Source organism: Vibrio sp. 10N.261.54.E10 (assembly GCF_002877735.2).
Lineage (GTDB): Bacteria > Pseudomonadota > Gammaproteobacteria > Enterobacterales > Vibrionaceae > Vibrio > Vibrio crassostreae_C.
Map to the genome: position 1 here is coordinate 1 of NZ_MCXE02000002.1, position 57,217 is coordinate 57,217.

Consider the following 57,217-nt stretch of genomic DNA (forward strand, 5'->3'; position numbering starts at 1 on the left):
CCTATCTGGCAGGGTAGTTGTCACTGTTAAAATTTAACCAGTTTGGGCGATAAAGAGTAATTGTGTCTCGTATCTCAGTAGAAAGAAAAGAAGCTATATTGAAGAAGCTATTACCTCCCTATTCAATGTCAGTTAAAGAAGTGTCGGAAGAGGAAGGAATTAGCACTGCGACCCTGTATAATTGGCGCCAGCAACTCAGACGTTCAGGAGCCGCCGTGCCAAATAGCAACACTTCATCAGAGCAGTGGTCAGCTCAAACTAAACTTGCCATTGTCGCTGAAACCTACTCAATGACAGAAAGTGAACTCAGCCAATATTGTCGTGAAAAAGGTCTTTTTCCAGAGCAAATCCAAAGCTGGCGCAGCGAATGTATGCAAGGGTTTAAGTCGAGTAAAGAGCAGGAAGCTGAAGCAAAGAAGCAGGCTAAAGCTGACAAACTTGAAATCAAAGAGTTGAAGAAAGATTTACGACTCAAAGAAAAAGCACTCGCTGAAACGGCCGCTCTCTTGGTACTAAGAAAAAAGCTGAGAGCCTTTTACGGGGAAGAGCCAGAGGACGACTAACCTCAACCGATGAAAGGCAGACCATAGTGACTCTAATCCTTGAAGCGAAGCAATGCGGATGCCGTTTACAGCTAGCTTGCCATGAAGTTCAAATTGACTTGAGAACCTATCGTCGCTGGTATCAGCAAGGAGAAGTTCAAGCTGACAAAAGGCCAATATGCACCAGACCTGAGCCTGCTAACAAGCTGTCTCAGGAAGAGCGTGATGCGATTGTCGAGGTGTGTAACCGCTCTGAGTTCGCAAGCTTGCCTCCAACTCAAATCGTCCCGACACTGCTTGATAGAGGTGAGTATATCGCCTCTGAGTCGAGCTACTATCGAGTACTGAGTACGCAGGGGCAACTTCACAAGCGAGGTCGTCAGCGGAGCAGACAGAAGCAAGCGAAGCCAACCAGTTACACAGCGACGGACTCAAACCAAGTCTATACGTGGGATATCACTTACTTACCTTCAAAGGTTCGAGGCCAACACTATTACCTGTATGTCATTGAGGACATCTACAGTCGAAAAATTGTTGGTTATGAAGTGTATGAGCATGAATGCGGTGAGCTAGCGTCACAACTTCTGCAACGAACGTTGATGCGAGAGCAGTGCTTCAATCAAGCACTGGTTCTTCACTCAGATAATGGTGCGCCGATGAAGTCGTTGACGTTCAAAGCAAAAATGGAAGAGTTAGGTATTACTTCATCGTATAGTCGCCCAAGAGTCAGTGATGATAACCCGTATGTTGAGTCATTGTTCCGCACGGTAAAGTACATGCCAAGCTGGCCAACGAAAGGCTTTGAAACAATCGATAGTAGCCAAAGTTGGGTTGAAGCCTTCGTACGCTGGTACAACACCGAGCACAAGCACAGTCAGCTAAATTACGTCACGCCTTCAGAGCGTCACAATGGAAAAGATAAAGAGATCTTGAAGCGTCGTGTAGAGGTATTGCTCGCTGCAAAACAGCGAAAGCCTGAGCGGTGGTCTGGTGATATCAGGAACTGTGCGCCTGTTGGTGACGTTCACCTAAATCCAGAAAGAGAAGCTGCTTAATAAGTAAGCAAATGATGACAACTACCTTGAAAAACACCGAATAAGTTCAATTACAGAGGCAATTCCGCGGTAAAGTTCTGGTGTTGATTGACTATTGATATTGAGTACTTCTTTCCAAATTTGCCTCGCTTTTGTATCTTTATACTTTGGATCTTTGATTTGTTTAATAATTACTAATAATGCATCTGCTGAATTTCCCATTGACACCTACTCTCGGTTTAATAATAAAGACAATATATAGATTAACTGTATAAACATAACTTCTTGTTATTTTGTTCTATTTGAAAATTTATACTTTCTGGTTCTCCGTAATTCTTGTTCCAGTTGAATCAGTGTAAGTCGTTTAATTTTAAGATCTGTCAACATAAGCTCATCACTTACTTTTTGAACTTTTACATACCAATATTTAAAACCGAAGTAAAAGAAAAAAACAGCTATTGTTATTAATATGAGAATAACCCACATTACACCTGTAGCTTCAGCTATATCGAATGCATTTCTATAATCAGTTCTTATAGCTTCTTCATACTCTTTAATTGCTTTTTCGTGATTGGACTTGATCTGAAGGAGCCCTTGAACTTCCTGTTCACTGCCATCAGAGATAAGGGTCCACTCAATGATATTCTCGCCTAAATTCCCTTGTTCAATTGACTCTAACCTATCAAGAACTCTTTGGTAATTCCCCGTAGTTCTAATGTGATGAGTTTGAGCTATAAGTTGCTTTTCAGCATCGTACATTACATAACCCAACAGCATAAAAAGTGCAATTACGCCAGCAACCAACCAAGCTCCAAATATGGCACAAAATTTATATAGATTGTCTGTAGGTGGGGTAGGAAAAAAATTCACTATAAATATGATCCTTTCGAATTGAAGAATTTGCCAACACAACATAGCAATTTTTAGACAAAAAATTATACGTTCGCATAAAGAGTTTGTATGTCTAGTCTGATTTAAAAAAAGAATTATACCTATTAAACCCATTTACAACAGTGATTTAAATCATTAGCTGTAAAACTGGATGCTTAAAACGCAGATGCTTGTCGTAGAAATGCAGAAAGGGCGAATTTTTAGGAAAGTCGCCCTTTCATTAGTGTGAATTATCGACGTTTCTTGTATCGTTTTCTTGTGGTGTTCGCCCTCACCAAGCGCCCGTTCTTGAGCGTGTAACCTTTCTTAAGTTGGCCGTTTTGCTTTCGGCCTTTGCATTTGTAACCTTTCTTAGCCATTGGGGTCCTCCAGTTTTCGTATCCGTTGCTCTTGGTCTTGCTGCACTCGTTTTATCCAGTTGATGTCTGTTTTTAAAGCCGCAATCGTGCCAAGGCTTGAGACTCAACCAGTAATTAGTGCGATGATTAATGCATCAAAAAATTCCATCACTTAGTTTTCCATCGAAATGCATAGTATTTAAGTAGGTATCACACCATGGCGCGCATGCCTAGCGTATCGACCACAACAAACCAATACGGATCGGGATAACCTGCAGCGCGTTAAAGCTTATTCGACATATGGCGCGTAATTGGGAATGAAAGACAAGATGAGTGGTGCAAACGCTCTCATAAACAACAAAGTGTTTCGATAAAACGAGCCCAAGAGGTGACACTGTAACATAACTGCCCGCACTTTATTGATGAACAGTAACAGTGGCCTCGTGACTCGTTATCACAGCAAGCCTTATAACTCGCACACACCACTCTGATTACAACAAACCGAGCCATTTTAAATTAAACTGTATAAATATACAGTTAAATTACTACCCCCGTAAAACCGCACTTATTGAGCAAATAACATTCAGAATCAAGGCTCTGCGTTCAGATTTTAAACTTCCATTTGGTTAAATGAATCTCTTTCCTGTATAACCTCAGCTCTGCGTTAGTTTTAGGTATACCGACTCCACCTAAGGCAATACTCAAATAGAATCTTCGATTGCGCCAACTCTAAGGCATTGCGCATTACATTCGAATCACGTGTACGGGTTAGTATCATGAGCGACAAAGCATTCCGAAAACTCAACATATTCCTTTCGATTTTTTGCCTAGCAATCACGCTAGTGTCGTTGATCTCTTTTAATACGCTCATGAATAAGAGCTACGTTATTACACCCGACAAATACCCTACACGCGTTAACACAGACAGAGACCACGATGGTGGCACCGTAGGCTCATTACATAAGCTAGAAGATGGAATTGAGTTACAGTGTGACTTTGAACGAACCTATAGCTTACCCTTCTGTGAAATTGAATTCGTTATATCGACACAAGGTAAAGGGCTCGATCTCTCGACGTACGATTCGGTCACCATTAATATGGATTACCAAGGCCAAGAAGACCCAAGGTTTCGCTTCTACATTCGTAATTACGACAAGAATTACAGCGTGAAAGGCGATGCTATGTCGAATAAGTTCAATCGCTTAGACTTCTCGTTACCAGATAAAAACCACATCGACTTAAACTACTTCAACGTTCCTTTTTGGTGGATTGATCATTACAACCAACCGATTACGAGTAGCGCGGTAGACATTACAAACGCGGTGTCTGTTGAGCTCGGGCTTGGAGCCAGCACGCTCGATGGACACCATTCACTTAAGATCTCGAGCATTGTTTTCCACGGTAAAATCATCAGCAAAGCTTTGTTAGGCGAACTCCTAATTGGATTATGGGTGACGTACGCCATCTATTATGTGGGTTGTGCGTTACATATCGCGCAAAGAAGCAAAACGCGCGCAGCAGAGCAACAACGCTATTTAACCCAAGAAATTGAAGAGCTAAAGGTAAAGGCCACAACCGATCCGTTAACCGGATGTAGAAACCGAACCGAAGCGTTAGATACCTTCTATGATTTCGAATGGCTGGCGCAACAAGGAAAAACCATTCACATCGCGTTGTTTGATTTAGACCATTTTAAGCAGATCAATGATCAACATGGCCATGAAGTGGGTGACAAAGTACTTATTCAGTTTGTCGCAACGGCGAACGAGAGCCTTGGTGATCAGTACTTACTTTATCGCTGGGGTGGTGAGGAGTTCCTTTTAGTTTGCCTGGAACAAACTGCGCTACAGTGTAACGAATCTATCGATGATTTTTACCTAGCAATGGACCAAAGCCCTTGGCCTAAAGCGCTTAAAGTAACGGCTTCGACCGGAGTAACGCAGCTTAAACAGCATGAATCGATACGTGCTGCCATCAAACGTGCAGACAAAGCACTCTACCAAGCGAAAGACAACGGACGAAACCAAGTCGCTACGTTTTACTAAGGCTTGCTAGACTGGACTGCAGTTACACATTCAAACTCTCTGCTAAGACTCAATCAACACACCATTAATACCCTGTCGATATCGACTCTCCACTTAAAGCAGCCGTTAGATTTTTAACCGCTGACTAAATAAGCTCATAAGCTTTGTTGTCTCATTAGGATTCTAGTCGATTCGCACACTTCACAATAGCATTCTCTGGTTTATTACGTATCGTTCCTCAATCGCTCTATAAACAGCTCTTCCTCACGCCTCGAAGCTTCTCCTAAGCATTTGTTCTTAAAGTCACATATTTGGGAGTGAAGCTTGCTCTAACCAGTGGTAAGTCACTCGCAGTATCGGTTTTGAACATTACCGTCATCACTTATCTCGCACTGTTCTTAGATGAAATCCTCATTTGTCTGCTTCTGAACATTCATGCACTCGTATCCGCTAAAAGCAGAAGTCACAACGTCACTAGCTTAAAAAACGCCTTATATTGAGCCAATTAGGCATGGTGACATAAATACTGACACCTAAAATGGCATTTGGTTTACTTTCAGATCTTGCTGTAATTTAATTACAAATAGAAACCGAGAAAAGCATATAAAGTGGATCACTCCGCTGTAACGTACTGAATAATATCAATTTAAGGGTTTTGGTTAGATCGGAATTTAGGGTAACTAAAGAGTGGGTATGTACGAGATAATATACTAGAGGGTAATGTATTTAGTTATAGTGCATTAAGGTGTTAAAAAAGAAGGGCTGATGCCCTACTCTTCTTTATTACTCATTTCTTCACGAATTTGCTCAGCAACGATTTTGATAGCTTGTGCTGTGCTGATTCCCTGAGTCATCATTTCTTGAATTCGTTCAACAGCTTTCTGTTGTTCTTCGTGAGAAAGGGTTGGTAAGTCGTTTAGCATGCTCTGCTCCTTTATTTAGGAGCAGAACTATATAAGGACTGTTAGTAACTAGCAAGGAAATTGATTGAAGCGCCCATTGCATTTTCATTTGTGTAGTTCGCACTTAGATCTAGCTGGAACAAGTTGAGTGGCGAGATACCAATACCGGCTGTGACTGTTCCTTCCGAATCAGAGTAAGCTAGGTTCTTGTAGTACCCTCCCCTTAACTTAAGCTGACGCAGAAGATCGACTTCGGTACCAACACGAATCATCTGTTCGTTATCAGCAAACGAAGTAAACTTCTCAGTCTCGTTTAGGTCGTAATCAACACTGAAAGAAAAGTAATCCGATACGATGCCGGCACCCACTGTGTATACCGGTTCAAGTTGATAAGTGTATTTACCACCAACTTGGTGTGTCGCAGTACTTGTGCTGCTGTTTAGCGTTCTCGTCGTATCTTTGGTTTCGATGTCTCGAGAGATTAAGTTAGTTGCTGCAACACCCACTCGGAATGGGCCGAAGAACCAAAGCGCACCTGCATCCATGTTAAATGCCGTTTCGCCGTCACTGTTTTCTCTTACATCAGATAAGTCGTAATCATCAACCGATGCAACATAGTTGTACGTGTAAATACGTTGGATTTTAGGTGTGATACCAAATGAGATGTGTTGACCCATAAAGGTTTGGTATTTTGCTAAAGAAAGGCCGACTTCTGCGACACCGATTGAAACCGCTTCAACGGTAGACAGTTCCACTTTATCTGCATCCGAACCTGTTGTGTAAACGTTAGGTGTTGCAAATGATTCTGTGTAGGCTTTCGCGAAAAGGTTTGCAGCAACAAACTGGTTAGGAAGTGCGAACGCAACAACACCACCCAATTCAACGTTGGCTTGATTGCCATCCAGTTTATTCAGTGCAGCGTCTAAGTCTGCAGTGTTTGATGCATCAACGACACTATCAATGTTCGACTTCATGTCGTTAGGGTCGTTATAGCTACCACCAAAACTTGGCGTGATCATTCCCATATCATCGTTACGACGATAAATGGCAACAAGTGCTGGGTTATAGAATGGAGCGGTTAGGAAGTTTGCTGAAACAACACCAACACCACCCATCGCATCACCACGCGCTTCAATGGCGTAGTTTGCTGCTGAAAGAGGAAGACTGGCGAATGCAATTGATGCTGCGAGTAGTTTAGTCGTATTTTTCATGCCGTTTATCTTTGTTAGATCCCTTACATAGTTAACGGCTCAATTCTAAATTACTTTAACTCTTCTTCGCTAGAAATATCATAAGTTTTACTGATAGTTTGTGCTTGTTCTATCGCTATGTCACCTTGCCAGCGTGAATGCACCATTGAAACCGCCAAAACGTAGCGATCATTGGGAAGTTCTTCGCCAGTGAGGTTCATTGGATAATCAGATTCATAGCTCTTGCCCCACACCTGCTCATAGTGTTCATCGACGTAATCGTACAAACCAATTTCGAGCTTAGGAAGCGGACAATAAGGATTCAGCAGTTCTTTTTTATCGATGCGCCACGTGTCTTTTGATGCCCAACGAACTTGCTGGCGAAAAGAAACGTCACCAAGAATAATCCAAGTACTCCATGAATTACCGCCATCACCTTTCACACTTAAACGATACAGGCCTGATTCAAGTTGAGATGCTAAATTGTAACGCTTGCGGTATAGGCTCACCGATGCGTTGTTTACCACTTCACTGTCTTTGGTTAGCTCACTGTCCGATGAAACAATCTTATCGACCCATTTCTCGAAGGTAATATCTTGAATGTTGTTTGCGGATTCAACATCAATCGATACGCGAAAAGTATCTCGGCCAGGGCTTTGAATGATGTGTCTTTTAACGACGACTGAACTGATCCAATCTGGGAGTGTTTTTCTGGTGAGGGATTTACCACAATCTTTGTTCAATGCTTGATCGAACAGCTCATTGAGGTGGTCTTCTCGAGATTGAGAAGAGTTGATTTGCCAAACTTCCACTAGTGAATCAAACATCTGAGGTAAGTCATTATCCAACAGATGTTTATGAACTTGAGTTAGAGTATCGCTACTCTTAAACCAATCTGCAGCTTGCGCGGTATTCACCACGCAAGACAACATTAATAGTGGAAGTAAGGCTTTTTTCATTACGCTTTCATCTTGTAACCAACGCCACGCAGCGTTTCGATTTCTAGACCCGGCAGTTTCTGTCTTAGTTGCAGAACGTGCGTGTCTACGGTACGTGTTGTTGGGAAATGGTTGTAACCCCATACATGGTCAAGCAGCTCATCACGAGTGAATACACGGCCAAGGTTGCTTGCCAAAAATAGCAGTAGGTCGAACTCAGTACGCGTTAACGTGACTTCCAGTTCATTGAAAAACACTTCACGTGTCGCTTTATCGATAACCAGATTTTGAGCCATCACTTTTGATGCATCTTGTTCTTCAGAATCTGGCAGGCGAAGTTGAGCACGAATTCGAGCAAATAGCTCAGCCTCTGCGAATGGCTTTGTTAAGTAGTCGTTTGCACCTGAATCTAGGCCCGCTACTTTGTCTTTTACTGTCACGAGAGCCGTCAGCAAAATAACTGGGATATCTTTCTTTTTCTTCCAACCTGGAAGTGAATCTACTGAGTCGCCATCAGGAAGTTGACGGTCTAGAATCACTAGATCCGCTTGTTCCCAGTAGCCTTCAACTTCAGAGATCAGTTCTGCATGCAAACATTCATATCCAGCTTGCTCAAGGCTAACTAATAAACCGTCAGCTAAATTTTTATCATCTTCAACGAGAAGCAATGTCTGTTTCACAAGGTATCTCCAAAATAAATGTTGTTGGGGGGCCGATAAGCGTCATGTGACCGCCCATTTTTCCAACCATAGATTCCACTATCGTCAGACCTAAACCGAGTCCACTCTTACTTACGAATGGCTTTCTTAGTTGCCCCCAATCTTTGCGAGACAAGTCTCCATTATCTATAACTTTGAATGTCAGCTTCTTGTCAGAAGTATTCAGTTCTAGAATTACTGGAGCCACACCGTATTTCACGGCATTTCTGATTAGGTTATCGATGCACGTTCCCAACCAATATACGTTCACTTTTGCAGCTATATCTTTGTTTACACGGAGTTCAATCCCCGGCGCAAAGTCTTCTTCAACTTTGTATTGGAGCCACTCTTCAACACTTGGCACCCACTCTGTTGCGAGCGGTTGATTATCTGATTGCAGGTAATCTTTACTTGCTTCCGCCAACTGTCTTAAACGGCGTGTATCTTCACACAGCCTACGGAACTCATCATATACCGATTCTGGTAAGTGTTCGAACTCACGCCTGAACCCTTCCACCGTCAATGACAAACTCGCAATCGGCGTTCTTAATTCGTGCGTTAGGATTTGAAGAACCAGCATGCGACTCTTCATCTCTTGTTTCTTGCTGTTCCAGCGGTAAATCGCCCAACCTAAGACAAGCATGATGTTGGCAATAACCAAGATAAACATGGCGACTTGCAGAAGCTCTGAATGATCTTCTATTTCCCAACACACATTACCACGCTGGACAAAACAGCTTTTACCTTCTGAAGACAAGCTAAACGATAACCCAGCAAGCGTGGCATTTTCGTTCCAGACTGATTTTTTATACAGGTAATATCTGTAGCCGCGTTTTACCCACATCTCATCAAGCTCAACAAACATACTCGCACCCGCTAACAGCGCGGTGATTGCTTCGCTATCCATTTGTTGCAAGCGAGACAGTAGTTCATCGTGTTCGGTGTTTGGTCGCTCTTGAATATGCATAAAGCGCTTCAGAGAGTCGAATTTTTCTGGGTACTTCTCAACGTATCGTGCCGCATAAGAACCGCCGCCAGGGTGAATCAAACCACTACGGCTAAACCAACGGTCAGAAAGCTTGGTGCCTTTACACATTGCACGAGTAAAAACTAAAGGCTCAGTAATCAAAGGGCTTAACGGCAGTTTACCACTACAGGTTTTTGATAACTGGTACAAGCGCTGAATGTCTTTTAACGGGTACTCTGCTGTTTGTGGCAGCATAGAAGACGGCATGATCAAACGTGTTGGATAATCAGCCTGTAGCACTCGAATATCGTAAGATTCGATTGCCGTTTCATGATCAAAGAGTTTGGTGAAATTATCGATACGCTCAGGTAAAGAGTCAGCAAATGCGTTTGCAGACACAGACAACGTAGCGATAAGAAGAGTAAATGTTCTTTTGATGATCACAAACCAACGCAAATTCATATAGATCAACCAAATATATACCATTCGCTATCAAAGATAAATTTTTAACCGCATGAAAAACATTGAGAATGGCGAGCTACAGAGATAAAGGCCAATATATTACGGCCACATTGTACATATGTACTAGTAGGCTGATTGGCAAGCCAAACCTCAATTGCGACAAGTTTTGCATCAGGCTTCGTCAACTTCGTATCAACTGAGATCACACATAGAGTCGCTTTCGTAAGATAAAAAAAGGAGCTCAAATGAGCTCCTTATCGAGTTGTTACAGATTGTTTAGAGGTGATCTCTATAGATGTTCTAAGATACTTAGACAACTCTTTTTAGCATCGCCAAACAGCATCTGCGTGTTCTCTTTGAAGAACAGTGGGTTTTGCACACCGGCGTAACCTGTGTTCATCGAACGCTTGAATACGATAACATTCTGAGCGTTCCAAACTTCAAGTACTGGCATACCAGCAATTGGGCTGTTTGGATCTTCAAGTGCTGCAGGGTTTACGGTGTCATTCGCACCAATTACCAATACAGTATCTGTCTCATCGAAGTCATCGTTGATTTCGTCCATTTCTAGAACGATATCGTAAGGCACTTTCGCTTCAGCAAGCAGTACGTTCATGTGACCCGGTAACCTACCAGCAACTGGGTGGATACCAAATCGAACATTAATGCCCTGCGCTCGTAGCTTCTCAGTGATTTCATGCACTGGGTATTGTGCTTGAGCTACTGCCATGCCGTATCCAGGAGTGATGATTACTGACTTAGAGTTTTTCAGCATATCAGCCACATCTTCAGCTGATGTTTCGCGGTGTTCACCTTGCTCTTCATCGCCATCAGACACAACCACTTCTTGGCCGAATCCACCAGCAATAACACTGATGAAAGAGCGGTTCATCGCCTTACACATAATGTAAGACAGAATCGCACCCGACGAACCAACCAATGCACCAGTTACGATAAGCAGATCGTTTGCAAGCATGAAACCTGCCGCTGCTGCTGCCCAACCAGAGTACGAGTTAAGCATAGAGACAACTACTGGCATATCTGCACCGCCAATCGATGCCACTAGGTGGTAACCGAATGCGAATGCGATAAGTGTCATCACCATTAGTGCGAACATGCTGCCGTCTGCTTTAACGAACATGATCATCAGCAGTGTAGAAACTACGATAGCCGCTAGATTCCACTTGTGCTTATGAGGGATGTTCAATGCAGACGAAGAGATAACGCCACGAAGCTTACCAAACGCAACAATAGAACCCGTGAACGTCACCGCACCGATAAACACGCCAAGGAACACTTCCACTAGATGGATAACGTGCTCTGCATGAATATCTGCAGGGTTGATAGAAACAGCAGCAGGTGGATCGATGTAGCTGTTGTAACCTACAAGTACTGCAGCCATACCTACGAAGCTGTGCAGAATTGCAACCAGCTCTGGCATTTCAGTCATTTCTACTTTTCTTGCGTAGTGGATACCAATACCACCACCGATCACCATAGCAATGATGATCCATACAATACCTGCAGAGTGAGGACCAAAGATCGTCGCGATCAACGCAATTGCCATACCCGTGATACCGTAATAGTTACCTGCACGCGCAGATTCCTGTTTCGATAACCCAGCCAAGCTCATAATAAAAAATACAGCAGCAACAATATAAGCTGCTTGTACTAATCCTTCAGACATCTGTTACTCCTTAGTCTTTACGGAACATTTCAAGCATACGTTTGGTCACGGTAAAGCCACCAAAGATATTGATACTTGCAATTAATACGGCAATAAATGATAAGAACGTGACGACGCCACTTCCTTGTCCGATCTGTAACAGTGCACCTACTACAATGATGCCTGAAATCGCGTTAGTCACGGACATCAAAGGCGTATGCAGAGAATGGCTTACATTCCAAACTACGTAATAACCCACCACACAAGCGAGAACAAAAACGGTAAAGTGAGATAAGAACGCAGCTGGAGCAACCGAAGCTACCCAAGCGAATGCACCAACAGCTACCGCCATACCCGCCACTTTCTTAATTGGAGAAACAGGTTCTTCAACTTTAGGCTCTGGTTTGGCCGCTTTTGGCTTAACTTGTTGTGGTTGAGCTGAAACTTGAATTGGTGGAGCTGGCCAAGTGACCTCGCCCTCTTTAACCACAGTAACACCACGCAGAACAACATCTTCAAAGTCGATTTTGATGTTGCCATCTTTCTCTTTGCAAAGCAGTTTCAGAAGGTTAACTAGGTTCGTTGCATACAGTTGAGATGATTGAGTCGGCAGTCGACCAACCATATCAGTGTAACCAACCACCTTCACACCATTAGCCGTTGTAATGACTTGATCCGCAACCGTGTATTCACAGTTACCGCCATTGGCCGCCGCAAGGTCTACAATCACACTACCTGCACTCATGCTGTCTACCATCTCTTTGGTAATCAGCTTCGGAGCCGGGCGACCTGGAATCAGCGCCGTTGTAATGATGATATCAACGTCTTTTGCTTGAGCTGCATAAAGCTCTTCCGCTTTCTTATTGAATGCTTCAGACATCTCTTTTGCGTAGCCGTCACCAGCACTGGTATCTTCCTTGAAATCCACTTCCAAGAATTCAGCACCCATCGACTCAACTTGTTCTTTAACTTCAGGACGAACATCGAATGAACGAACGATTGCACCTAAGCTACCCGCAGCGCCGATTGCCGCTAGGCCAGCAACACCAGCACCTGCAACCAGTACTTTTGCTGGCGGAACTTTACCCGCAGCCGTAATCTGGCCCGTGAAGAATCGACCAAACTCATGCGCCGCTTCAACAACAGCACGATAACCCGCGATGTTTGCCATAGAACTCAATGCATCTAACGCCTGAGCTCTTGAAATTCGTGGTACAGAATCCATCGCCATCACGTTGATGTTACGACTGGACAATTGTTCCATTAATTCTGGATTTTGGGCAGGCCAAATAAAGCTGACCAATGTTGCGCCATCTTTAAGAAGATCGATTTCATTTTTAGGCTCGTCAACGATCGGAGCGTTAACTTTAAAGATAATATCGGATTTCCAAGCTTCATCTGCGGTGACAACTTTTGCTCCAGCTTGTTCATAAGCTGCATCTTCAAAACTTGCTAACGCACCTGCTTGTGATTCAACACAAACTTCAAATCCTAATTTTAGAAGCTGTTCTACCGATTTCGGCGAAGCAGCGACTCGCGTTTCACCTGCGAGCGTTTCTCTTGGTACACCAATTTGCATAGCTATTCCTTGACTATTGGCACGAATGACTTATTCGTTTGTATCTAACGACAACTAATACTTCAAGCGTTTTGTTCAAAGAACAGGAAAAGTTATTACTTATAACGATTTGGACGGAATTTGAGCGCTTCATTCGGATAAATGACGACCGTCTCGAACCAAGAGGTCAAACCACTTGCAAATAATCCTTTTAATAACAACTCACTAGCTGTTCTTTATCCATAAAACTAAAAAGAGCTTTCAGCATATACACTGAAAGCTCTCTAAATTATGACCAACATCAATTCTAACCCTAATTGGTTAGCTAAATATATTGTCGCCCATTTGGTCGATGAACATCTGCGATTTTTTGAGCATCAATTCATCGGCATCTTGTTTGTTTGAAACAACATCTGAACGAATAAAACGGTGAGTTTTGATTTCACCATCGAATTCTTTCTCGATTCGCCCAGCAACACGGTATTGACCAGATTCTGCAATGGCATCTTGATAGATATTGAAACCCTTATATTCGACTGGCTCAATCTCTACTTTTTGTTCGGTTTTTTCTTTGCCACCAAATAATCTAGAAAAGAATCCCACGTTTTTTTACCCCTTAAATGACCGTATTCACCCTAAACTATCATGACTGTTTACGGTTCAACAACGGCTTTTCATACCATTGCAATTCTACGTCATCGTCAAAATTGTGTTGACTAAATATAACAGGCACATTGTCATCACGTTCACGTCTTCGATCGTCAATAATCATACTTTCTGCATTTTTGACCGCGATCTCACTATTGCGTTTATAGAGCACCAATTTGTCTTCTGGCAATGCTGACAGAAAATCGATATCAAAACGAATATAGATAGGTTTTAGCTGACCCAAAGCCAAGCACGCGAGATCGGCCAACTGTTCGTTGGTATAACTAGACACATATTCCTCGGTAGCCAATACATGACCTACCAGAGTTTCCATATAGTTATGTACATCAACACTAATTTGCATACCACACCTCCATTTGTAGCGGTTTTTCTAGTCGCAGTCGTTTCTAAAGTCACTTGAAACCATGCAATTCCTAATAGCTTTCTATAACTCAGTTATAGGTTTTACTGTCCATAGTTGAAACTTAGGCATTATTTAATCTTACTCTGACTTCATTACAGATCTTCGTCGCTTAATGAAAAGGTCACTCAATGATAACTGATCATCAAGCCCTTTAAGTGACAGCGCCAACGTAAGAGCAGCAGAGCAGATTTTGTTAAGTATCTATAACGACTAATTAATTTCTCATATATACTGTGTAGTTCGTTCTAAGGTTAATAGCAACTCAAAATACATATAAAAATGATTGCACCAATAGCGACCTATGACTATGTTTTTGCTCTAATTTAGGCAAAAAGCTTGGCAATCGCTTGTTTAACCGTATCCTACGCATAGTATTAAATAATAAGATCATCAATATAGTTAGGCTCACCACATAAATGGCATCATCTTTTGTAACGTCGAGCATGTTTCGATTTTGCTTCCCTTTAGTCCTGTTAACAATTTTGCTCGTTGGTATGGACAACGTCATTCTCGTGACGGACTCAAATTTAGGGTTTGCTAGCAACCTCCCTTACATTTTATTGAGCGTTGCGGTTCTGCTATGCCATACGTTCAGACAAGGTCGAATGGCGATGGTATCGGTGACCATGCTTGTCGCTTATCTGATCATCCAAGTTCGCTTACAAATGCCTCTCAATACTGGCACAACGCTATTAGAGCTCTCGTTACTTGCGGCATTAGTACCTGTCACTTGCTTACTTGTTTATGCCTTCCCTGATAACGGCGTAAACTCAAAGTCGATGCTGCTCTACGCCATCGTTCTTGTTCTGTTTATGGTGTGGGCACAATTGATCGTCTCTCACTTCCATGCCGGCGGTTTTGAATCATGGAGTGATGGTCTTCTATTTATTGTCAGAGACTTCTCCAAACTGCCTTTTGTTTTGGTGTTGTATAGCCTTTGCTTACTTGGCCTTACTGCCATTCTCGTGTTGGTGTATAACCGCTCTATCGATGTTGTGGTTTATAGCGCTATCCTGCTTTCTTCTTGTACGTTCATCTTCTTCGATATTCAGTACATCTCGAGCACCATGTTCTCGCTGTCAGGCACACTGATCATCGTCTATGTGATGTCTGCTAGTCATGATATGGCCTTTAACGACCAACTGACTAACATTCCCGGTCGACACGCCTTAGAAGTCGATATGAAGCACTTAGGGCGTAAGTATTCGATGGCGATGGTCGATATTGATCACTTTAAACAATTCAACGATACCTACGGACATGACATTGGCGACGATGTGTTAAAACTGGTGGCACGCATTCTGAGGGAAACCACAGGCGGCGCTAAAGCTTATCGCTATGGTGGAGAAGAGTTCACGATTATCTTCAAAGGAAAACATTCGGAACAAGTTAAAGAGCACCTTCAAGCTCTGATTTCCGAGGTTCAAAACTACGACATGACGATTCGTAATAGTCATGAACGCCCCGACGATCATGAAGTGGGTATGAAAAAGCGTGGCAAGAAAGGCAAACCATCGGAAGTGGTGAATGTGACGGTGAGTATTGGATTGTCTGATAGTACAACCACCAGACATCCTGAAGAGGTGTTGAAGCTTGCTGACCAAGCGCTGTATAAAGCGAAAGAAACCGGTCGAAACAAACTGTGTATTGACCGTTAACAATAGTTGATAGCGAAAGATATTGAGTGCTAGAGATCTAAATAGCTTAAGCCATTAATAGCGATCTGCTTCAATAACTATCACTTCCAAGTTCAACGAGCCTCATTGATTTGAGGCCGTATGGGCTTAACTGGAAAAAAGAGCTTAATCTTGGTTGAAGAATATAACCAAGCTACCACCTTTTAAGCTACTTCCGTAGTTAATCGTAAAACCTATTCCCACGTTATCGACCCACTCATTAAACAGGTTTGGGTTAAGCAACCAACCAACACTGCCCTCGTAGTAAGATGTGGTGCCCATAGATGCCACGGTGTCACCACCAATATCAATTCGTCTTATACTCGAGTACATCGAAGTGATGTTCTTATCCCAACGCACGAGATCATAGAAAACCTTGGCTTCATTGGCGATATACCACCCTTCAGGATGACCGACATTGCCATTATTCGCCTCGCCCCAGCCGATGCCATTAAAGTAATGCCAACTGGTGCTCAATTTATACTTTCCCCAGTCATTCTTATCTTCGTACATCAGCTTGATTTTAGGCTCGATGATGTAAGCCCAAGCATCAGTATTGAGATATACGCCATCCAGTTGGTCTTGAATAGGCTTTAGCAACGAAGCGCGATATTCATAATCATTGCGGTAGTAAGAGATGTGGTTACCGATTGCAGAGCTGAAGCTCCAATATTCGTCTAGCTGGGACACATTCGCGAATTCGACGTAGCCAGACACTACCGACTCTTTTTGAAAATCGTTTCTGTTTGCTGCCGCGTACTCGACATCGTTCTCGATTCGCAATGCAGACAAGCGTAGCGTCACCTCTTGATGGTTGTCTTCGATGTAACTTGGTAATTCAAATGTGTAAGGCAAACTCAGGGAGGTGATGTTTTGGCGACGACTTACCGAATCATTCGAACCGATGTCTTCATTGTCCAAACTAAACACTTTATTGGGGTCAAAGTTATTGATACCAAAAGTGAAAACATCGGTGTCGTTGAGCAATACACTGGTGGCAAAGCTCTGCTCTAGATCCTTTCGAAAAAGATCAGATAGCGTATTGGCATTAACAGTGGTCGCCAAAGCGGTAAAAAATAGAGGAACCGCAAGCGTCCAAGATGTGTTAGTCATAGAAAATGACTTCGAATGTGGCATTTCTTTTATCACTTAAAGCACTTCCTAGCTCAAACGCTATTAGAAGTATAAATTCAAATATCTAAAAGAGCTCGCCAACTAACGCGCAAGCTCCAAAATGTTACGTTGTACAAAGGTATTTCTACCACTTTGCTTCGCTTGATAAAGCGCTTGATCGACCTTTTCGTAAATAGACGCAATAGATTCGCCACCTTCTGGCACAAATGACAACACACCTTGTGACGCTGTCACTCTATCCGATACCGTTGAGTGTTCATGAGCGTAGTTCATCTCATGCAATGCCTCTTTAACTCGAGTCGCGTGTACCTTAGCGCCTTCACTGTCTGTATCGCTAAGAATCAGAACAAACTCTTCACCGCCATAACGACCTACAAATTCTCCCGCACGAACAAACAGCTGTTTCAAGGTATTAGCAAGCCCTTGTAAGCACTTATCCCCTTGAATATGACCATAATTATCGTTGTAAGGCTTAAAGAAGTCTACATCTAGAAGTATGACTGTCATGGATATATTACGTCTTCCGTGCCACGCTATGCTCTCTTCAAGCTTAGTATCCATATATCGACGGTTATACAATTTGGTCAGGCCATCTTCGTTGGCTTGTTGCTGCAGAAGGATGTTCAGTTCTTCGAGTTTGGCTGTGCTTTGTTTTAGCTCTCGTCTCATGTGCGCGATACGTTGCATCGCAATCAGCTTAGAATTCAAAACAACCTTGTTTACTGGCTTGATCAGGTAATCATCGCCACCAGCGTCAATCGCTTTTGCGATCATCTCAGGTTCTTCGTGACCACTAAGAAAGATGATGGGAACCCATTCTGGGAATCGGCTTCGAACCTCATTCGCCACTTCAAAACCATCCATATCAGGCATGCTGATATCAAGTAACACGAGTTCAGGATCAAAATCAGAATAAACACTCAGGGCTTCTTTTCCGCTACCGACAGCTTCTACAATATGACCCAGTTGCTTGAGTCGGATAGCAAGTTGCATCCTGTCTAGTTGAACGTCATCAACCAGCAATATGCGCATTGAAGATCCCTTTTCTATCATCACATCACCTTTATCTAGTGTTGAATATTCAAAGTAGCTCAAATTTGGGCTTAAATCATGCCCTAATCTCTATATTATATTGACTTTTTTACAGATCTTTTTAGCATTGTTTCTTTTTAAAGAGAAATACTATGTCAGACGCTACAAACAACGAACAACAAGAAATCGATTTAACCACCATCTCACCAGAACTTCGTCAAGTTATCGAATTTGATGGCGTACCAAAAGAGATGCACTTTATGGTTACTTCTATTCACGAAGTGTCTGAAGAAGCAGTACGCGAAGCTTGGGATAGTCTTCCAGCAAGCGCACAAAATGTTTTAGACAACTTCGAGCAGTTCCACGCTCTAATCTCAGTTAGCCAAGCTTTCGCTGGTGTTAACGTGATGGAAGAGTTCCCTACTCTTAAACTTCCAGAAGACATGTCTGACGAAGAAAAAGAAGAGTACCGTGCTCAACTGCTAGACCAAGTTCTACACAACTGTGTAAAAGACATGGTTAAACAAATCAAGAAAGCTCGTCGTGATGCAATCTTGAAGCGTGATTTCAAAGAAGTTTTTACTAAGTAAGTCGCTAGTCGCCTAAACTAGGCTAAGCGCTAACAGTACTACTTAGAATTAAGCCGCATGTTTCTTTAAACACGCGGCTTTTTTATATCCGCTATTTTCTGTTCGTCGATCGTTACGTCTGTATGTTCTTGTTGCTAATGTTCATATGATTCGACAAATCATATGCTTTAACACTCATATAGTGTGGCGCAAAACTGGCAGTTATACCGTATAAAAATGACGCATGTATCCAATCATGGAATCAAGACCGAATTTTCAGAACCTATAACAGGCAGTATCGCGACAATATCGAAAAGCAAACCTTCTCAGGTTTAATGCGTTACCGCGATATCTCTTTGAGCGACACTCACACCTTTAATTTGAGCGTAAACACGCTGCCCGATTTCTAGATTCAACTCATCCAGCGCCCACAAAGTAATGGTTGCCCATAGATAGCACCCAGACTCTAACTTTAGCTCGACAGCGACACTCTGCTTATTTGTGCCTTGCTGGTGCGTCTCTACACTTTTAATGGTCACTGGAAGGATGTTACGTATAGAAGTCCCTTTCGGCCGTTCTAGCGTGATAGAGACATCATTTGCTCTAACTTGCAGCCTCACTGTCGTACCAAGCTCACTCGATACTTTCTGAACCCATAACGACGTCGACTTTCCTAGCATCAGGCGAGACAGCGCATAATCGTCATTGTGTTCCGCTAATGTCGCTTCAAACAACGAGCTTTGCTCTGAGAAAGATTGCCAAGGTTGCATGGCTCTCGATGCCCAAACCTCTTCCGTCACACCCGACGAAATCACTTTGCCTTGGTCAATAATCACAAGGTGATTTGCCAAGCGTAAAATTTCATTGAGGCTATGAGTGACATAGATGATCGGTATTTGGACGGTTTCGGATAAGTTTTCCAGAAATGGCATCACTTCGCGCTTACGAGGCAAGTCGAGAGACGCTAAAGGCTCATCCATCAACAAAATGCTCGGCTTTGATAACAAAGCGCGGCCAATCGCCACACGTTGCTTCTCACCGCCAGACAAACGAGCTGGGTATCGGTCAAGCAATGAACCCAAAGACAACAGCGAGACTATTTGCTCAAAGTGCGCTTGATCGACGCTTTTCATACCGTATTTAAGGTTCGCTGCCACCTTCATATGTGGAAACAATCGCGACTCTTGGAACACATAACCGACGTTGCGTTTGTGAGTCGGCAAATTAATGCCATTTTCACTATCGAACAGTGTGGTTCCAGATACGCTGATCAGACCTTTATCGGGCTGTTTAAGGCCACTGATTGCATTGATAAGTGAGGTTTTACCCGCGCCAGAACGACCAAAAATTGCCGTAATGCCGCTACTTGGTAATTCCAAGTCGATATCAAAGAACGTTTCACCAAGTTGTTGTTGATATTGGAGGATCAAAGCACTCATGCATTGCCTCCCAAGCGTTGTGCTGACTTTTTGTTGAGCCACTCAGATAGCATCAATGAACCCAGCGCTATCACAATAGAAATGACACACAAACGCGCGGCTTCCATTTCAGCGCCAGGGGTTTCAATAAAAGTATACATAGCCAAAGGAATGGTTTGAGTTTCACCGGGAATATTTGAAACGAAGCTGATGGTCGCGCCAAACTCCCCTAGGCTTCTTGCGAATGAAAGCATGGTGCCGGTAATGACCCCTGGGATCATCAAGGGTAAAGTGATCGTGAAAAACACACGAAGAGGTGAAGCGCCTAATGTAGCAGCCGCCTCTTCAAGCTTACTGTCTACGGTTTCTAGGCTCAATCTAATAGAGCGAACCATCAGCGGCAACGCCACAACCACACAAGCGAGTGCCGCGCCCTTCCAGCTAAAGCTGAATACAATACCAAACACGTCATTGAGCCACGAACCTATGATACCTTGCCTGCCCATCATCACTAGCAGTAAATAGCCAATAACCACAGGTGGAAGTACCAAAGGTAAATGGACAATACTCTCAACAATGCTCTTACCTACAAATTGTTTCTTAGCAAGTAGCCATGCTAAGCCAATACCGATAGGGATAAGCCATAAGATTGCAAACCCAGCGACTTTTAAGCTCAGCATTAAGGCTTGGTATTCGTATTCCGATAAATACATCATTTAACGCACTTCAAATCCAAAACTGTTCAAGGTGTCTTTCGCTTTTTCGCTCTTTAGGAAAGTATAGAACTCTTCTGCCACAACTTTATCACTCAACTTCGCTACAGGGTAACGTATTGGTGTGTGCAGATCTGATGGGAAGGTCGACACTAGGTTTACTTCTTTAGAAAGCAACGCATCCGTTTTGTAGACAATGCCAAGCTTAGCTTCACTGCGCTCGACTAAGGCTAAGGCCATACGAACATTGTTACTTGGTGCCAATCGAGTTTTCACATCGTCCCATACACCTAACGTTTCTAACGCTTCTTTTGCATAGATACCAGCAGGAACCGACATGGTGTTACCCACTGCAAGCCTTTCATTAGTAAGAAGTTTAGCCCATTGTTCACCTTTTGATAGGTCTAACGTTACCGATGTCTCTTTAGGAGCAATCAGCACCAGTTCGTTTTCACATAGGTTTGTGACATTGTCACTATAAACCAATTTACGATCGACTAAATGCGTCATCCATTTCTCATTTGCCGAGATAAAAATGTCTGCTGGTGCTCCTCTTTCGATTTGTCGCACCAAAGACGATGTACTCGCGTACACAGGAATCACATCGACAGAATGGTCTTTCTCAAACTCTTCAACCAACAGATTAACCGCATTGGTCATCGACGATGCAGCGTAAACTCGTAGCTTTTCCGCAGCAAAAAGATGACTAGAACTCAATGCCGAAGTTAAAGCCATGGTTAAAAGGAAGACTCGCTTTTTCATTGTTATCACTTATCTATTGTTCGTTTAAGTTCTTTAGCTAACTTCTAAATGGCGGCTTAAGCTGTTAACTCTGGCCAAAGCAGATCAAGATTTAAGTACTCTTCGATGGCATCAGCGATTCGATTAATACCCAGCTCTTTAAGCTGTTCGTGGTCAATCGCGGTCACATCGTTGGCTCCTGCCCATTCGCAAATAAGCGACAACGCATCACTGTTGTCGAATACGCCATGCAAGTAAGTACCAAAAATCGAGTTATCTTGATTCACAGCGCCATCTAGGCTGCCAGATTCTAACTGAACCGGTAAGGCTGTTTCTTTGACATCAGTCCTACCTACGTGGATTTCATAACCTTTTACTTGTGCTGTTTTGCCATCCAGCGTCATGGTGCCGCGTACGTTGGTTAAGGTTTTCTGCTGTGTAAGGGTCGTTTCAGTATCCAGATACCCTAACCCTTCGCTGCTGCCGGGTTCCCCTTCAACGCCATCAGGATCGTGGATGATGTTACCTAACATTTGGTAGCCACCGCAGATACCCATCACTTTGCCGCCTAAGCGCAGGTGGCGTTGAATATCTTTATCCCAGCCTTGTTCTTTTAGGTAATCCAAATCTGCTCTTACCGACTTTGTACCCGGCAAGATAATTAAATCAGCATTGTTTACACGTTCGCCTTTACCGACATAACGTAAATCAATCGAAGGATTCAATCTTAACGCGTCAAAGTCTGTATGGTTGCTGATTCGGGTTAGCACTGGCACCGCCACCTTAAGCTTAGCTTCTCCGTAAGACTCTTGAGCAGAGGTAATGGCATCTTCCGCTTCTAAGTTAAAACCATGCAGATATGGCAAAACACCAATGACTGGCTTGCCGGTTTTTTCCTCTAGCCAATCTAGGCCAGATTGAAGCAGTGCGATATCGCCTCTAAAACGATTTATCACAAAGCCTTTTACACGAGCTTGTTCAGATTCAGACAATAGAGCTAATGTCCCGTAGAGATGCGCAAAAACGCCACCACGGTCAATATCAGCAACGATGATCACAGGGATGTCCGCTTTCTCAGCAAATCCCATGTTAGCGATATCATTTTCACGAAGATTGATTTCGGCTGGGCTCCCCGCACCTTCAATCATCACGCTTTCATATTCTTCAGAAAGTCGGTCAAACGAATCGATAACTGTATCCATCGCCACTTTCTTGTAATCATGATAACCCGTCGCTTCCATGTTGCTCAGCGCTCGGCCTTGCAAAATCACTTGCGCGCCGGTATCTGAGTTGGGCTTTAGCAATACAGGGTTCATGTGAACGGTTGGCTCTATATTACAAGCTTGCGCCTGAACCGCTTGAGCACGGCCAATTTCGCCACCATCTTTTGTCACAGCACTGTTCAACGCCATGTTTTGTGGCTTAAAAGGTGCCACTTTGATTCCTTTCCTTGCCAAAACACGGCATAAACCTGCCACCAAAACACTTTTTCCGGCATCTGACGTTGTCCCTTGAACCATAAGGGCACTTAATGGTGCTCGCATTTGTACTTAAATCCTTAATTTCTTAATTTTCAATTTATAGCTGTGGGCAATATTTCTCTGCGACCATCTTAACGTCATTGCCGAGTAGATGCTCAATAAAATGAATGGAAAATGAATGTGTTACTCACTCTGGATTCAACCCCAGTGTTGTTTAATAGCTCCATCGAAACGAAGCTTGTGAACGATAACAGGCGCTTCAACAAAAAACGTACTAACGAAAAGAAACGTTTCAAATTCAGAAAAACGTTTCTACTAAAAACAACATTAAGGGATTCACCATGAAAAAAACTGTATTAGCTATCGCATCTACTATTATCCTTGCTCCTACTTTCGCAATGGCTAGTGACCACAACAGCAACAATAATGTCAACAGCAAGCACGAAAGCGCTATTGCTTATACTGGCCCAATTGAAACCGTTTCTGTTGCGACACTACTTGCCGACACAAGCATGTTCGCAGAGCAAGAAGCAATTGTGGATGGCAAGATCGTTCGTCAACTTAAGAATGACACGTTTGTCTTCTCTGATGGCCAGAGTGAAATTCAAATCGAACTTGATGATGATATCCGCCTAGCACAACCACTGACCGCTGATACAAAAGTTCGTATCTTCGGTGAATATGAAGGTGGTAAGACACCTGAAATCGAAGTGGACCACATCCAGGTTCTATAAGCGATTAATATAAAAATACCGACTTCAAATAATTGGCCTGCATATTGCAGGCTTTTTTGTATTATACTGCCGCAAAATACAATTTATATGGAGTCACCATGCTAGGTTGCACGAATAAGACTGTCCTTTTAGGACTCGCTGCACTGTGTTCATTCTCTGCGTCTGCAAACAACTTTAACTACAACACATTCGAGCTGCGCATGGGTACTAGCCCAAGTACTTTCGGTGGTGAAGTCACAACAATGTTCACTCAGAACTCTCATTTTGTTGCTCGTATCGATTCAGAATTTGAAAGTGATTGGGATGCAGCGGTAGGTATGGGATTCAACGGCCCAATCAGTCAATTTGCTGACGTTACTGGCCAAATGTTACTGCACAACATTGAACGGAATGACGATAACCACATCAAAACAGAAATTAACCTTGGCTTGAGAGCTTGGTTAATGGCAAACGTTGAAGTTAACGCACGCCTTGGTCAACTGATCGACAACGATGACACTCGTTCAATTTTGGGTATCGGTGCTCGTTTCCATTCAACTGATCAACTGTCTGTTGGTCTTGATATGCGCAATAACGGCACATATGGCCACCAAATCTTAATGTCGGCTCGATTCGGATTCTAATCTAGATTTCAATTACTGAGTAATAAATAGCTAAACGTATTACATAGAAAAGCCCCGAACATATTAATGTTCGGGGCTTTTTTGTTTGTTAGTTTCGCTGGCTTTTAGTCGTTCACGACCTGAGCCAGCGACTTGCTTTATAAGCTAACCATCAGCATCTTTTTCTGGTGATCTAAGTACTCTTCATAAGTACCTTGGAAGCTCACTAGCTGTTGATCTTTTACATCGATGATGTGTGTTGCTAATGAAGAAACGAACTCTCGGTCATGGCTTACGAAGATAAGCGTGCCAGTGTAAACCTTCAACGCGTCGTTCAGGGCTTGGATTGCTTCCATGTCCATGTGGTTGGTTGGTTCGTCCATTACAAGCACGTTGATGTCTTGCATCATTAGCTTGCCGAATAACAGACGGTTCTTCTCACCACCAGAACAGTTACGCGCTTTTTTGTTCGCATCGTCAGCAGTAAACAATAGGCGACCTAGAATGCCACGTACCATAAGGTCATCGTGCTTCACTGTGCGCCATTGTGAGATCCAATCGAAGATGCTCAGGTCGTTATCAAAGTCAGACGTACTATCTTGTGGGCAGTAGCCTACAGATGCGTTTTCAGACCATTTTACGATACCTTCGTTTTGCTCTAGCTCTTGAACTAGGCAACGTAGCAGCGTGGTTTTACCTACACCGTTCTCACCGATAACCGCAAGACGAGTACCCGCTTCAAGCAGCAAGTTACCACCGGCAAACAATGTTTCGCCATCGAAGCCGTGACCAAGGTCTTGAAGTTCAAGCGCTTGACGGTGTAGTTTCTTACCTTCGCCAAAATCAATAGATGGGCTCATACGGCTCGATGATTTCACTTCATCAAGCGTGATCTTATCCATTTTCTTGGCACGAGAGCTTGCTTGTTTTGCTTTAGATGCGTTAGCACCAAAACGGTTTACGAAATCTTGAAGCTCGCTGATTTCAGCCGCTTTCTTAGCGTTGCTTGCTAAAAGCTGTTCACGAATCAAGCCAGATGCTTCTAGGAAGTACTCGTAGTTACCAGGGTAGACACGTAGCTCACCGTAGTCGATGTCTGCCATGTGTGTACACACAGAGTTCAGGAAGTGTCTATCGTGCGAAATGATGATCATTGTACATTTACGCTGGTTTAGCTCTTCAGCAAGCCAGTTGATCGTGTGAATGTCCAAGTTGTTGGTTGGTTCATCAAGAAGCAGGATATCTGGGTTTGCAAACAGAGCTTGTGCCAATAGCACACGCAGTTTCCAACCTGGAGCTACTTGCTGCATCAAGCCGAAATGGAACTCTTCTTCAATACCCGCTTGAATTAGGATGTCGCCAGCACGGCTTTCTGCTGTGTAGCCATCCATTTCCGCGAATTCACTTTCAAGTTCTGCGACTTTCATGCCGTCGTCTTCGCTCATTTCTGGCAAAGAGTAAATGCGGTCACGTTCTTGTTTTACTTCCCAAAGTTTTCTGTCGCCCATGATCACAACGTCGATAACGCTGTACTGTTCGAAAGCGAACTGATCTTGGCTTAGCACACCCAGTTTTTCTCCTGGAGTGATAGAAACGTTGCCCGAGCTTGGCGTTAATGCGCCACTTAGGATTTTCATGAACGTTGATTTGCCGCAACCATTAGCGCCGATCAAACCATAACGGTTGCCGTTACCAAATTTAGCAGAGATGTTTTCAAACAGCGGCTCTGCGCCAAATTGCATTGTGATGTTCGCGGTAGATATCAAAGAACTAATTCCTAAGCGTGTACTGACAGATAATTATTAGGCTATTTCAAGAACCTAAATAAGAAGTACGAAAGTATGGATTAAACAAAAATCGAAGCGCGGATTATATAGAGATCTCGATCACGTTGTCGAGGCTAAACAGTAAACGAATAGTAAACATAGACCATTTAGATGCTTTTCATACGTTATGGGGTGTAAATAAAAAAATCCCCACCAGCAGAACTGGTAGGGATTTCATTTATCAACACTAAAAGTCTTTTAAGCCCGTCACCTTTGAAACTATAGCTCTTCAAAACGAAAAGCTTTGATGACGAGCAGAACTTGTTATTTAGTAATTTTCTTCTGAACGTATTTTTTGCTCACGTCGACAACCGCAACATCTCTAAAGAAGCTTCTACCCAACAGAAGTGGGAAAGAAAGATGCGTTCGGTCGGCTAGCGTAAATTCAGTTTTGTCTTTTAGATCGCCAATTTGAATCGAAGCTACAACCACAGCGCGTCGTTGTGTGCCTTCTGCGCTTGATTGCTTGATCTTAACCCAGCGTTCTACTGGTAAGCTGATCTCTTCAGTTGTAATTCCGTCGTGTTCAATCTTGAACTTAACCCAGTCTTTGCCGTCACGTTCAAAATCAACAATATCAACTGCACTGATTGAAGAGGTTGTTGCACCGGTATCGACACGTGCTTTAAACGCTTCTTTTAAACCAGGAACAAACACCCACTCTTCTTCACCAAGAATCAGTTTGCCGTCACTTGTTTTTCTAACCTTCTCTACTGGTTTTTCAACAGGTGCAGGTTTTACTTCCGGCTCAGTTGGTTTTACTTCTTCAGGCTTCTCAGTAGGTTCCGTTACTTTCTCGCCTTCTGTTGCGTCAGTTTTTGAAGAGTCATCCACAACAGGTTGTTCGATTTGAGGCTTTTGCTCTGGCTCAACAGGAGCTTGAGTTGTAGCCGAACAAGCAAACAGGCCACCACTTAGCATTAAAACTACAATCGCTTTCCAATTATACATTCAGTCACCTTCTATTTTGAAACGTTTGCTATCGCTTTTGCTACATAAGGAATATGAGATTCGGAAAGGCCTGCGATATTGATGCGTCCATCACCAACACCATAGACTCCATATTCTTCACGTAATTGATTCATTTGAGTTTCTTTAAAGCCTAGTACACTAAACATGCCTTTATGGCTTTCAATGAAGTCAAATTGTGACGTGTTATAAGTATTTCGCAATTCATCACATAAACTTTGGCGCAGATTTAACAAACGTTGCTGCATTTCACTCAATTCTTGCTTCCAAATCGAGGTTAGCTCTTGATTCTGAAGAATTGTTTTAACCAAAGCTGCACCATGATCTGGCGGCATTGTGTAAGTTGAACGAGCAAGCGTTAGAAGCTTACCTTTAGCATTGCCAACGTGTTCGCTGTTTTTGCCAATCACGATAGCGGCACCCGTTCTTTCACGGTATAAACCGAAGTTCTTCGAGCAAGATGTCGTAATCAACATCTCTTCGACGTTGTTAGCCATGTGTTGAAGACCTTTTGCGTCTTCTTCTAAGCCATCACCAAAGCCTTGGTAGGCAATATCAACGAACGGTAAGAAACCATTCTTCTGAGATAATTTGGTGATTTCCTGCCACGCTTCAAAGTTGATATCCGCACCCGTTGGGTTATGACAGCAACCGTGCAGTAGTACCACATCTGATGGACCCGCTTTTGAAAGGTCATCCAACATTCTTGCAGTATCAACTTGCTTCGTTTCAGGACTGAAGTAATTGTAATATCGAACTTTTAAGCCTGCCGCTTCCATCACCGGTTTGTGGTTAACGTAGCTTGGGTTTGAAATCCAAACCGTGGTGTCTGGTTGAGAAACTTTCATTAAGTCACCCAACATGCGAAGTGCACCACTTGCACCCGGTGTTTGAATCGCAGCTACGCGATCCATTGCAGAAGTCCCTTTAAGCAGCAGATCAACCATGCTCTGGTTAAACTCTTCACAGCCTGCTAGGCCAACGTAAGCTTTGGTTTTCTGCGTTTCAACAACGATATCTTGAGCCATAGAAACGGCTTTCATGATCGGAGTTTCGCCTTGATCGTTTTTGTAAACGCCAATGCCTAAGTCGACTTTATCAGTACGAGTATCGCCGCGGTAAGCAACAGAAAGAGATAGAATTGGATCTAAAGTTGGTTTTGGTAGATGTGAAAACATGAAAGTCACAACCCTTTGAAATTCAAGTAATGGCCTCCAAGTTATCATTTTATTTACAATTTAAGAAACAGAAATTCATCAAAGTTTTGATTTTTAGGAGATAACTCTAGTTGAGACTGGTGCAATCTAATATTCCCTATTCCATATAGTTCAATATTCAATCAATTTACAAATTTAGAACGTCATAAAATAAAAAAGCCTCAACAGAGAAGCTGAGGCTACTAATTTGCACTAATGTAGGTTGACGTTAACTAACGAAAGTCTACTAGAGTCGGAACCGATGAATAATTTGGTTTGAACTACCACGCCAATCCAACATTGGATCCGCTTTATCTTGCTCAAAACGACCATCAATCAAAGTATCAACATATTCAAGTACTTGCCTCTGCTTTTCGTCGAGTTCGTCGAGCTCGTAGCCCGTCCACATCCAGATGTCTTTGCCTTCACATTCTGCTTTTACACGCTGAACAAGCTTAAGCACTTCAGATACATTTGCAGGATGAAGAGGATCACCACCTGAAAGCGACAAGCCACGACGCTTGATTCGTGGATCATTGAGATCAGCGATAATGTGGTCTTGCAGCTCTTGAGTAAACAAATGCCCGGAGTCCAACCTTTGCGTTGATTGGTTATAACACCCGCGACACTGGTGTACACAACCCGACACAAACAAAGTGCAGCGTGTTCCAGGGCCATTTACAACGTCGATTGGGTGATATTGGTGATAATTCATAAGGCAGTATTGAAAACTCGTGATGGCTTAATGGTTTAACTCGAAAAGTAGCGAGAGTTGAAACAAATGAATTGGTATCGACATAGCGCCGATACCAAACATATTTCTTGAAACGTAGCTCTTCTAAGTAAGCTAGCTAATAATCTTAGAGCTTACTAAAGATGCTTCACGCGGCGTTTAACTTCTTCTTGCTTACCGAAGTTAAATGGTCGTGCATCTGGGCTACCAAGGTAACCACAAACACGGCGCGTCACCGATACTTTGGTTGAGTCATGGTTGCCACATTTAGGACACGTAAAGCCCTTACTTGTACAGTCGAACTCACCGTTGTAACCACATTCGTAACACTCATCAATCGGTGTGTTAGTGCCGTAGTAAGGAACACGTGTGTAGCTGTAATCCCATACGTTTTCTAGTGCTTCGATGTTCTTCTGCATGTTCGGGAATTCGCCGTAACAGATAAAACCACCGCTAGAAATTTCAGGATAAGGCATCTCGAAATCGATCTTGTCGTATGGGTTCACTGTCTTCTGCACATCTAAGTGGAAGCTGTTGGTGTAGTAACCACGGTCTGTCACACCATCAATCACACCAAATTCTTTGGTGTCGATGCTGCAGAAACGGCTACATAGGTTTTCACTTGGTGTGCCGTATAGGCTGAATGCGTAACCTGTCTCTTTCGTCCAAGATTCCACTTCACGCTTCATGTACTCCACCAACTCAAGCGCTTTAGCACGCATTTCGCCATCGTCGTACAGGTGAACGTCAGTACCGTAAAGTGCTGTCATCGCTTCGTGGATACCAATGTAACCAAGAGAAACAGACGCGCGCCCGTTCTTGAAGATATCGGCAATAGAGTCGTCTGCTTTCAAGCGAACGCCACATGCACCTTCCATGTATAGGATTGGAGCAACGCGCGCTTTCACGTTTTCTAGACGAGAAATACGAGTTTCTAGAGCACGACGAGCCAGCTTCAATTTTTCATCAAGCAGTTCGTAAAACTTAACCATATCTTGCTTCGCGTTAATCGCGATACGTGGCAAGTTGAGGCTAACAACACCTAAGTTGTTACGGCCTTCATGAATCAACTCACCGTTTTCTTCGTAAGTATTCAAGAAGCTACGGCAACCCATAGGCGTTTTAAATGACCCTGTCACTTCTACCACTTTGTCGTAGTTAAGTATGTCTGGGTACATACGCTTAGACGCACACTCAAGCGCCAATTGCTTAATGTCGTAGTTTGGATCTTGCTTCTGGTGGTTCAAACCATCTTTGATTGCAAACACCAGTTTAGGGAATACCGCTGTTTTGCGGTTCTTACCCAAACCTGCGATGCGGTTTTTCAAGATAGATTGCTGGATAAGTTTCGAACCCCAGCTTTCGCCTAGACCAAAACCAAACGTAACGAATGGAGTTTGGCCATTAGCCGTGTGTAGCGTATTTACTTCGTATTCCAAAGATTGAAACGCGTCGTAACACTCTTTCTCTGTACGAGAGATAGCAAAAGCTTCTGGGCTATGAATGTCCCACTCTTTCGCTAGTGATAAATGCTTCTCGTAGCTCGTCATTACGTAAGGCTCTAGAACCTCATCGATACGGTTAATCGTAGTACCGCCATAGATGTGGCTCGCGACTTGCGCGATGATCTGTGCTGTTACTGCTGTTGCTGTAGAAATCGATTTAGGTGTGTCGATTTCCGCGTTACCCATCTTGAAGCCATGCGTTAACATACCTTTCAGATCGATAAGCATACAGTTAAACATTGGGAAGAACGGTGCGTAGTCTAGATCGTGGTAATGAATGTCACCACACTCGTGAGCTTGTACGATGTCACGCGGCAAAATGTGAGTTTTTGCATAGTGTTTAGCCACGATACCCGCCAGCAAATCACGCTGAGTTGGGATAACTTTACCGTCTTTGTTGGCATTCTCATTGATCAGATCAACATTGCTTTCTTCGATCAAACCTTCGATCTCACGAGTTAAAGCGCTTTGCTTCTCACGGGCGATGTCGCGGTCATGACGATATTCAATGTAGGCACGAGCCAGAGACTTGTATGGTCCCTGCATTAGCTCGTTCTCGACCATGGTTTGAATTTCAGAGATATGAACTTCATCGTAGTCTTCGAGCTTCAACTCAACTGCTAATGCCACATTCAGTGCATAAATAGCAATTTCCTTATCGGCTTTGTCTGATGCTGCTTCCACTGCAGCTTGGATGCGATCTCTACTGAATGGAGCTCTTGAGCCATCACGCTTGATTACGATTGATTTCACCACTTCTCCTTACTCTTGAGGTATTCACAGACTTATCCACAAACACACTATATAGAGCGATTTATCGTTTAACTAACACTAGATATTGTGGCGTATTTAACGAGAACCACCAACTTTGAGTATTGATTTGGATCAATAAAAAGAGAACGCTGACTAAGATCAATTCAATATTATTACGCTAGTTCTCAAGTCGAAAAGAAACAATGTAACAATAAAAAAACTCCTAAAAAGAGTTGAATTTTTGGTAAGTGTTGTAGGATAACGGCTCATCAATATTGGCAGACAAAATTAGGGATATTTGGCATGAAACGACTTCAAAACTGGATAATGTTAGGCTGCTTACTCAGTAGCCAGACATTTGCTGAACCTTTGACCATATCCAGTTGGAATATCGAATGGTTATCAACCAACGAGGCTGTGAATAAGTTTTCTGACAAACGTGATCAAGCTGATTTCGACAAACTCGCAACTTATTTTCAATCCTTAGACGCAGACGTGGTTGCGTTTCAAGAAGTCGATAACGTAAATGCCATTCAGCGTGTGGCTGGTGATCAATACAAGATATTGATGTCTGACCGGGCGCTATCTAAGAACAGCAACCGCCAATTTAAAGAAGTGAACCAATACACGGGATTTGCAGTTCGTAAAGGAGTAGCCCTCACCGACTACGCTGACTTTCCGCTTGAAACCACATCCAACAGTAAACTTAGGTTTGCCAGCTATATCGTTGTAGAAACAAACTTTAAACCCATTCACATGTTGTCTGTGCATTTAAAGGCAGGTTGTAGCGGAGCGTATAAGTCCAACCGCGATTGCTCTCGTTTAAAAGAGCAAGCTCAGCAACTGAACAAGTGGATAAAGCAAAGAGAGCGCAATAACGAAGACTACGCCATTCTTGGCGACTTTAACCATAACCTCGCTTACTCACGAGATTGGATGTGGAAAGAGTTATCACAATATACTGATGCGCTTTTAGCGACACGAAAGACCCGTGCAGATTGTAAGGTACGCTCTAACCGCAACAATTATCGCACACATCAGTTCCGCTCTGTTATTGATCATATTGTGGTGAGTGAGTCGCTAAATGCTTCTCCTGCAAAGCAGAAGGTATTTGAAACACAAGATGTTCTGGACTACAAACTCAGCGACCACTGTCCAGTTTCAACGACTATTAAATAGTAGATTTTAGATAACAGCAGATTGTAGATAACTGAAAATAATAGAAACAGTAAATATAGAAAGAGGCTGACTGACTTTCGTGCTGAAAGCGAGTCAACCTCTATGCTTGGTCAGCTCAGAACGGATAACGTCAAAGCCAATGTAATCAGCTATAAGCTTGCTACTAACACGTTTTGTTCATACGATCCGCCAGCCACATTCCCACCAGCATGCTTATCATAAACACCCACACCGTCGGGTTGCCGCCACTTAGGCTGGTTACCGCAGGGCCTGGGCAAAAGCCTGCAATCCCCCAGCCTAAGCCAAACGCTGTAGATCCAAGAATCAGCTTTCTGTCTATCAACGGATTGTTACGGCTATCTAACGGCTCGCCATTGATGGCTTTAGCGCGCTTTTTAATGACCAGATGATAAAACGGTGCAAAGACCAATAGCGCGCCACCCATGACGAATGCCAAACTAATGTCCCAGTTACCGGTAATGTCTAAGAAGCCGAGTACCTTCTCAGGATCAACCATCCCTGAGATGATCATGCCAGAGCCAAAAAGAATACCTGCGACCAAACCGATAACGATAGTAAATGAAGCGTTTTTCATTATGCCCCCAAGCCAGTCAGATTCTTGATAAACACGGTTACGATTGCCACACCCATAAATACACAGGTCGCAACAATAGAACGTTTAGATAAACGCGCCATTCCGACAATGCCATGCCCGCTAGTACAACCGTTCGCTGTTTTAGTACCAAAGCCCACCAGAAGGCCAGCAATAATCACTAAAGCGAGATTCATCTCTTCTAACTGCGGAAGTTGGTAGCCCGTCGGAATTAATAGCCAACCACTTGCGACCATTCCCACAACAAAGGCGATACGCCAGTGTTTTTCGGTGTTTGCTGTATCCGCATCTTTACGTTCTTTGTTGCTGGTGCCAGTTGGCAATAATCGGCTGACAATGCCACTAATGCCAGCAACTCGACCAATCCCCAACATTAAAACAATGGCCGACACGCCTAACAACATGCCGCCGAAAAAAGCATCCCAAGGAATCAAACTAAGCACAAACCTCTCCTATCCACAAACATCATAAACTCATAACAACCTATAAATTAGAGTTTACTAATAAATATAAATTAGTCAATGCTAATGTACTGCGAGTATGTGTCGTTTTGTAAGTCTGGAATTAACAAGCGCCCTGCATGAAAAAAGCCCCTAGGCGTTAACCTAAGGGCTTATGATTTAATTCGGTTGTATTGGTTGTATTATGTAAGCTACTTAGTCTTGTTCTTTTCAGCTATCCACTGGGACATATACTTCGTGCTCGCCATGCTGTGGTGTTTGAGCATCGAACCAAAGAAGTTATCCAGTCGATGAGATTCAAGATCCGACTCTAACGCAATCAATCGCTCAATCAATGTGTCGCCCAGTTTATTCTGCTCGTAGTGCGCTTCAAGGATTGAATGACATCGGCTTTGTGCCTTAAGCCACTTCTCTTCATCTTTATAAAGGGCAACTGCAGCTTCAACAAATTCGTCGATATCATCAGCAACCGCACCTGGCCATTGCAGTTCTCCTTGTGGCAACATGCCTTCGCTGCCGATCTCGCTGGTTACATTCGGAGTTTGCAGCTTCATCGCATCGAGTAACTTGCCTTTAATGCCAGCGCCAAAACGTAATGGCGCAACACAAACACGTGCATCTTCCATCACTTCTTGAGCGTCTTTCGCCCAACCTTTGATATGGAAGCCAGTTTTAGGGTTATGCAAAGCGGTTGCTTTTGGCGGCGGATACGATCCATAAATATGAAGTTCAGTGTCAGGTAACTGTTTACGAATCTTCGGCCAAATCTTCTGTAGCTGAAGTACGGCATCCCAGTTCGGTGCGTGTCTAAAGTTGCCTATCGTCATGAAATGCTTACGTTCTTCAAAGCTTTTCGTGCTTTCAGGAAGCGTATTAAGATCAACCATGAACGGCAGATGATGAAGCAGTTTGGGATCGATATTGAACTCAGATTGAAGCAGTTCCATCTCGTAACTTGAAATGATCAACGAAAGATCACAGCGCAAAATCGCGGCAATTTCACGTTTAGCCAAGTCACTGTACAAGTGTGCTTTGGTCAGATCTGTTTCTTTCTTAACCGCTTCGTGTCGAGCATTACGCAGAAACTGTAAGTCTTCCGTATCCAGTAACTTAAAGGCATTCGGGCATACTTTCTCGACACGCCAACCAAACTGTTCTTCCATCATAAAACGGTCAAACATCACAACATCGGGCTGCAGCTCTTCAATGTAATCGTCAAAGCTATCGCAATTTAACTGTATAGATTGGCTTGTGATGCCCTCTTCAGAGAGATCAATCATGTGCTCGGTTTCTTGAGCGGGTGTTGCAAATTCAACTGACCAACCTTGTCTCTTAAATAGACGTAAAAGAGACATCATATGGCTGCCAGCCGCCGATGAATTCGGTTCTGGCCAAACGTAGCCAATTGCTAAAACTTTCTTCAAAATACTTCCTAAGAAATAACAAAAGGGCCACAGAAGCCCCTAATAAAACGTTAATCGAGTTATGCCGCTGATAATAATGGTTCTAAGAACTCAGCGATCAGATTCGTTCACCTACATTGCGAGCTATCATAAGCACTTCATCGGCTGAGTAAAAGTTTGAAATCGTGGTTTCGACTTGAGCGCCCAATGTCGACTGATAGAGCTTTTGTGCAAAGTTATCTGCTCTGGTGGTCACTAATACATGTTTTAGTGTCGAGCCCTGCTCTGATAGCTTCTGCTTCACTTGAGGCAAAGAGTCTAGAATCAGCTTTTTGCCCAATCCTTGCCCCTGAGCACTCGGTAACACAGCAAGTTGTTCTAGCTCCAAAACAGCTTCAGGCCTAAACCCACTCTTTTGAACCCAAATAATGTAGCCGACAATCTCGCCATCGCTTTCAGCAACAAAGTTAAGAAAGCGTGGCGCAGCATTTAAGTTACATTGTAACCAATTTTTTGAGTTTTGCTGTCGAACAAAAGTAGCTTGGTGAACTAAAGCCGCTCCATCGAGGTCGGCTTCTGTCATAAAACGAACTTGCGCCATGCTGCTACTCATTCTCAGAATTAGGACGCGTTTTACAGTGTAAAATGGCTTTCTCTAGAAGTTCTAATGCCGAGCTATCTGCTTCTGGAAGCTTAGCGTCCGATTGACCTAACGGCTCAACACGGCTACCCCACTTAATATGGCCTGCCCCCCAAGTTAAACCGGCACCGAATGCCGCCACAAGAATGTTTGAGTTAGGTTTAACAAAGCCTTGCTCTAACGATTCACACAATGCAATCGGCACAGTCGCAGCCGATGTGTTGCCGTAGTTTTGAATGTTCACAAACGCTTTCTCACGTTCAATGCCCGCCATATCACACAGAGTTTGAATAATTCGGATGTTCGCTTGGTGCGGAATCACAACATCGATGTTTTCAGTTGAGATGCCAGTGCGACTCAATACTGTATGTGCTGCAGCGCCCATTCCTTTCACTGCACGCTTGAAGATCTCTTTACCAACGAAATCAAAATCCCAGTAACCGTTATCAGCAGCAAAGCGGTCCATAGAAGTACCGAATTTTGGTACTGCTAGAATGTCACGGCCCTCTGCGTCACAACCGATTTGAGCTTCTTGTAAACCCACTTGCTCTTCAGTACGTGATAGAACCACAGCGCCAGCGCCATCACCGAATAGAACCGCAGTATCACGCTTGGTCCAGTCGATGAAGAATGAAAGACGCTCTGCACCCACAACGATCGCATTGCGGTAGTTGCCCGCTTGAATCAATCGAGTTGCTGTTTCAACACCGTAGATAAAGCCTGTACACGCTGCATTAAGGTCAAAAGCTGCTGCGCTCTTGATGCCTAAGTTCTGTTGAACTTTAGACGCGGCATTTGGAATAAGAGAGTCTGGACTGCACGTCGCTACGATCACAAGATCGATATCTTCGGCTGTTAAACCAGCACACGCCATTGCATGTTGAGCAGCAACGGCCGCTAGCTCAGAGGTATTTACATGACTGATACGACGATTTTCGATACCAGTTCGAGTACGAATCCACTCGTCAGACGTATCAATGAAAGTGCTTAAATCATCATTGGATAGCACGGCTGGTGGCAGACACTTTCCCCAGCCCGTAATTTCAGCGTAAAATTTTGTCATCATTTACCTGTTTATTGTTTGTTTTTATTTGAGTATCTTATTCTTGTTTTAAACAGTATAAGCGTTCCGTACATGATTCGTAAATCGCGTTAGGCACGGAGACGCAATAAAAAGAGAAAGTTATGTCTACATTCAACACACGTTGCCCTTCTTGCGGTGGCGTAAACCGAGTTCCTTCAGAAAGAATTTCAGAAAGCCCTACTTGTGGTAAGTGCAAAAACGCACTTCTAGACGGTGCACCAATCGAAGGTACGTCACTGAATTTCCAATCAATTTTGAACAGTTCACAGCCTGTCGTTGTCGATTTTTGGGCGACATGGTGCAACCCATGTGTAGGTTTCGCACCTGTATTTAGCGATGTCGCTAAAGAGCGCGCTGGCGATGTTCGATTTGTTAAAATTGATACCGAAGCTCAACAGCAACTGGCGGCTATGTATCAAATCAGAAGCATCCCAACGGTGATGGTGTTCAAGAACGGTCAACGTGTTGATACGATTAACGGTGCACTGCCAAAAGGTCAATTTGATCAGTGGCTTAATCAAGCACTAACTAAGTAATACTATTGGTTAAGCTATTGATTTAGCATTACTTAATTCTAAGTAAGCACACAAAAATAGGTTAGAGAGTCTTACCAAATCAAGACTATCTAACCTACTGTTTTATTTATGGTTATCACTTAACTTCTTGAATAAAACTACAGCTTCGCCTTTCGCTTGAATATTAGATTCTTGCTTGCCAAACCCGTATTGCTGTTTGATTTGATCTGCGACTTTCTCAGCAATCATAATGGTTGGTGCATTGGTGTTTGCCCCAATCAGTGTCGGCATCACAGAAGCATCAATGACTCTCAAATTATCCAATCCATAAACTTTGAGATCTTTATCTACCACAGCTAAAGAATCGCTACTAGGTCCCATTTTACAGGTCCCGATCGGGTGATACTGAGTGTCTGCACGATTGCGAATATCTTGCTCGATAGCCTTGTCATCACTGGCGTCCACAGGGTAGAAAGCATTGCCTCGGATATCATCAAACGCGGAACTCTCTAACATTTGATACTGCTTCTTCCAGCCCTTAATCATGATCTCCATGTCTTCAGGATGACTGAAAAACGCAGGATCGATCTTAGGCGGATCATAGGGATCATTACTATTGAGCGTTACGGTGCCGTAGCTCTTCGGTCGCAATAAGGTGACATGAGAGGTAAAGCCATGACTGGTATGAATTTTTCTAGCATGGTCATCTACAACAGCGACCACAAATACAAACTCTAAATCCGGTACAGCGATATGATCTTCGGAACAGAGAAAGCCTATTCCCTCTGCAAAATTACTGCTCATTTTACCGCGGCGTTCTTTGCGCCATAGTGGTAAGGCTTTGGTCATTTCAGAGGCCATTTGCAGCGAGATACCAAAAGTTTCACGCTTTTCACTGCATTTATACGAATGTACTAAGTCGATATGATCTTGAAGGTTCTTGCCCACTCCAGGTAATTCATGAACCTGTTCGATTCCATGTGTCTCTAGTTCAGTTTGAGCACCGACACCAGACAGTAACAGCAATTGGGGAGAACCAAACGCGCCAGCGGAAAGAATCACTTCTTTGTTGCATCGTATCTGATAACGCTTTCCGCTAGAACCATATTCAACACCAATCGCCTTCTTGCCTTCAAACAAAACCTTATGTGTGGTGGCTTTAGTCACGACCGTGAGATTCGATCGTGAAAGGTTTGGCGTTAAGTAAGCCTTGGCAGCACTGCATCGTTCACCATTCAGCTGTGTTACCTGCGTCGGCATCGCCCCAAACTGAGCAGCGCCGTTAATATCCTCATTGCGAGGTACACCTATCGATTCACACGCCGTTAAATAACGTTCCAACATAGGGCTTGGCGATCTAAGATTGGCCACATTAAGAGGACCACCTTGGCCATGGAACTCATCTTGGTGGACTTCGTTGTTTTCTGCTTTCTTAAAGTAAGGCAAACAGGATTCATAGTTCCAGCCAGCATTGCCCAAGCTTTCCCATCTATCGTAGTCATAGCGATGTCCACGAGCGTACATCATGGCATTGATAGAGCTAGAACCGCCAAGTGTCTTACCTCTAGGCTGATAGCCTTTACGACCGTTCAAACCCGGCTGTTCAACCGTTTCGAATGCCCAATTATTGAGTTTGGTTGGCATCATCGCCACCACGCCAACGGGTGTGTGAATGAATGGGCTGGTGTCTTTACCACCCGCTTCTAACAAGCAAACCGTCACATCAGGATCTTCCGACAGCCGAGAAGCCATCACACACCCAGCTGAACCACCGCCAACAATAATAAAATCATAACTATCCATTTGCCATCTCCGCTATTTCTAGTGGGTGTAACTCACGCTTCAAGATTTTTCCGGTTGCTGTCATGGGTAAGGCTTTACGAATGAATACCTTACGCGGGTATTTGTAGTCGGCGAGTTGCTCACGACACCATGCTATCAAGGCGGCACTATCACATTGCGTATGTTCGTGAAGAACCACATGCGCGTGGATCTCCTCGCCTAAATGTTCATGATGCTCGCCTACCACCGCGACCATTTCGACATCGGGGTGACACATCAACACTTCTTCGACTTCACGTGGATAAACGTTGTACCCACCACGAATAATCATGTCTTTAACACGGTCAACAATGAACAAATTGCCATGCTCATCGACGCGACCGATATCTCCCGTTAAGAACCAACCATCACGAATAGATTCAGCTGTCGCCTCTGGCCTTTGATAATAGCCTTTCATCACACTTGGGCTTTTAATGCAGACTTCGCCGAGTTCACCCATAGCGACAGAGTTGCCTTGTATATCAGTAATCTTGATGAGGTGGCCACATAAAGGCTGACCGACACTACCCGATAAACGATCGCCATCAATATGATTAAAGGTCGCAACCGGCGCCGTTTCCGAGAGCCCATAACCTTCTAAGACTGGTAATTCAAAACGAGATTCAAACTGTCGTATAACCTCAAGCGGCATAGAAGCACCGCCAGAAACACCTAACCTCAAGCTGTGTTTAACCTGTTCAGAGCGTTTGCTTGTGTTTTCTAAACTATCAGAAGACTCTTCTCCCGCCTTTAATAGCGCGATATACATAGTAGGAACACCCGCAAACACGCTGACTTTATGGCTAATGATCTGTTCAATAACCAATGACGGTTCAAAACGAGGAATCAACACCATGGTGGACCCTGTTAGCACACTCGCGTTCATCATCACCGTCTGACCGAAGCTATGGAATAAAGGCAGTGTAGCCATTGTGGTGTCGCTGTACTCCAATCTCATTAGATACTGTGACGACATCGCATTGGTTTGCATGTTGGTGTGGGAAAGCTCAGCCCCTTTTGGTTGACCGGTCGTGCCAGAGGTATAAAGGATCACAGCGGTATCATCGCCATGACAAGCCACAGACTCAAAAGGAGTAAAAGGTTGTGCCAACCAATCAGCGATTGATTCATGCTCCCCATTACTTTCTAAAGTAGTGTCTGTGTTTGTTGGGATAGGCATCTCGACAAAGTGTTCACAGTGGTTTGCCTGCTCAAAACCTTGTAAACCATAGCGACCAATTGGAAGCTCTTCACTGCCGTCAAAACATAAATAGGCCTTCGCGTTAGAGTCATTAAGGTGATAAGCGATCTCTCTGGCCTTGAATAGCACGTTCAAAGGCACGACTACACAACCCGCTTTTAGAATCCCGTAATAGGCTATCGGAAAGTAAGTCACGTTCGGGCATGACAACGCTACCTTATCTCCGTTCTGCAACCCAAGTCTTTTCAAGTTAGCAGCCACGTTTCCAGAAAGTTGTTCTAACTGAGAAAAACTGATTTCATCCGATCCCATACGCAGAGCGGCTTTAGTTGGAAAAAGCGAAGCGCTACGCTCCAAATTAACAGCAAGATTGTGCATCCATGATCTCCTTGTGCGGCTTAGACCTGTTTGTGACGGTCACCGTAGACGTTCTAATCGTTGTAATAAGTCTCTTTCTTGTCATCACGAGCCTGCACATTGGTGTGTCATGTAGATAAGAGTCGTTATTGAGCAAAATGTTTGAGACGCTCCAATGTGCAGCCCAATAAATTACAACATTTCGATAACATTTCGAACAGGTTTCAAAAAGACAAAAACCGGTGATATTCGGACACAGCCTGCGCTAGCACAATAAAACCTTGCACACATAAACCAAAATTTGGAACAAGCTTGCGAAAGTGAGAACAAGCAACAGGCGTAAATGTTAAAAGTTCGGTTAAGATATCGATATTCAACAAGAGGCAGCTTATGGAATACACCGCAGTTTACGAACCCGACATGCAAGCATTCGGCATTCTGGATCTTCAGTTGCTGCATCGTTACCTGTCGCCTGTTCTCAGTATCGAAGAGTTGCTCGAAGGAAGTAACATCGATGCTCTCCAACTCAACACACCCGATACACACATCACTTTGGCGCAAAAGCTTGCTGTGTTCAGTAATGCGTTAGCGAATTCCAACGAAGACGGATTGGGGCTTAAAGTTGGCCAACAAGCGAGGTTCAGCGATTTCGGCGTGCTCGGTTATGCGGTGTTTAGCAGCGAAACACTACTCGATGCCTTTTTAATCGGGTTTAAGTATCTGCAACTTGCTGGCCCTGTCCTCAGGAAAACCATGTCTGTAGAAGACAACATTGGTTACTTTCGCGCAGAGCAACTTATCGAACTCGATTCTTTACTGCCCTTTTGTTGTGAATACTGGTTCGCGGCGATACACAGTTTGTGCGAAGAGGTCTTACAGCAGCCCTTTCCTTCTCAAGTGATCCGCTTCCCCTATCCAAAACCTGAATACGGCGATCTATACACAGAGATTTTCCGCTGCCCGGTTGAATTCAATAGTGACCGGCTTGAATGGGAGTTCGACGCAACCACCTTGTATTCATCTCTTCCTACCGCCAACCCCATCACTTTACAGATGTGCTTAAAATCGTGTGATGACATGTTGGCAAAAGTCAGTGCACCCAGTAGCCTCAAAGAGAAAGTCTCTCAGATGCTGATTGAAAGGCCAGGATGTTACCCTTCTATAGAATCCATTTCTTCAGAACTGGGCATGTCTTCTCGAACTCTGCGTCGTCACCTGAAAGCAGCCGATACCAGCTACCAGAAGATACTGGACCATGTTCGCTTTCACCTTTCTCGACACTACCTTTCTTCAACTCAAATGAGCATTGAAGAGATATCTGAGCGCGTTGGGTTTTCAGACAGCGCTAACTTTCGACATGCCTTTCGTAAGTGGAGTGGAAGCTCGCCACGTCAATACCGTAAAGAAACGGTCTAACACTTAAAATCCCACTCAATCCAAATCATAAAAAGACAATCACGCTGCAATCTTTTTCTAAATTAAACCACCAATGAACAACGGCTTAACGACTTTTTGCCCGCATAAAATCTCGCCAAACCACCAAATATCGCAACCGTATTTTAGTTTAGTTGGTCGATAAATTTCTTTTATCTTAACGACCATTTTTATTTGTTTTACCCAATTCAGTTTCTCCCCCATAGTCGCGGAAAATTCATCGTTTCTTTTACTATCAGAGGCTCCTGCATTGGACAACATCCAACCAACAACTCGCATAACTGTTCCTGTTATTGCATTGTCTTTTTACGCGATCGCTTCAGGCTACTTAATGAGTTCATTACCATTAATGCTGTCTGAGTATGGCTTAGACAAAGATCTATCGAGTTGGTTGGCGAGTGCATTCTATGCAGGTCTACTGGCTGGTACATTATTGATTGAACGTGCCATTGCGCGTGTTGGCCACAAAGATGCGTTCGTCATCGCATTGAGTGTGTTCATCGCAACGATCCTTGTATTGCCATTGATCCCACACCAAGCAGTATGGCTACTAGCTCGCTTTCTGGCTGGTGTGGCGGTTGCAGGTATCTTCGTGATTGTAGAGTCTTGGCTAATGAGCGGCGACGAGTCACAACGCGCAAAACGTCTCGCTATCTACATGTGTTCACTGTACGGCGGTTCTGCAGTTGGTCAGCTTGGTATCGGTTACCTAGGTATTACTGGTGGCGTACCTTTCATCGCAATGTTCACCCTTCTGTTTGGTGCGATCATTGTGCTGATGTACGGACAAGCAACTCCACCACAGATCCACGATGCGCAATCTTTGTCTTTAAAGCAGATCAGCAAATTAAGCCACAGCGCGCTAATTGGCTGCATTGTTTCCGGATTAACGCTAGGTGCGATTTACGGCTTGATGCCAGTTGAACTTGCTCAACGTAACATTGCACACGAAGACATTGGTGGTTTGATGGCTTTGGTTATCATGGGTGGTATGGCTGTACAGCCGATGGTGACTTGGTTATCTCACCACGTAGGACAAGTGTTATTAATGGCTCTGTTCTGCCTGCTAGGGGTTGCAAGCATTGGTGTGCTGACTATCAATCACGATTTCTACGTACTAGGCATGAGCTTGTTCGTATTAGGCATGGCCACATTTGCGCTATACCCAATCGCGATTAACTTAGGTTGCCGTAACCTTGACCCAAGCTACTTGGTGTCAGTGACTCAAATCATGCTACTTTGCTACAGCATCGGTTCTGTTGCGGGACCAATCGTTGCAGACAGCTTTATGGATTCACAAGCAGGATTGTTCACTTACCTGTTCGCGTCTCTACTTGCTACAACGATCTACATGTTGATTGCTAGCCTAAAGCGCTCTCACCTACAGATTGCAGGCGAGTAAGCTTAAATAGACAGACACTAGATGCGTGTCATTAGGGCTCCGAGTTCAGACTTTATGTCTAAGCGAAGGGCTCTTTTCAACTCATGCCTATATGTAACCTTCTTCTCCCACACTTCTCATTTCATCGTGCAAGGCTAACCAAGAAGTCGATGGCTCTTTCGATATTGACTGGGTGACAAACCGAAATGCTTTTTGAAACGATGCGAAAAGTTATAAGGATCTTTGTAGCCTAAGCGATTAGCAATCATAGAAACTGACCAATCTTGATATTTCAGTAGACTGGTGGCTTTGTCCATGCGTAATTGAATCAATTTACTGCGTGGTGAGAGGTTGAATAGCGTCTTGGTGACTCGATTGAGTTGCTCTTCACTGATAAACACTCTTTCAGCCATCCCTGCCACTGTCCATGGCTGATGCAGACTACTTTCAATTTCGTTATAGAGCGCTTGAACACGTGCAGTGGTGCTGGTCGACTTAGGCTCAAACCCCGTCAATGTTCGGATAATTTCACTCAAGAGTAACTTACGGTAACTGGCTCTACCGCCTATCTCAAAGTAAACCAAGTTCATTAATGACCAGATCTGCTCACACTCTCCAAAAGGCACAATCCCCTGTCCTAAACTTGCTATGTGCTGCCATTGCTTGGTGTCAGGCGTCAGCATCCACGCCATTTTCCAATAATTATATTGAGGATCGAGTTCAAAACGAAATGGGGTTTCAGCAGGAAGCACCACGAGTGTATAAGGTGTAATCGCTTGGACCGATGTTGCGGTTGTTAGAATGCCGCCACCTTCCATAGTGAAAATCAACGTATGAACATTAACGGATTCGCGCTCAACCCAGTAGCCATCATATAGCTTCGCCATGCCGCCCATATAGACACCAAAGCTTTTCATCTCTGGAATATCTTCAACGGTCAAAAAACGTTCTTTGCACTGTTCAGCGAGAAAAACATCATCATGCCAAGTTGATTTTGGTCTCATTGAATCAATGACGGATTCGCACAGGTTTTGTTGTTTTTTAAACATGTTGTTACTTCGCTCAAATCACTATAGTTCTGCCATAAATCGGAGAGCTTATGACAACTAACATCAACCCTAACTCATCTATGAATAACAAGCCAGAGAGCATCTTACCTCGTATCGTTAAACTGGGTTTACCTGTTGCTTTACAAAGTGCGCTTGTCGCTATTCTTGCCCTTGCTGACGTATTAATGGTCAGTGATTATGGTATGGAAGCAGCTGCGGCTGTGGGAATTGCATCAAAATGGCACTTCGTTGCTATTATGATTATGGCAGGGTTGGCCTCAGCAAACGGAACATTAGTCGCTCAATACTGGGGAAAGAACGACCGAAAAAGCGCGCGAACGGTATCATCTATCGCAATGGTGTTTGGCTTAAAAGTTCTGCTGCCTGTTACTGCAATCATCACTCTTGGTTCTCAGTTTTTAATGATGTTGCAGACCAGCGATCAAACCGTGATTGAACTTGGCGCGACTTACCTGTGGTATGGATTCCCTGTCCTTCTGCTGACTCACATTGTGGTCGTGGTAGAAGCAAGCATGCGCTCATCAGGTGACACCGTAACACCACTATTGCTTGGTGCGGTCACGATTGCCCTCAACATCGCACTTAACTTCGTACTCATTAAAGGTGCCTTCGGTATTCCAGCGATGGGCGTTGCAGGTGCGGCATTGGCAACCACTTTAGCGCGCTTGATTCAAGTGGGTTTGATGTATGGCTATATGCGCATGCGTAAACACTGGTTGTTAACCACGCCTAGCTCACCACATCGTCCGTCATTATGGTTGTCTTACCGTCGTATTGCTTTGCCACTAACGATGAATGCCGTGTTATGGGCAATGGGTACTATGGCATACCAAATGATCTTCGGTCACATGGGCACAACGGAACTTGCTGTGTTCTCTATGCTCGCGCCTTTTGAGTCGCTGTGTTACTCGATATTCTTTGGTATTTCTGTAGCGTGTTCCGTGTTGCTTGGTCACTCACTCGGTCGTGATGAGTTTGATGACGCTATGAGTATGGGTCTGACGTTCATCAAAGCCGTGGTTGGTTTTGGTGCGGTTGTAGGCTTGCTATTGTTTATGGGTAAAGAGCACGTTCTGTCATGGCTAAACCTGACCAAAGACGCTTTATACCCGCTTGCTTCACCTGCGATGATGATCATGTGCTTTGCGGTCGTGATTCGCATGCTCAACATGGTGATCATTAACGGTATTATTCGTGCTGGTGGTGATAATGCGTTCTGCCTTCGCATGGATTTCATCGCAATGTGGATGGTCGGCATTCCAGTATGTGTTTACGGCGCGTTTGTCGCTGGATGGGATTTCAAATACATCTATGGTTTGATGTTGGTGGAAGAAGTGGTGAAACTGGCAATTTGTTCTCATCGTTACCTAAGCCGACGCTGGATCAACAACCTCACAGTGACCTATGACGAGCCTCAAGCGGCATAGGCTACTTGGCTAGATTCAAGCTGAGATGGAAGTGTATCTACATCAAAAAGGTCTGCGCAATCAGACCTTTTTCGTTTCTTCAGCAACCACTTTTAAACGCCAGTTACTTCTTATTCATTCGGATATGGCGGTTCGACACATTCGACAGTGGCTTCTCAGACACTTTTCGCTTTTCATGTATCAAATGTCTGATCGCTAAAATCGGATGCTTGAGTAACATTCTTGGCCCAGCATAGCGCATGACTAAACGCATCTGCTCTTTCGGATCGGGCTTATAGCAATGAATCGGACACTTATTACAGGTCGGTTTGGCTTCACCATAAGGGCATCTATCCAGTCGTGTTTCGGCGTAACGCAACAGTTGCTCACACTCCTCACATAACGCGTTATTCTGACGAACTTCACCGTGGTGATCTTTGCAATAGATGTGCACCATCGCAATAACGGTTTTGTACTCCGTTGCGAGCTCACCTTGTAGAATATTGTTATGTTGGAACATGTTTTAATTACCTAATGAGAAACCGTACAGGTTGAGATTAACGCTTTCGCTTATCACATCTTCAACTCGCTCGAACACAAAGCCTAACTTAGTCAGTAGTGTGATACTTCGAATGTTATCAGAGGTAGTGATGGCAACTAAATGATCGATATCAGCATTCTGCTTAGCTTGTTCAATTATCGCCTCCGCGGCTTCTTGGGCAAAGCCTTGACCATAAAACTCAGGAGCAAACCCGTAGCCAATATCATGCGACGCTAAGGTGTCTCTTTTTATTAATCCGCAGATACCAATTGGCGTTGAAGTTTCTTTGATTTCAACCATCAACAAACAGACACCCTTCTCTTCATGCATCTTAAGAATGTTGTTTTCAATGTACTCGACAGCCTTTTCAGTGTCGTTGATTTCCTTATCACCAATGTAACGCAGGAAATCTTCTGAGCTGTATAGTCGTTGAATAAACGCCGCATCTTGAGGTGTGATCATTCTTAATCTTAAACGTTCGGTCTCGACTGACTGCATAGTGATATTTTCCTTGCTGAATACCATGTAAATATTGAGTTCTAGAGCTAAAATGATTATCCTCCACCGCCTAAACTAAATACAAGGCTATGCAGCAATGAACCGTAAGAAAAAAATCAATCAAATTCTAAAAAAGAAGCAGAAACAGGCGAATTCTAAACTGCATAGTAGCAACAAGCCTCGCTACATCTCTAAAGCTGACCGTGCAAAAATGGAAGCTGAAGAACAAGCGAAAGCAGCTCAAGAGCAAGCTGAAGGTTCAGTAGAAGCAACGGTTGAAGCTGAAGAGACAAAAGCTGCAGAGTAAGTTTATACTCGCAGTCCTCTTGTCTGACACTCTTTTCAGAGCCAACAGACAAGAACAAAAAAGCAGCCTCAAATTGGGCTGCTTTTTTGATCCTACCATTTTTAATCGCGCTGGTTAGCCTTTGAATGGCTGCACTTCCCAACGGGCAAACGGTGCTTTTGCGTTGATTCCCGCTCTGCCCCAACGATCAACAGAATCCACTACCAAGATACGCTCATTCGGTACCAATGATTTAATCAAGTTGCTTGGCTTTTTCGCTGTAACTAACCATAGAGCATCATCTTCCGAAAACATCGCTTTGAGTTTGGCTTTGTCTTGAACTGTCCATTCCAGTTCAGCTTTGAATATACGCTCTTCAACAAACAGTTGACTACCTGAAGCGAAATCTTCCAAACTTTCTGAAAGCAACAATACTGAATCTACGTCGTTATCCAATAACACCGCTTGTTGCTTGTTAATCAGTTCACGAACATCAAGCATCACGCGTTGTAGGTTGCTATCAATGTTCTCAGCTTGCGCCGGCCACAACAACTTAAAGTCATCAGCCACAATTGCCGCCATACGCGTTAGATTGGTTGGGTTTAACCACGCGTATTTAGACACTTCACCATTTGATAACGTCAGCGCAGCTACACCTTGCGCGCGCGGTGAAATCGCTTGAGCCGCATCCACTTCAACCAAACGGATATTGCCCTGTCTTGCGTATACAAATGTAGGATCAGCTTGCCAAATAGATGACAGCGTTAATGCTACGGTCGCCTTTTCGCCGGATTGAAGGACTTTGCTTGCGCCTTTAGTACCAAACCAGTTTGGCAGACGATCAATGCCGTAGCGCTTTGGTGGCAGATATTCGGTGGTAATGTCTGTGCCTTTGGTTAGCTCTGTCGCCAATGCATAAGTCACAGGTGTACTGGTTAGGATGTCTTCTGCATTCACGTTCAGTGACATCAAAGAACCAGCCATTAATACACTACCAAGTACACTCACTTGAGCCGTTGCTTTTACTGAGCTAGCGATACGATTCATTAAACAAGTCATGATTACGCCTTTCTTATAATCCGGTATAGCGTTGCCGCTAGGAAAAATGTCGCTGAAACGATGATGATCGAAGCGCCCGAAGGTACTGGTAGTTTCAATTCCATAGGTAAGACGGTTCCAACTAAACACGCGACTGTTGCCAGTAATGCCGACAGCAATACAAAGCTGCCCATGCGTTTAGTTAACAAGCGAGCGGTCGCACCTGGAATCAACAATAACGCACCCACTAGAACTGCACCTACGATCTTCACGGCCGCAATTGTCACTAAGGTGATCATCATGACAAACAAGTAATCGTAAAAGCTGGTGTTGTAACCACGAACCTTAGCTATATCAGGGCTGATACAAGTCAGGAGAATGCGGTTGAATGTCGGTATCAAGAGCAAGATGATGATCGCGCAACTACCTGCGAGAATCGCTAAGTCTTGGTCTGTTACCGTAAGAATCGAGCCAAACAGTACGTTTTCAAGCATGTGGATATTGCTCTTACGAGCAACATACATCAGTAACGCCGCACCCACAGCCAACGCTAGCGCAAGGAAAACACCCACTAAGGTATCGTATGGAACGTTGGTCCTGTTTCTTACAAAGTGAAGAAGCAGAGCGAAGATCATACAGAAGCTAAACAAACCAATAATTGGGTTTTCTGGTGGCTCGCCAAGCAAAACACCAATAGCGATACCGGTTAACGCTGCGTGGCCGACGGCTTCTGAGAAGAAAGCCAGACGCTTGGCAATCACCAAAGTACCCAGACCACCTAACAGAGGACCAAGTAGTAACGCTGCAACCAAAGCATTGACCATGAAGGCATACATGAAACTGTCTGATAACCAGCCCGCTTCCACGCCACTAATGGCTAGTTGTCGTAACCAATCCATTAAGCAACCTCCTTCGATTTGGTCATCGCAGAGCCACTGCTGTAGTGCTGGAACAGGCTCTCGATTTTACTTGGATGTAGTACCTGTTCGTGTGGGCCACTATCAACCAAGAATCGATTCACAACATGTACGTTCGCTTCGAGTCGACGCACTGCCGTGACATCGTGGTGTACCGCAAGGATCGTACGACCTTCACTAACACATTCACGAATTAACGATTCAAGATAACGAACGCCCTGCTCGTCCATACCCGTGGTTGGTTCATCCAACACCAGTAGACTTGGGTTATCTAATAGCGCTTGGGCAAACAGCACGCGTTGCTGCTCACCACCCGATAACTGTCCCATGCGGCGGTCGCTACGAGTAGCCATACCAACGCGATCTAATTGTGCGAGTGCAAGATCCAATTGCTTAGACTTACGACGCCAAAATAGCGGAATTCGAGTTTGGTTAAGCAACACGAAATCCATGACCGTCAAAGGCAAGCTCGATTCGAAGGTCGCTTTTTGTGGAACATAACCGATACTTGGCTTTTCTGGCCAATGAATATTGATTTGCCCAGAGAAAGGCGTCAAACCAAGAACAGAGCGTAGCAGAGAGGTTTTACCACCGCCGTTTGGCCCCATGATTACATGGCACTCGCCCGCTTTAAGTTCGAGCGAGATATCATCAAGAATTACGTTGTTATCGTATTGCAGACCGAGTTTATTAATTGAGATTGATGGACCTAACATTATGCGTTCCCGCTTTTAGCTTGGTTCGCCGCCGCAAATTTCATGGCTTCGATTAACGTCTCTAGGTTCTTCTTCATCTCAACTTCGACTTTATCGCCTTCATATTCACCGTGCGTCATGTGAGAAAAACGATAAAGCTGAACGCCTGTTTCCGCTTCAATTGTGTCAACAAAACGGTTTGGCATGTTTAACTCGTAAAACAGAACATCAATGCCTGATGCGCGGATCTGCTCGATCGTCTCTTGCAGTTGACTAGCACTTGGTTCAACACCGTGTGCAGGCTCGATTACTGCCGCAACATCCACACCAAACTCTTGAAGGATGTAGCCATAAGCATTATGTGTAGTCGCGACCTTCATACCTGAAGTATCTAACTCACCTAATGACAACATCGCATCGCGCTTCATAAAGCGAAATTGCTTTGCGTATTTACGTGCATTCTTACGATAAAAAGCCGCGTTGTCAGGGTCGAGCTTAGAGACCTCACTCGCGATGGTGTAAACCTTTTGAATTGTTGTCGAAAGCCCAACAAAGGTATGTGGGTTAACGGCACCTTGACCAACAGACTGACCAAGAGCAGGAAGTAGAGGCACTTCTTTGTTTGCTTCGATCACGACTAGGTCATCACGTTGCGCGGCTGAAATCACTTTAAGCGCGAAGTCATCGTGACCAATACCGTTTACCACGATGGCGTCCATCTGGCTCAATCTCTTCAAGTCGTTCGGTTGTGGCAAGTAGTTATGCGGATTAAAGCCGGCATCAACCAAAGGAAGGATGTTCACTTTGTCGCCTACTACTGCTTTTACGTAGCTGTAGTAAGGTTGAAGCGTGATACCAATCGTCAGCTTGTTGCTGTCGATCTTATATTCTTTTGCCAATGCATTGGGTGCCATGAACACCGCTAATAACGACATGAACAGAGTCATAATTCGCATAGTAATTCTCTTATTATTAGTGAGCATCGCTTTCATGATGCTGTTCAATTTCTGATTCGTTCACGACCATTTTCCAACCCGTAGACTCTAGCGTGTGTTGGTCAAAAGTAGCGGGCTGTTTCGCTACACCGCCCAAGAAGATCCAGATTTCAGGAGAAACGCTGTTCGCATTTAAAATAAAGGAATCCGCAAAACCATGATCGGTAGGCGTAGCTTGTTCACTTGGAGTAGAAAAGTAATAACCACGCTCGTCCAGTACCCAAGCATGAGAACCTTTGCGCTTCCAACTCTGATCTTCTATAAACGGGGCAACCCATTCATCTTTAAGTGATGCAACACTCGGCCATTCACCATCTGAGTCCATGCGCAGGTCACGGATTTCTTCATGCGCTAAACGCAGCTCTGATAGCATCGCCAAGTTTTCTTGTTCAACATCAGTCACTAGAATTTGATGATCAAGCACTGCTTTAACGTGGGATTCAGCCTGATGAAATGGGATTGCGACAGTTGCAAAGCAAAGGATGAACACAATGATCAGTCCTACCCATTTGCCCTCTCTGCCGCCCGTATCAGCACGTACGCTTTGAATCATCATTTTTCACTGATCTCTACAACATCAACTTCAACTGGAAACTCATGACCTGAATCGAACACAAGGTAGAACTCAGTGTCAGGATGTGGGAATTCAACGATAGAACGTTTATCTGTCATCTCTTTTGCAATCAAGTTGTCTTCGTAATCGTACATCTCAACTGCGTAATCAATCGCTTTGCTGCCATCCGAATAACCCGCTTCACAAGCAACAGTCTTACCTTCAAACCAGCAGCTCATCAGTGGAAAGTGTGCTTGCGCAGGTAATGCAGCGAAACCAAGTCCCAATGCTAAGCAAGGAGTCATTAAAGCGTTAAGTTTTGTTTTTATTGTCATGGTTCGTACCCTAGCCACAGTGCAAATTCTCAGAAGTAAACTGAGCGATAAAGGGCTCAAATGAGCCCTTAAGTTTTTTTGATTCTTAATCAGGGATCTAGCCCCGATATCACAGACTATTGAAGCAGCGCTTCGAACGTTAGGTGAACGTTCGCGCTTGCTTTGTCTGCCAGTGGGTTGTCAATCAACTCACCTTTGTAGTTCGCTTTCATTACGTAACGACCTGCTACGTCTGGAGTAAACGTGATTTCACCGTTCTCATCACTCACCACATCAATCTGCTCTTGGTGGTTGCGGTAAAGCGTACCTTCACGAGTAATCTCCGCTTTCACGTCTTTCTGGATTTCACCGTTGTAGAAGAACTGGAATGTCACAGGTTCGCCTTCAACGATATCTGAAGGGTGTGTCACAGGCTTCATTTCTAGAAGCTTGCCTTCAATTTTGAACACTGAATCCGTTGGCTTACCTACCGTGATGTAGCTTTCTGCACGAGTGAAGCTGATCTGCGTTACCACGTCACGTGATTTTTCAGGTAGAACTGAGTCACGCTCAGCTTTGTTTGCTTTAATCCACTTCACCGTGTCACGGCGACCCGCTTTGTATTGCGTGTAGTAAGACGGCTGGTTGTTGATCGCCACTTTGTGTGTACCTTCTTCTTCAAAATAGAAGTCGAAGATTGAACGACGCTTGCCACGAATAACGAAGTTAGGACGCTCGCTGCGGCCATCTGGCATGATGACATGAGCATTTTCGCTGCCAGCAGGCTTATCAAAAACAAACGTACCGTGAGACGCAGTCACATCGAACGTTAGCCAATCACCGCCTTCTTTCGATACGGTAAAGTGTGATGGCAAAATCCAGCGTGGGTGAGCTTGTGCTGTTGTCGTAACCGCTAGGCCGAACGCCATAACACCCGCTAGAGCAAGTGCCTTGATTTGTGTCTGTTTCATCATGTTCATTCCATTATTTATAATTGTTAGCCGTGTCGCTCTATCTGAGCCTACGATGACTACTTTCGATTCTTTTCTTATTCTTAAACCAATCGGGGTTCACTGCTGCGTTGTCTATTTAGCGACGTAATTCAGTGTGATTTCACCCGTCTCTTCCGTTGCCTTTAATTCGTAAGATATGTTTGAATCTGCGAGTGATACTTTTTGGCGAAGGTAATTACGGCCACCGTGTTCACGAACCACTTCGATATGAACCGTGTACTCGCCTTGTTCTAACGTTTCACCGCTGTCGCTCTTACCATCCCACACGAAACGGTACTGGCCAGCAGGACGTGTTGCAGACGTCACAGCATCAACCAGTTCACGATCGTAACGGCCAACCTTTCTCCACCAGCTGCGCAGATCCTTAAGCCATTCGTCTTTACCGACCCAAAGCTCGATGGTTTTCACTGACTTTCGTTCGCTATTCTCTACCCACACCGCCACATAAGGACGTGCATACATAGAGGTATCAATCTTTGGAAGCTCAAAGCTGACATCCAGTTTTGCCGTATCAGGAATCGCTTGTGCCATACCTAGGCTTGGCAAAAGAGATAAAGCAAGAAGCGCCTTGCTCCAGTTCATTTTTTTCATTTTTAACAACCTTTTAAATCCGTTTAACCTTTAATTCGTTCTTCAAGCTGATTCATCAACCCACTTCATCAAGCTAATTAAGGGTTAAGGTACGGCGACAAAATAGATAACCAATGAGATTGCAGACCCAAACACCGTCCATTTGATGGAAGTATTAAGCGTCTTTTTCTTAGGTAACAGTAAGCACACGCCAGTAAGCACAAAGAAGATCATCAATAGCGCAGTGATATCGATAAACCATTTCCATACTTCACCGCTGTTACGACCTTTATGTAGATCGTTCAACAATGCGATAACGCCGTAATTCGTAGTTTCGACTTCTACAAATTCAGACGTAACGTCAACAAACACGGAAGCGTTGTAGCCCGGTCCTTTGAAGTCCATAGACACTTCACCGATGAGCAACTCACCGTCTTCGATCTCTGCGTAGATGTCCAAGCCTGAAGGAACGCCGGAGAGGTTAGCTTCTTCAAACAGAAACGTTTCAAAGGCTGTCTCGTCAGCTTTTAAACGGCCGTCTTGGATCGTAAATAAACTCGTAGGAAGCGTTAGCGTAGAGCGTTGGATATTGGGTTGGCTTGATTCAAATAACTCAGGTCGGTTCAGGGTTATACCTGTCACTGAGAAGAAAAGAACCACGAACAGAAGCGCCATAGAAATATAAACATGAAGTCGACGAGCCCATGACTGAACCGCCCTACTTTTTAACGACATACAAACCAATACCTATAAATTTTATGGCGACAATTTAGTTGATAATCATTCGTATTGGCATTCAATTTACATTGTTTACGTTTGCTGAGCGGCGTAAGGAAATTTACATAACATTACATGGGAAGTAATCGAACTGTATGCATATTCTTGCTAACGTGTACTAAAGAGATTTGATTCGTTCTATCAGAGCTTATCGATAACAGGTCAAAGCTCAAAAAAACCTCAATCTCAACATGCTTGATTGAGATGGGTTTAAGGTAACAGTTGTGGCTTTAAGGATTGAAAGTTGGGACTATTTGATCACTGGTTTGATGATAGCTAATGAAGCTTAAAAGGATTTGAAATGCGTATTATTGTTTTGGCTTTTGCTGCGCTAGCAACGGCGTGTACCAGCCAAATAACCAGCACGGAAGAACATATTCAACAATACATCGGTTCAGACATAACCGATGTACAAGAACGTTATCTCACCGAACGGTCACGCCCTATCAGTTTTTGGGCGTCTCGAAACTATGCTTGGATTGAAACCAAGAAGCCGTTAGATAATGGTTATACAGTACACGCCTTCAAAAACCCTTATCGTGACTGCACCATTAATTGGGTCGCTGATACCAGTGGCGTAATTCAAAGTGCTACGTCCAGCGGCACGATGTGCGAGCCTTAATCGACACACTGGAAAGACAAAGATTAAAAAACTATAGCCGCCAAAAATTAAAAAGGGTGTCATTTGAACCATCAAATGACACCCTTTTCTCTATATTACTTTCTCTTGTCTTCTGTATTGCTATCAGAGGTTAGACGTTGCCGTTATCACTCACTGTTCTTAGCTGAGTCAGATATTTAATCCAACCTTTTGCCTCAGAAGAAGGCTCAATGTTGTTCGCACGTTTCGCTTGAGCAAGAGCATTATCAAGATTCTTTAGCTTGTACCATGAACGTACTTTCGCTAAAGCAACATCAGCTTGCTTGTTCTTGTCTTTCACTTTATCCAAAACAACCAGAGCACGATCGTAGTAACCTTGCTGAACCAGTAATTGAGCCACATTCCAATGATATTGCGTGTCCTTTTTAGACGCTAACGTCCATACTTCAATAGCACTGTCCCACTCTTTCGCTAACTGCCAGTAGGTTGCTTGCTCAGCCAGGAGTTGAACATCGCTGTTCGCATCATCTAACTTAGCGATCTCTTGTGCTGCACGCTCTGGAATACCACGTTTCGCGTAAAGCTGCGCTAACAAGCGGCGATCTGAGTTCTTCAGCTCAACACCTTGTAGATCAGCCAACGCTAGTGTGTTCAATGCATCGCGGTTACGCTCTAGTCTTAACTGAATACCCACAAGTTGACGCCACCAGTTGTCTTTTTCTGGCTGAAGTTCAATCAGGCTTTCCAGTGTTGGAATAGATTGCTTCCATTGCTTTAACTGTAGTTGTGCACCCAATTTTAGCGAAAGAGGCGACAGTTCTGATTTCGCATTGAACTTGTCGCGATTACCAATAGCAACCAGTACTTTTGACCAGTTTTCGATTTGGTATTCCGCTTGTGCAATTCGCATCCAAAGCACGTCTTTCTTTTCTGCCTCTGGCGCTGTTTTTACTAACTCGTAGTAATGTGGAAGCGCGTTTTTGAACTGTTGATCGTTTAATAACAGATCCGCAAGCATACGCTTCGTTATCCAAGCTTGTTCATCCACCAGCAAATTGGTATCGACGGCGTATGTAAGCTGCTTAATCGCCTTATCGGTTTTGCCATCTTGCCAGTAAAAAACACCTAGCATACGAGCTACGTACGCTTTGTCGTAGCCCTTAGAAAGCTCTAAACCTGCTAGTACGTCAATGGCCTGTTTAACCTGTTCATCTTGAGCAAGCTTATGCGCCTTTTGAACACGAATAGCAGTATATTGGGTTAGCTCTTGTGCCTGTGTTGTAAGGGGCATTAACAACAAGCCCACTAATATCCATATATGTTTCATCATTTTGCCAACTTAAACTCTAGTTTCACGGTTTGACCAACCTGAGCTATCGCTTTTCCATCGACGACTTTCGGTTGATATTTCCATTTTTTAAGTGCTCTCATCGCTTCACGTTCAAACATACGACGTGGGTTTGCGTCAGTGACTTGAATGTCAATTGGACGTCCCGTTTCATCGATAGTAAAAGACATAATCACATGGCCTTCAGCTCCACGCTTAAGCGCTTTCGCTGGATAACGAGGCTCTACTCGATACAAAGGCATTGCTTGTTGGTTTGACCCAAAATCAGAGAATGTCGGTGCGTTAATCGCTAAGCCATCAATGGATGTGTTCAAATCCAATGAAGGCAAAGAAGACATCGAATTCAGAGGCGTAACTTCAGCTTGTGACTGAGACGTTTGCGCTTCCGGTGGCGGCTCTGGCATTTCTGGTTTTTCAGGGACTGCGCGTTGTCTTCTTTGAACTTCTTGTTCTTGTTCCACCATTACCATGTTGAAAATTAACGTCTCGCTATCGTCTGGTGAACGTTGGTGGCCATTATCGACCATCCAAGCCATGAAAGAAAACAGCGCTAAGCCCAACGCGCCCGCTAGCGGTAAAGCAAGAAATAGGCGAATCATTTATGAAGATCCTCCAAGATCATCGCTTATCAGCAGCAAGCGCAATGTTTTTAACACCTGCACCTTTCGCGGCATCCATCACTTTAACAACAGTACCGTTGTAAGCGTGTTCATCCGCTTGAATAACCAAAGAAGCATCAGGTTGTTCTAGCAACAAGTGCTCTAACGTCGCTTGGACACGTTCAACATCTACGACACGCTTGTCGATGAAAATGTCGTTTGCAGAAGTAATCGCAACAAAGATGCCTGCATCCTTTTGGCTTACTACGTTAGAAGCTTGTGGGCGATTGACTTCCACCCCTGACTCACGAACAAATGAACTGGTCACAATAAAGAAAATAAGCATGATAAAGACAATATCAAGCATCGAAGTAAGGTCTATTTGAGCCTCTTCGTTTTTAGAATGACGTCGACCGAGTCTCATCGTTGACTCCTTAAAGATTTTTCTAATTTCAATTCTAAGCGGTTACATACTTTCGCTAAGCGAGCGTGAACGAACATGCCCGCTAACGCTGCAACCATGCCTGCCATGGTTGGCAGTGT

Annotated in this window: 59 protein-coding genes (1 of these 59 cut by a window edge); 13 read left to right on the plus strand and 46 right to left on the minus strand. The window is 43.9% G+C overall.

What is annotated here, in order from left to right:
• Positions 1 to 62 precede the first annotated feature (62 nt).
• A protein-coding gene (locus tag BCU07_RS11295; RefSeq protein ID WP_413286081.1) for an IS3 family transposase occupies positions 63 to 1,597 on the plus strand; the annotation gives its coding sequence in 2 pieces (ribosomal slippage) (positions 63 to 516 and positions 516 to 1,597; 1,536 coding nt in all).
• A gap of 21 nt (positions 1,598 to 1,618) precedes the next feature.
• Here BCU07_RS11295 and BCU07_RS11300 read toward each other — a convergent pair.
• A complete protein-coding gene (locus tag BCU07_RS11300; protein ID WP_102428372.1) occupies positions 1,619 to 1,798 on the minus strand; it encodes a hypothetical protein in 180 nt (59 codons plus the stop codon).
• 66 nt (positions 1,799 to 1,864) lie between these two features.
• Positions 1,865 to 2,446, minus strand: coding sequence for a hypothetical protein (locus BCU07_RS11305; protein ID WP_133154765.1), 582 nt, complete (start codon positions 2,444 to 2,446; stop codon positions 1,865 to 1,867).
• Positions 2,447 to 3,542: 1,096 nt separating this feature from the next.
• On the opposite strand from BCU07_RS11305, the gene BCU07_RS11310 reads away from it, so the two are divergent.
• Positions 3,543 to 4,850 (plus strand): GGDEF domain-containing protein, encoded by a 1,308-nt coding sequence (locus BCU07_RS11310; protein ID WP_102428370.1) that lies wholly within the window; start codon positions 3,543 to 3,545, stop codon positions 4,848 to 4,850.
• A gap of 749 nt (positions 4,851 to 5,599) precedes the next feature.
• Here BCU07_RS11310 and BCU07_RS11315 read toward each other — a convergent pair.
• From BCU07_RS11315 to BCU07_RS11355, 9 genes are all read right to left on the minus strand, one after another.
• Positions 5,600 to 5,752 carry a YoaH family protein gene (locus tag BCU07_RS11315; RefSeq protein WP_004731009.1) on the minus strand — a complete coding sequence of 51 codons (153 nt, stop codon included), beginning with the start codon at positions 5,750 to 5,752 and terminating at the stop codon, positions 5,600 to 5,602.
• Between the two features lie 41 nt (positions 5,753 to 5,793).
• Complete coding sequence (locus BCU07_RS11320) at positions 5,794 to 6,942, minus strand: conjugal transfer protein TraF (RefSeq protein WP_102428369.1); 1,149 nt, start codon at positions 6,940 to 6,942, stop codon at positions 5,794 to 5,796.
• Between the two features lie 50 nt (positions 6,943 to 6,992).
• On the minus strand, positions 6,993 to 7,880 hold the full coding sequence (locus BCU07_RS11325; RefSeq protein ID WP_102428368.1) for a DUF2861 family protein: 888 nt from the start codon (positions 7,878 to 7,880) through the stop codon (positions 6,993 to 6,995).
• Complete coding sequence (vxrB, locus tag BCU07_RS11330; protein WP_102428367.1) at positions 7,880 to 8,539, minus strand: response regulator transcription factor VxrB; 660 nt, start codon at positions 8,537 to 8,539, stop codon at positions 7,880 to 7,882. Before vxrB ends, BCU07_RS11325 begins: the two co-directional genes overlap by 1 nt.
• Positions 8,514 to 9,986 (minus strand): sensor histidine kinase VxrA, encoded by a 1,473-nt coding sequence (gene vxrA, locus BCU07_RS11335; RefSeq protein WP_102428373.1) that lies wholly within the window; start codon positions 9,984 to 9,986, stop codon positions 8,514 to 8,516. Before vxrA ends, vxrB begins: the two co-directional genes overlap by 26 nt.
• A gap of 289 nt (positions 9,987 to 10,275) precedes the next feature.
• Positions 10,276 to 11,673, minus strand: a complete 1,398-nt coding sequence (gene pntB / locus BCU07_RS11340; RefSeq protein ID WP_017064580.1) for a Re/Si-specific NAD(P)(+) transhydrogenase subunit beta — start codon at positions 11,671 to 11,673, stop codon at positions 10,276 to 10,278.
• 10 nt (positions 11,674 to 11,683) lie between these two features.
• On the minus strand, positions 11,684 to 13,231 hold the full coding sequence (gene pntA / locus BCU07_RS11345) for a Re/Si-specific NAD(P)(+) transhydrogenase subunit alpha (protein WP_102428366.1): 1,548 nt from the start codon (positions 13,229 to 13,231) through the stop codon (positions 11,684 to 11,686).
• A 300-nt stretch (positions 13,232 to 13,531) separates the two neighbouring features.
• Positions 13,532 to 13,813, minus strand: coding sequence for an HlyU family transcriptional regulator (locus BCU07_RS11350; protein WP_004731023.1), 282 nt, complete (start codon positions 13,811 to 13,813; stop codon positions 13,532 to 13,534).
• A 40-nt stretch (positions 13,814 to 13,853) separates the two neighbouring features.
• On the minus strand, positions 13,854 to 14,222 hold the full coding sequence (locus BCU07_RS11355) for a late competence development ComFB family protein (protein ID WP_017060104.1): 369 nt from the start codon (positions 14,220 to 14,222) through the stop codon (positions 13,854 to 13,856).
• 476 nt (positions 14,223 to 14,698) lie between these two features.
• On the opposite strand from BCU07_RS11355, the gene BCU07_RS11360 reads away from it, so the two are divergent.
• The gene (locus BCU07_RS11360) at positions 14,699 to 15,940 is read left to right on the plus strand and encodes a GGDEF domain-containing protein (RefSeq protein WP_102428365.1); all 1,242 of its coding nucleotides are present in this window, start codon (positions 14,699 to 14,701) and stop codon (positions 15,938 to 15,940) included.
• Between the two features lie 144 nt (positions 15,941 to 16,084).
• Here BCU07_RS11360 and BCU07_RS11365 read toward each other — a convergent pair whose 3' ends face one another.
• Together BCU07_RS11365 and BCU07_RS11370 are read right to left on the minus strand one after the other, a co-directional pair.
• Positions 16,085 to 17,095, minus strand: coding sequence for a Solitary outer membrane autotransporter beta-barrel domain (locus BCU07_RS11365; protein ID WP_029235232.1), 1,011 nt, complete (start codon positions 17,093 to 17,095; stop codon positions 16,085 to 16,087).
• A gap of 78 nt (positions 17,096 to 17,173) precedes the next feature.
• The gene (locus tag BCU07_RS11370; RefSeq protein WP_170791831.1) at positions 17,174 to 18,145 is read right to left on the minus strand and encodes a diguanylate cyclase; all 972 of its coding nucleotides are present in this window, start codon (positions 18,143 to 18,145) and stop codon (positions 17,174 to 17,176) included.
• Positions 18,146 to 18,276: 131 nt separating this feature from the next.
• Between BCU07_RS11370 and BCU07_RS11375 the strand changes: the two genes are divergently transcribed.
• A complete protein-coding gene (locus BCU07_RS11375) occupies positions 18,277 to 18,714 on the plus strand; it encodes a DUF3069 domain-containing protein (RefSeq protein WP_017060108.1) in 438 nt (145 codons plus the stop codon).
• A 311-nt stretch (positions 18,715 to 19,025) separates the two neighbouring features.
• Here the strand turns inward: BCU07_RS11375 and modC are convergent, their stop codons facing one another.
• The 4 genes from modC to BCU07_RS11395 are packed head-to-tail and all read right to left on the minus strand — an operon-like array spanning position 19,026 to position 23,109.
• A complete protein-coding gene (modC, locus tag BCU07_RS11380; RefSeq protein ID WP_102428364.1) occupies positions 19,026 to 20,132 on the minus strand; it encodes a molybdenum ABC transporter ATP-binding protein ModC in 1,107 nt (368 codons plus the stop codon).
• Positions 20,129 to 20,827: a molybdate ABC transporter permease subunit gene (gene modB / locus BCU07_RS11385; RefSeq protein WP_017060110.1), complete on the minus strand. Its 699-nt coding sequence runs from the start codon at positions 20,825 to 20,827 to the stop codon at positions 20,129 to 20,131. The genes modC and modB overlap by 4 nt, the downstream gene beginning before the upstream one ends.
• Positions 20,828 to 21,586 carry a molybdate ABC transporter substrate-binding protein gene (modA, locus tag BCU07_RS11390; RefSeq protein WP_017060111.1) on the minus strand — a complete coding sequence of 253 codons (759 nt, stop codon included), beginning with the start codon at positions 21,584 to 21,586 and terminating at the stop codon, positions 20,828 to 20,830. It abuts the gene before it with no gap.
• 56 nt (positions 21,587 to 21,642) lie between these two features.
• Positions 21,643 to 23,109 (minus strand): cobyric acid synthase, encoded by a 1,467-nt coding sequence (locus BCU07_RS11395; protein WP_017069093.1) that lies wholly within the window; start codon positions 23,107 to 23,109, stop codon positions 21,643 to 21,645.
• Positions 23,110 to 23,387: 278 nt separating this feature from the next.
• Here BCU07_RS11395 and BCU07_RS11400 point away from each other — a divergent pair, with 278 nt between their 5' ends.
• Together BCU07_RS11400 and BCU07_RS11405 are read left to right on the plus strand one after the other, a co-directional pair.
• Positions 23,388 to 23,780, plus strand: coding sequence for a YgiW/YdeI family stress tolerance OB fold protein (locus BCU07_RS11400; RefSeq protein WP_017064574.1), 393 nt, complete (start codon positions 23,388 to 23,390; stop codon positions 23,778 to 23,780).
• Positions 23,781 to 23,878: 98 nt separating this feature from the next.
• Positions 23,879 to 24,403 carry a hypothetical protein gene (locus BCU07_RS11405; RefSeq protein WP_017060115.1) on the plus strand — a complete coding sequence of 175 codons (525 nt, stop codon included), beginning with the start codon at positions 23,879 to 23,881 and terminating at the stop codon, positions 24,401 to 24,403.
• Positions 24,404 to 24,540: 137 nt separating this feature from the next.
• Here the strand turns inward: BCU07_RS11405 and BCU07_RS11410 are convergent, their stop codons facing one another.
• The 5 genes from BCU07_RS11410 to nrdD form a co-directional block, all read right to left on the minus strand.
• The gene (locus BCU07_RS11410; protein ID WP_080582218.1) at positions 24,541 to 26,148 is read right to left on the minus strand and encodes an ABC-F family ATPase; all 1,608 of its coding nucleotides are present in this window, start codon (positions 26,146 to 26,148) and stop codon (positions 24,541 to 24,543) included.
• A 324-nt stretch (positions 26,149 to 26,472) separates the two neighbouring features.
• Positions 26,473 to 27,159 carry a RimK/LysX family protein gene (locus BCU07_RS11415; protein ID WP_017069095.1) on the minus strand — a complete coding sequence of 229 codons (687 nt, stop codon included), beginning with the start codon at positions 27,157 to 27,159 and terminating at the stop codon, positions 26,473 to 26,475.
• An 11-nt stretch (positions 27,160 to 27,170) separates the two neighbouring features.
• Complete coding sequence (locus BCU07_RS11420; protein WP_048612657.1) at positions 27,171 to 28,355, minus strand: amino acid aminotransferase; 1,185 nt, start codon at positions 28,353 to 28,355, stop codon at positions 27,171 to 27,173.
• Between the two features lie 265 nt (positions 28,356 to 28,620).
• Positions 28,621 to 29,088: an anaerobic ribonucleoside-triphosphate reductase-activating protein gene (gene nrdG / locus BCU07_RS11425; RefSeq protein ID WP_017064571.1), complete on the minus strand. Its 468-nt coding sequence runs from the start codon at positions 29,086 to 29,088 to the stop codon at positions 28,621 to 28,623.
• Positions 29,089 to 29,243: 155 nt separating this feature from the next.
• Positions 29,244 to 31,364, minus strand: coding sequence for an anaerobic ribonucleoside-triphosphate reductase (gene nrdD / locus BCU07_RS11430; protein WP_102428363.1), 2,121 nt, complete (start codon positions 31,362 to 31,364; stop codon positions 29,244 to 29,246).
• Between the two features lie 303 nt (positions 31,365 to 31,667).
• Here nrdD and BCU07_RS11435 point away from each other — a divergent pair, with 303 nt between their 5' ends.
• Positions 31,668 to 32,543 (plus strand): endonuclease/exonuclease/phosphatase family protein, encoded by an 876-nt coding sequence (locus BCU07_RS11435; protein WP_102428362.1) that lies wholly within the window; start codon positions 31,668 to 31,670, stop codon positions 32,541 to 32,543.
• A gap of 163 nt (positions 32,544 to 32,706) precedes the next feature.
• On the opposite strand, the gene BCU07_RS11440 is transcribed toward BCU07_RS11435, so the two are convergent.
• From BCU07_RS11440 to BCU07_RS11460, 5 genes are all read right to left on the minus strand, one after another.
• Positions 32,707 to 33,138, minus strand: coding sequence for a YeeE/YedE family protein (locus BCU07_RS11440; RefSeq protein WP_016787649.1), 432 nt, complete (start codon positions 33,136 to 33,138; stop codon positions 32,707 to 32,709).
• Positions 33,138 to 33,599: a YeeE/YedE family protein gene (locus BCU07_RS11445; RefSeq protein WP_010429747.1), complete on the minus strand. Its 462-nt coding sequence runs from the start codon at positions 33,597 to 33,599 to the stop codon at positions 33,138 to 33,140. Before BCU07_RS11445 ends, BCU07_RS11440 begins: the two co-directional genes overlap by 1 nt.
• A gap of 209 nt (positions 33,600 to 33,808) precedes the next feature.
• Complete coding sequence (locus tag BCU07_RS11450; protein WP_102428361.1) at positions 33,809 to 35,041, minus strand: glycosyltransferase; 1,233 nt, start codon at positions 35,039 to 35,041, stop codon at positions 33,809 to 33,811.
• A 97-nt stretch (positions 35,042 to 35,138) separates the two neighbouring features.
• A complete protein-coding gene (locus BCU07_RS11455) occupies positions 35,139 to 35,603 on the minus strand; it encodes a GNAT family N-acetyltransferase (protein WP_029235379.1) in 465 nt (154 codons plus the stop codon).
• Positions 35,604 to 35,625: 22 nt separating this feature from the next.
• Positions 35,626 to 36,723, minus strand: a complete 1,098-nt coding sequence (locus tag BCU07_RS11460; protein WP_102428360.1) for a ketoacyl-ACP synthase III — start codon at positions 36,721 to 36,723, stop codon at positions 35,626 to 35,628.
• A gap of 122 nt (positions 36,724 to 36,845) precedes the next feature.
• On the opposite strand from BCU07_RS11460, the gene trxC reads away from it, so the two are divergent.
• Entirely contained in the window at positions 36,846 to 37,280 is a 435-nt protein-coding gene (gene trxC / locus BCU07_RS11465) for a thioredoxin TrxC (protein ID WP_017060125.1), read from the plus strand.
• 102 nt (positions 37,281 to 37,382) lie between these two features.
• Here trxC and BCU07_RS11470 read toward each other — a convergent pair whose 3' ends face one another.
• Positions 37,383 to 39,062, minus strand: coding sequence for a GMC family oxidoreductase (locus BCU07_RS11470; RefSeq protein ID WP_065584943.1), 1,680 nt, complete (start codon positions 39,060 to 39,062; stop codon positions 37,383 to 37,385).
• Complete coding sequence (locus tag BCU07_RS11475; RefSeq protein WP_065584942.1) at positions 39,055 to 40,659, minus strand: long-chain-fatty-acid--CoA ligase; 1,605 nt, start codon at positions 40,657 to 40,659, stop codon at positions 39,055 to 39,057. Before BCU07_RS11475 ends, BCU07_RS11470 begins: the two co-directional genes overlap by 8 nt.
• A 369-nt stretch (positions 40,660 to 41,028) precedes the next feature.
• Here BCU07_RS11475 and BCU07_RS11480 point away from each other — a divergent pair, with 369 nt between their 5' ends.
• Positions 41,029 to 42,054 carry an AraC family transcriptional regulator gene (locus BCU07_RS11480; RefSeq protein WP_017064564.1) on the plus strand — a complete coding sequence of 342 codons (1,026 nt, stop codon included), beginning with the start codon at positions 41,029 to 41,031 and terminating at the stop codon, positions 42,052 to 42,054.
• Between the two features lie 57 nt (positions 42,055 to 42,111).
• On the opposite strand, the gene BCU07_RS11485 is transcribed toward BCU07_RS11480, so the two are convergent.
• Positions 42,112 to 42,351, minus strand: a complete 240-nt coding sequence (locus BCU07_RS11485) for a hypothetical protein (RefSeq protein WP_017060129.1) — start codon at positions 42,349 to 42,351, stop codon at positions 42,112 to 42,114.
• On the opposite strand from BCU07_RS11485, the gene BCU07_RS11490 reads away from it, so the two are divergent.
• A complete protein-coding gene (locus BCU07_RS11490; RefSeq protein WP_102428359.1) occupies positions 42,323 to 43,474 on the plus strand; it encodes an MFS transporter in 1,152 nt (383 codons plus the stop codon). The two genes, BCU07_RS11485 and BCU07_RS11490, sit on opposite strands and share 29 nt — an antisense overlap.
• A gap of 134 nt (positions 43,475 to 43,608) precedes the next feature.
• Here BCU07_RS11490 and BCU07_RS11495 read toward each other — a convergent pair whose 3' ends face one another.
• Positions 43,609 to 44,502, minus strand: a complete 894-nt coding sequence (locus tag BCU07_RS11495) for an AraC family transcriptional regulator (RefSeq protein ID WP_017060977.1) — start codon at positions 44,500 to 44,502, stop codon at positions 43,609 to 43,611.
• Positions 44,503 to 44,552: 50 nt separating this feature from the next.
• On the opposite strand from BCU07_RS11495, the gene BCU07_RS11500 reads away from it, so the two are divergent.
• The gene (locus tag BCU07_RS11500; protein WP_102428358.1) at positions 44,553 to 45,950 is read left to right on the plus strand and encodes an MATE family efflux transporter; all 1,398 of its coding nucleotides are present in this window, start codon (positions 44,553 to 44,555) and stop codon (positions 45,948 to 45,950) included.
• A 103-nt stretch (positions 45,951 to 46,053) separates the two neighbouring features.
• Here the strand turns inward: BCU07_RS11500 and BCU07_RS11505 are convergent, their stop codons facing one another.
• Both BCU07_RS11505 and BCU07_RS11510 read right to left on the minus strand, forming a co-directional pair.
• Complete coding sequence (locus BCU07_RS11505; RefSeq protein WP_017064560.1) at positions 46,054 to 46,449, minus strand: nitrous oxide-stimulated promoter family protein; 396 nt, start codon at positions 46,447 to 46,449, stop codon at positions 46,054 to 46,056.
• Between the two features lie 3 nt (positions 46,450 to 46,452).
• Entirely contained in the window at positions 46,453 to 46,968 is a 516-nt protein-coding gene (locus tag BCU07_RS11510; protein WP_017067858.1) for a GNAT family N-acetyltransferase, read from the minus strand.
• 97 nt (positions 46,969 to 47,065) lie between these two features.
• On the opposite strand from BCU07_RS11510, the gene BCU07_RS11515 reads away from it, so the two are divergent.
• Positions 47,066 to 47,275: a DUF2986 domain-containing protein gene (locus BCU07_RS11515; protein ID WP_017060973.1), complete on the plus strand. Its 210-nt coding sequence runs from the start codon at positions 47,066 to 47,068 to the stop codon at positions 47,273 to 47,275.
• 114 nt (positions 47,276 to 47,389) lie between these two features.
• On the opposite strand, the gene BCU07_RS11520 is transcribed toward BCU07_RS11515, so the two are convergent.
• The 9 genes from BCU07_RS11520 to BCU07_RS11560 form a co-directional block, all read right to left on the minus strand.
• Positions 47,390 to 48,313: an ABC transporter substrate-binding protein gene (locus BCU07_RS11520; RefSeq protein WP_102428357.1), complete on the minus strand. Its 924-nt coding sequence runs from the start codon at positions 48,311 to 48,313 to the stop codon at positions 47,390 to 47,392.
• Positions 48,314 to 48,315: 2 nt separating this feature from the next.
• The gene (locus tag BCU07_RS11525) at positions 48,316 to 49,191 is read right to left on the minus strand and encodes a metal ABC transporter permease (RefSeq protein WP_102428356.1); all 876 of its coding nucleotides are present in this window, start codon (positions 49,189 to 49,191) and stop codon (positions 48,316 to 48,318) included.
• Complete coding sequence (locus tag BCU07_RS11530; RefSeq protein ID WP_102428355.1) at positions 49,191 to 49,925, minus strand: metal ABC transporter ATP-binding protein; 735 nt, start codon at positions 49,923 to 49,925, stop codon at positions 49,191 to 49,193. Before BCU07_RS11530 ends, BCU07_RS11525 begins: the two co-directional genes overlap by 1 nt.
• A complete protein-coding gene (locus tag BCU07_RS11535; RefSeq protein WP_102428354.1) occupies positions 49,925 to 50,860 on the minus strand; it encodes a metal ABC transporter solute-binding protein, Zn/Mn family in 936 nt (311 codons plus the stop codon). The genes BCU07_RS11530 and BCU07_RS11535 overlap by 1 nt, the downstream gene beginning before the upstream one ends.
• A gap of 16 nt (positions 50,861 to 50,876) precedes the next feature.
• Entirely contained in the window at positions 50,877 to 51,455 is a 579-nt protein-coding gene (locus tag BCU07_RS11540) for a DUF6162 family protein (protein WP_029235608.1), read from the minus strand.
• Positions 51,452 to 51,787 carry a hypothetical protein gene (locus BCU07_RS11545; protein ID WP_017062543.1) on the minus strand — a complete coding sequence of 112 codons (336 nt, stop codon included), beginning with the start codon at positions 51,785 to 51,787 and terminating at the stop codon, positions 51,452 to 51,454. Before BCU07_RS11545 ends, BCU07_RS11540 begins: the two co-directional genes overlap by 4 nt.
• A 116-nt stretch (positions 51,788 to 51,903) precedes the next feature.
• On the minus strand, positions 51,904 to 52,740 hold the full coding sequence (locus BCU07_RS11550) for a DUF4198 domain-containing protein (protein ID WP_102428353.1): 837 nt from the start codon (positions 52,738 to 52,740) through the stop codon (positions 51,904 to 51,906).
• A gap of 111 nt (positions 52,741 to 52,851) precedes the next feature.
• Positions 52,852 to 53,370, minus strand: coding sequence for a DUF2271 domain-containing protein (locus tag BCU07_RS11555; protein ID WP_102428352.1), 519 nt, complete (start codon positions 53,368 to 53,370; stop codon positions 52,852 to 52,854).
• An 84-nt stretch (positions 53,371 to 53,454) separates the two neighbouring features.
• Entirely contained in the window at positions 53,455 to 54,084 is a 630-nt protein-coding gene (locus BCU07_RS11560) for a PepSY-associated TM helix domain-containing protein (protein ID WP_102428351.1), read from the minus strand.
• Positions 54,085 to 54,427: 343 nt separating this feature from the next.
• On the opposite strand from BCU07_RS11560, the gene BCU07_RS11565 reads away from it, so the two are divergent.
• Complete coding sequence (locus tag BCU07_RS11565) at positions 54,428 to 54,748, plus strand: hypothetical protein (protein WP_102425148.1); 321 nt, start codon at positions 54,428 to 54,430, stop codon at positions 54,746 to 54,748.
• Between the two features lie 130 nt (positions 54,749 to 54,878).
• Here BCU07_RS11565 and BCU07_RS11570 read toward each other — a convergent pair whose 3' ends face one another.
• The 4 genes in view from BCU07_RS11570 to BCU07_RS11585 are tightly spaced (at most 19 nt apart) and all read right to left on the minus strand, a layout consistent with a single transcriptional unit that may run on beyond the window.
• Positions 54,879 to 56,057, minus strand: a complete 1,179-nt coding sequence (locus BCU07_RS11570) for a tetratricopeptide repeat protein (protein ID WP_032547615.1) — start codon at positions 56,055 to 56,057, stop codon at positions 54,879 to 54,881.
• Entirely contained in the window at positions 56,054 to 56,674 is a 621-nt protein-coding gene (locus tag BCU07_RS11575) for an energy transducer TonB (protein WP_102428350.1), read from the minus strand. Before BCU07_RS11575 ends, BCU07_RS11570 begins: the two co-directional genes overlap by 4 nt.
• A gap of 19 nt (positions 56,675 to 56,693) precedes the next feature.
• Positions 56,694 to 57,098, minus strand: a complete 405-nt coding sequence (locus BCU07_RS11580; RefSeq protein ID WP_004739212.1) for an ExbD/TolR family protein — start codon at positions 57,096 to 57,098, stop codon at positions 56,694 to 56,696.
• A protein-coding gene (locus BCU07_RS11585; RefSeq protein WP_010429842.1) for a MotA/TolQ/ExbB proton channel family protein crosses the window boundary here: on the minus strand, positions 57,095 to 57,217 show its end. Its footprint extends 438 nt past the window's final position; the window shows 123 of its 561 coding nt (coding positions 439–561); the start codon falls outside the window, past its right edge; it ends in the stop codon at positions 57,095 to 57,097. The genes BCU07_RS11580 and BCU07_RS11585 overlap by 4 nt, the downstream gene beginning before the upstream one ends.

What these genes read in the sequence shown, in the direction of transcription:
- BCU07_RS11300 (WP_102428372.1), bottom strand. Translation starts at nt 1,798, where the DNA reads ATGGGAAATTCAGCAGATGCATTATTAGTAATTATTAAACAAATCAAA.
- BCU07_RS11315 (WP_004731009.1), bottom strand. Translation starts at nt 5,752, where the DNA reads ATGCTAAACGACTTACCAACCCTTTCTCACGAAGAACAACAGAAAGCT.
- BCU07_RS11320 (WP_102428369.1), bottom strand. Translation starts at nt 6,942, where the DNA reads ATGAAAAATACGACTAAACTACTCGCAGCATCAATTGCATTCGCCAGT.
- BCU07_RS11325 (WP_102428368.1), bottom strand. Translation starts at nt 7,880, where the DNA reads ATGAAAAAAGCCTTACTTCCACTATTAATGTTGTCTTGCGTGGTGAAT.
- vxrA (WP_102428373.1), bottom strand. Translation starts at nt 9,986, where the DNA reads ATGAATTTGCGTTGGTTTGTGATCATCAAAAGAACATTTACTCTTCTT.
- pntB (WP_017064580.1), bottom strand. Translation starts at nt 11,673, where the DNA reads ATGTCTGAAGGATTAGTACAAGCAGCTTATATTGTTGCTGCTGTATTT.
- pntA (WP_102428366.1), bottom strand. Translation starts at nt 13,231, where the DNA reads ATGCAAATTGGTGTACCAAGAGAAACGCTCGCAGGTGAAACGCGAGTC.
- BCU07_RS11355 (WP_017060104.1), bottom strand. Translation starts at nt 14,222, where the DNA reads ATGCAAATTAGTGTTGATGTACATAACTATATGGAAACTCTGGTAGGT.
- BCU07_RS11360 (WP_102428365.1), top strand. Translation starts at nt 14,699, where the DNA reads ATGGCATCATCTTTTGTAACGTCGAGCATGTTTCGATTTTGCTTCCCT.
- BCU07_RS11365 (WP_029235232.1), bottom strand. Translation starts at nt 17,095, where the DNA reads ATGCCACATTCGAAGTCATTTTCTATGACTAACACATCTTGGACGCTT.
- BCU07_RS11370 (WP_170791831.1), bottom strand. Translation starts at nt 18,145, where the DNA reads ATGATAGAAAAGGGATCTTCAATGCGCATATTGCTGGTTGATGACGTT.
- BCU07_RS11375 (WP_017060108.1), top strand. Translation starts at nt 18,277, where the DNA reads ATGTCAGACGCTACAAACAACGAACAACAAGAAATCGATTTAACCACC.
- modC (WP_102428364.1), bottom strand. Translation starts at nt 20,132, where the DNA reads ATGAGTGCTTTGATCCTCCAATATCAACAACAACTTGGTGAAACGTTC.
- modB (WP_017060110.1), bottom strand. Translation starts at nt 20,827, where the DNA reads ATGATGTATTTATCGGAATACGAATACCAAGCCTTAATGCTGAGCTTA.
- modA (WP_017060111.1), bottom strand. Translation starts at nt 21,586, where the DNA reads ATGAAAAAGCGAGTCTTCCTTTTAACCATGGCTTTAACTTCGGCATTG.
- BCU07_RS11395 (WP_017069093.1), bottom strand. Translation starts at nt 23,109, where the DNA reads ATGCGAGCACCATTAAGTGCCCTTATGGTTCAAGGGACAACGTCAGAT.
- BCU07_RS11400 (WP_017064574.1), top strand. Translation starts at nt 23,388, where the DNA reads ATGAAAAAAACTGTATTAGCTATCGCATCTACTATTATCCTTGCTCCT.
- BCU07_RS11405 (WP_017060115.1), top strand. Translation starts at nt 23,879, where the DNA reads ATGCTAGGTTGCACGAATAAGACTGTCCTTTTAGGACTCGCTGCACTG.
- BCU07_RS11415 (WP_017069095.1), bottom strand. Translation starts at nt 27,159, where the DNA reads ATGTATAATTGGAAAGCGATTGTAGTTTTAATGCTAAGTGGTGGCCTG.
- BCU07_RS11420 (WP_048612657.1), bottom strand. Translation starts at nt 28,355, where the DNA reads ATGTTTTCACATCTACCAAAACCAACTTTAGATCCAATTCTATCTCTT.
- nrdG (WP_017064571.1), bottom strand. Translation starts at nt 29,088, where the DNA reads ATGAATTATCACCAATATCACCCAATCGACGTTGTAAATGGCCCTGGA.
- BCU07_RS11435 (WP_102428362.1), top strand. Translation starts at nt 31,668, where the DNA reads ATGAAACGACTTCAAAACTGGATAATGTTAGGCTGCTTACTCAGTAGC.
- BCU07_RS11440 (WP_016787649.1), bottom strand. Translation starts at nt 33,138, where the DNA reads ATGAAAAACGCTTCATTTACTATCGTTATCGGTTTGGTCGCAGGTATT.
- BCU07_RS11455 (WP_029235379.1), bottom strand. Translation starts at nt 35,603, where the DNA reads ATGACAGAAGCCGACCTCGATGGAGCGGCTTTAGTTCACCAAGCTACT.
- BCU07_RS11460 (WP_102428360.1), bottom strand. Translation starts at nt 36,723, where the DNA reads ATGACAAAATTTTACGCTGAAATTACGGGCTGGGGAAAGTGTCTGCCA.
- trxC (WP_017060125.1), top strand. Translation starts at nt 36,846, where the DNA reads ATGTCTACATTCAACACACGTTGCCCTTCTTGCGGTGGCGTAAACCGA.
- BCU07_RS11470 (WP_065584943.1), bottom strand. Translation starts at nt 39,062, where the DNA reads ATGGATAGTTATGATTTTATTATTGTTGGCGGTGGTTCAGCTGGGTGT.
- BCU07_RS11475 (WP_065584942.1), bottom strand. Translation starts at nt 40,659, where the DNA reads ATGCACAATCTTGCTGTTAATTTGGAGCGTAGCGCTTCGCTTTTTCCA.
- BCU07_RS11480 (WP_017064564.1), top strand. Translation starts at nt 41,029, where the DNA reads ATGGAATACACCGCAGTTTACGAACCCGACATGCAAGCATTCGGCATT.
- BCU07_RS11485 (WP_017060129.1), bottom strand. Translation starts at nt 42,351, where the DNA reads ATGCGAGTTGTTGGTTGGATGTTGTCCAATGCAGGAGCCTCTGATAGT.
- BCU07_RS11495 (WP_017060977.1), bottom strand. Translation starts at nt 44,502, where the DNA reads ATGTTTAAAAAACAACAAAACCTGTGCGAATCCGTCATTGATTCAATG.
- BCU07_RS11500 (WP_102428358.1), top strand. Translation starts at nt 44,553, where the DNA reads ATGACAACTAACATCAACCCTAACTCATCTATGAATAACAAGCCAGAG.
- BCU07_RS11505 (WP_017064560.1), bottom strand. Translation starts at nt 46,449, where the DNA reads ATGTTCCAACATAACAATATTCTACAAGGTGAGCTCGCAACGGAGTAC.
- BCU07_RS11510 (WP_017067858.1), bottom strand. Translation starts at nt 46,968, where the DNA reads ATGCAGTCAGTCGAGACCGAACGTTTAAGATTAAGAATGATCACACCT.
- BCU07_RS11515 (WP_017060973.1), top strand. Translation starts at nt 47,066, where the DNA reads ATGAACCGTAAGAAAAAAATCAATCAAATTCTAAAAAAGAAGCAGAAA.
- BCU07_RS11520 (WP_102428357.1), bottom strand. Translation starts at nt 48,313, where the DNA reads ATGACTTGTTTAATGAATCGTATCGCTAGCTCAGTAAAAGCAACGGCT.
- BCU07_RS11525 (WP_102428356.1), bottom strand. Translation starts at nt 49,191, where the DNA reads ATGGATTGGTTACGACAACTAGCCATTAGTGGCGTGGAAGCGGGCTGG.
- BCU07_RS11530 (WP_102428355.1), bottom strand. Translation starts at nt 49,925, where the DNA reads ATGTTAGGTCCATCAATCTCAATTAATAAACTCGGTCTGCAATACGAT.
- BCU07_RS11535 (WP_102428354.1), bottom strand. Translation starts at nt 50,860, where the DNA reads ATGCGAATTATGACTCTGTTCATGTCGTTATTAGCGGTGTTCATGGCA.
- BCU07_RS11540 (WP_029235608.1), bottom strand. Translation starts at nt 51,455, where the DNA reads ATGATGATTCAAAGCGTACGTGCTGATACGGGCGGCAGAGAGGGCAAA.
- BCU07_RS11545 (WP_017062543.1), bottom strand. Translation starts at nt 51,787, where the DNA reads ATGACAATAAAAACAAAACTTAACGCTTTAATGACTCCTTGCTTAGCA.
- BCU07_RS11550 (WP_102428353.1), bottom strand. Translation starts at nt 52,740, where the DNA reads ATGATGAAACAGACACAAATCAAGGCACTTGCTCTAGCGGGTGTTATG.
- BCU07_RS11555 (WP_102428352.1), bottom strand. Translation starts at nt 53,370, where the DNA reads ATGAAAAAAATGAACTGGAGCAAGGCGCTTCTTGCTTTATCTCTTTTG.
- BCU07_RS11560 (WP_102428351.1), bottom strand. Translation starts at nt 54,084, where the DNA reads ATGTCGTTAAAAAGTAGGGCGGTTCAGTCATGGGCTCGTCGACTTCAT.
- BCU07_RS11565 (WP_102425148.1), top strand. Translation starts at nt 54,428, where the DNA reads ATGCGTATTATTGTTTTGGCTTTTGCTGCGCTAGCAACGGCGTGTACC.
- BCU07_RS11570 (WP_032547615.1), bottom strand. Translation starts at nt 56,057, where the DNA reads ATGATGAAACATATATGGATATTAGTGGGCTTGTTGTTAATGCCCCTT.
- BCU07_RS11575 (WP_102428350.1), bottom strand. Translation starts at nt 56,674, where the DNA reads ATGATTCGCCTATTTCTTGCTTTACCGCTAGCGGGCGCGTTGGGCTTA.
- BCU07_RS11580 (WP_004739212.1), bottom strand. Translation starts at nt 57,098, where the DNA reads ATGAGACTCGGTCGACGTCATTCTAAAAACGAAGAGGCTCAAATAGAC.